A 45,297-nucleotide genomic window follows, 5' to 3' on the forward strand; every position below is an offset into this window, starting at 1 on the left:
GCACGTCCAGTTCTGTGAGGAAGGATGAGCAGCAATGCTTGTCCTCACCTTAACCTCTGTCAATGGCAGTTGGGAAAGATGATTTCGAGGGCGATGTTAGACTTGATAGCAAGAACTTTCGCATCAGACACATTGGAAACATTCAAGAAAAAGTTTCAGAGGCAAAAGACTTGATTGATTTTCAAAAGCGTTGTTTTAATGACGGGATGGAAGTCTATAAAGCAATGGCAAAATACAATTTACCTCGCTATAAGTTTGAGGAGTATTTGCAAGAAGTCTTTTCTGTTCAATTCAAAGCCAAACAGAAGCATTGTTTAGAAAACAATTTGCCTGAGCCTACTATTTTTGATTTACAAGTAGTGAAAAATGTAATGGAGCATTACTACAAAACCTGTGAGGAAATGCCAGCAATAGAAGGAACACTGTATTCTGCTGTGCAAGCAGTCTCAGGAGCAATCACTCACTCTAAACACCACCAGGCCGTTCAATCACAGTTATTTGGCCGTGGTAAATCCATAATGGAAAAGAGTTTGAGACAAGCCATTAGTGTGATGAAAATTTAATTTTTTACAATCAGCCTACCCCAAAACTATTTGTCCTGGGGTAGAGTAAGCAACTTTTTTGCAAATACAAAAATGAACGAAAATTTAGGCACAATTGCTGACCAAATCCTCTTTTCAAAAATTTATTGGGCAGCCGATAGTGAATGTCGCCAATTCTACGACAAGCGCTATGGCAAAGTAATCACCGAAGAGCAAAAAAGCTTGTGCAGACAGAAGGTAGAGGAAATGCTGGCCCAAAGCAAAGGACTTTTTAAAGGCGAGTCCTTGAAGGCGGTGGAAACTGCACTTGATTTGTTTGTCAGAAAAAACATTGAGAACCAATGGTGGCTGAAAAGCCCTTATGTAGTCTAGAAAGGAATAAATGAGAACTTATAAAGTAATCAAAACTGTAACTACAGAATTCACTATCTATGCTGAATCTGAAGATGAAGCGATTCAGCAGGCAGAAAATGAAACTCCCCAATGCGAGGAGCAAATAGAGTTTGAAGCAATTGACATTACCGTAGATGCCGAGGGAGAAGAGGAGTAATGGGAGATACAGAAATTCAGTGGACATCCTATACCTGGAATCCGGTAACAGGATGTCAAAAAGTCAGTCCTGGTTGCGCAAACTGCTATGCAGAAAGACTTGCCCACAGTAGGCTGAAGCGCTATTACCCTCAAGGGTTTCACAAAGTAACCTTGCATCCAGAACGACTGGAGCAGCCACTAAAGCTTAAAAAACCTAGAGAAATATTCGTCAACTCAATGAGCGATATGTTTAATCAAGAGGTTCCTGATCCCTTCATCTTAAAAGTTTTGGAGGTCATTAGAAAATGTCCTCAGCATAACTTTCAAGTCCTGACAAAGAGAGCTGAAAGGTTGCAAAGGTTTATGTCTCGAATGTGGGTAGATGGTGGTGTACCGCTCCTTTTACAAGATAGTATGTCACTTATCTATGAGGGTAAAACGACCCACAAAGGGTGGGATAACTTGTGGCTAGGTGTTTCGTTGGAAAACCAAGACTTTATACACCGCGTTGATTATTTAAGGGAAACTCCTGCTAGTGTCCGGTTCTTATCTTGTGAACCGCTCTTAGGCCCTTTAAATCTAAATCTAGAAGGCATTGATTGGGTAATTGTTGGCGGTGAATCAGGCCCCAAATACCGACCTATAAATCTAGACTGGGCACGAAGCATCCGCGACCAGTGCTTAGAAGCCGGAGTACCGTTTTTCTTTAAGCAGATAGGAGGCAAAACTTCTAAGGCAGGTGGGCGTTTGTTAGACGGGGTTGAATGGAATGAAAAACCAGGAGTTGTGGCGAAAATTGCATAATTTAGAGCAAGTAGTTAGGGAAAAAGTTCGTCTAAGACCTAGCACTTGTCAGTGCAAGTTATGTGAACCTGACCACTACTTTGAATGCCCAAACTGTAGGTACTTGCGTCCTTGGTGTTTTGGTGCAGCCGATGATTATCCTGATTTGTGCGACTACTGCTGGGCTGAAGTGCAAAAAATGGAGCATGACGTTGAACATGAAATTACAACTAACTAAACGAGGCTATATTTCTATGCCTCAGCAAATTTCTTTAGAGATACTGAGGCATCTGAGTGAAACAGAAGAGACTAGCAGCAAGCAACTTGCCAGCCAGTTAGGCTACTGCCAAAACTACATCAAGCAAATTGCATCTGAAATGGTTAAATCAAAAATGATTTTATCATCTCGTAGAGGATATCTAGCCATTAACCCTAGTCAGAAGTAATTTTTTCTTTTGACCCATCCCAAACTAAACCTGTCTGGGATAGGCCAAATGTTGAAAAAAATTTAATATCGATTAAATCGGCATTTTAGCTATTAGAGTACAACCCAAGCTCGACCATCTGACTTGTGAATAATAATTGGTTGAATCTTGGTGACTGCTGAGAGCTGGAAGAAACTGGCATACTTCGCACTGTGCTTTTTCTTCCAATAATCATCCGAGCCAAGGACTAGCGAATTGAATTTGGCTTTGAGCCAAAGGATATCCGTGTAATCTAGGTTTTCATAGTACCAACAGTTGACGATTTTGGCGATCGCAACTATTGGTCCCCCTGATTGCTTAAACAGGATGAAGTCCCCTGTGATTGCCTTTTTGTAGGGATCTATCCTGGTTTTAGATAGTCTGCTTTCTACAGTTTTTGAGCCGTCCAGGACAAATCTTAGATATGGATTTCTCATAACTGCAATATGCAGATTATTATCTGCCAGTTGTTCTACATCAATATTGCTCGCTAGTTGCCTGACTATTTCACTTTTGCTAATCATTATTATTCTCCTTAAAATAATTAGGTATTATTTGGGGCTAAACGTAGCCCCATTTATTAGCTAGTTGGTAGTAAATACATAGACTTTGCCGTTTAGTCTCTCAAAGCGGAAACTTCCAGAGGCTTCCATATCTCTGACGAGTGCATCACTGTCTAGATAGTTATCAAGGCTAACTCCTACTACCGATATATTTTTCACAGCATCTACAGCTCCACAGTTCTCAAACCATTCGTCTGCAAATGCTTCCTTAGACTCGTAGCAGCCTTGATACCTGTCCTCAAAGTCTCCATAGTGTTCTTCTACATCATCATCACCAAAGGCGTTAATGTAGCAAGCAAACGCTTCGCCATGCTCGGCAATCTTTTCAGCTAGTTCACATATCTTCTCAATAGACTCGTACTGGCCTATTTCTATCCCTTCAAATCCTTCGGTATCATGGATAGCCCATTCCTCTGCAACTTCACCATACTTCTTTGCTGAAGGAGACTCAGCCAACATATCTTCAATCTTTGCCTCGACTTGAGAAAGTGAATCACACTCAATCCATTCTCCATGTAAAATACCATTGTTGTAATCACAGAGAGAAGCTACATATATTTTGGGAGTATCAGTCATTGCTAACCATGTTATAAACACCAAAATATTTGGCGATCGCCACTATTAATGAAGTCAGAAGTCAACCCACCCCTAACCCCTCCCAGGAGGGGAATTGGAGGGGAGCAGGAGGGGAAGTAGGGGCGAATGGCCATTCGCCCGTACAGAAGTTGTTTTTGTAACGGGGGTTTTTGAAGTCAGAAGTCAGAAGTTAAATTCTTACTTTATTATTTTAATCAAACTAGAAAAAAAATTTAACTGATAACTGATAACTGATTAAAAGGCGGGTTTGCAGCCAATTATTTTGAGAAAAAAAGCCAGAAGCCGATTGCCTCTGACATCTTTCTACAGCTAATTTAGAGGCATCTGATAGGTGAGGTCTACTTCCAGTTCTCAGGCAACCTCTGGATGTAGTCGCAGATATATTCCTCCCAACCAGCTTGCCAACGCCGAATAATCAAACTCATTCTGCGCTTCTCTTGCATTGGTGGGACTTGTGTACAATGCCAGTGTCGAGCATTATACGCAACAATCATTCCATCTGTGAGGCGATAGCATTCCGCATCTTTCCACAAATACCCTGCCTTAGCCTGCTTCAAATTAAAACCCCTGTTAGGATTAATATAGAAGTTGGCCTCACCAAGGTTTACCATCACACACCACTCCCGAAACATGGGATGGTCTTTATGCCAATCAATTCCCTTATCTGCCGTACAACAAGCTGAATCCCACTCTGGCATTAGCATCTGACAAAATCTATCCAGGCGATCGCTCGGTCGAACAACCATTATACTTGGGGGTGTAAAAATCTTGAACCGCTTTCCTGACTGGAAGTTACAGCCAGACTTAATCCAGCGTTGGGGACGACCTGGACAGAATGAGCTTCTGGACTGCTTGGTGGTGGGATTTAGAGACTCACAAAACTGTCTGAAGTTTTCCAGGTGTTCCCCCTGGAGGACTTGACGTAAAATCTTAAACATTGGATAATCGTATTGAATGTAAGAAGTTAAGGCAGTAGAGGAGCTAACTCTACTGCTGTTTCTTTATGCAGCTACCAACTTCTTCTGCTCTTTAGCAAAGAAGAAATTGATATGGTTGCAAGTTTCATCAGACCCAACTAACATCAACCATCGGGACTGATAAGCTATACACTTATCTCGATGGATAGTGTCTCCGTAGCATGGAATGACCATCCACATACCGAGGTTGTACCTAAGCTTCTTGTGATGACTGTTCTTTTGAGTAGCAGCGTACACAAACACATTTCTGTACTTGTGTTTGGCTAGGTACAACTGAACCAACAAATCCACACCAGGGTTATCTCCAATGTGGACTTGCAATCTAAGCGCCATGATTCTGTCTAGAGAATGTATGGCCTGCTCAGGCAGCTTTCGTAGGTGATGGCTGCCCGTAATCATTACTGATTTTGATTTGACTTTCATTGTAGTAGTCGATAAATGATAAACAACGAAAAAAACCGGAAGTCTAAAACCTCCGGCTGTTTCCTTTCACCTAGAATGGAATATCACTGTCATCGTAAGTATTAGCAAGAGCAGCTATCCTGCCAAGCTTACGAGTTTCGCTAAGACTGACAATACCCCAAATACTCTCGCAATTCTTGCAAGCGCTTTCGATGCTAGTCTCAAGATTACCAACGTCGTGAACTGGAACTTCCTCGCACTCAATGCCAAGCCAGTCTTGTTCAATCCAGCTATCCTCTGAATCACCGACAACAACTGGAAATTCAACTCGGAGTCGATAAACGTTGACAATTTGGAATCCGTTTCTAGTTTTCATTGGTAATATCTCCAATAACACCGTCACCCCTTATGCAAGGAGAGGAGCGGGGGCGCGGTTTCAGAGACAACCTATAAACGAAGCAGTGAAACGCCCCCCGACGAGACGAGCCACTAAATGTCACAAGTTATTTAAGAGAATTTACAATCACGAATTACAGAAGCGTTTGCAAGAATATGAAGGGCTGGCATGCGAAGAATCTCAGCCTTCATATTCAGGAGACGGATTTTATTTTTTTTTGCTACAGTCTGTATTGCTCGCAAGCTATTATGCTTTCAGCTTGCTTAGATCCAGAAATAAGACTGTACCCACTTCTTTTGTCTATCCTATGCTTCTTGCTTAAGGTATTTAGTATTTGCTCTGTTGGATCTAAAACCACAAACGTCGCATAAGCAATATCAGGATATTTAGCAGAAGAATAGTGTATAGTCCATAAATCAGCTAATCTGAATTGGTAGCTAAACTTTTCACGTTGCCTGGAATATTGCCGCTTGTACTTGGCTAGAGATTTCTTGTAGGTACTGAGGTTGTTCCACCTTTGGTCAAGATTCTCTAGGTTCTCGCAAGATATTTGTTGAGCTATATTCTGTAGATTTTCACCACTTCTGAGTAGCCATTCCGCAGTTGCTTCAGCTAGCGTCAAGTCTACATGAATGTAAATCTCGTTAGAATTCTTGCAGGCAAAATGTTCTATTACCGTTTCTAATTTCATTGGTATAATTTCCAATAACACCGAAACAAACCACGCAAGGTAAGGAGTGGGGGCACGGTTTCACAGATAACCTAACAACGAAGCGGTAACCTGCCCCCCGACGAGACGAGCTACTAAATGCTATAATGTTAAAAAGTCACTAATACAGCTCTATAGTGGCATTATCATCTGGATAATCTCCAGCATAGTAACCGTAGTCATCATAGTTTTCCTCTTCGTACTCGTCCTCAGTCTCTTCTTCGATTTCTTCCATAGCACCGTAAATAAAGCTAGACTCTTCAATCATCCACTTGATGCAATTGGCAATTACAGTAGCGTGGCATTGCTTGGGATAACAGTAGCAAAGCAATACCATCTCCTTCATGGGATAACCATCAAGAAACTGTTCTGCTACACATAACCTTGCTAGAGACAAAATCTCCTCAACCAATTCAGAATCTTTGTTTTGGTATTTGTATGCTTTAATTTCATTCCATAAATGCCTGCGGAACTTAGCTATTGCTACTTCTCTAGGGGTGTCCATCGTTACTCGAAATGGGTTTCCTAATGAGCTTGGACGACCACAGTATATGTATGCAATTCCATCTTGGCGTAGTCGGTATTTACCAGACAGGATGTCGATATCTTTGTAGTTTTTGATATTGTCAATTCTGATTTTCATTGATTTCAAAGTGTGGAGGACAAAAAATATAGCAGCATCCAAAGTTAGATACTGCTATTCATTAAGCTAGAATGGAACCTTGATTTTGCTCCAGTTTGCTGTCCAAGCAACCAAAGCAAATCTTTCTTGCTCTAGCTGATCTACCGAATGCAGAACCTTAGTCCTGAAGAGGTAGATTTCTCCTGCTTTGCACTGGTGTACTTCGCTTCCAATTCTGAAAGTGAAGTCAGTGCTAGAAACTGAGATAGCAATAGTTCCGTATCCAGCAGCGTCTCGATGAGGTCTGACTCCACCGCCTGCATCGTAATGTAAGGCAAGCACAATTTCCCACCGAGGTAGAATCCTATCTAGGAATGTCTCAATCCTGGCATCCCTGTAGGCTTCTACAGCATCTGGATATTTGTAGTCCCCAGCTAGCTCTAGTCCTATTGGTAGAGTTTTTCTACTAAAGCTAGATTTGTAGGGATCGTTCCGGTATGGCAGAGTCTTCATGTAATCAGTAAAATCCTGAATGTCAACTCTGCCAATCTTACGGATAAGCTCGTTCTTTTCTAAAGTCATGGAATCACTCCAAATTCTCCACAACCTAAACGGCTGCTGAGTACGGGGGGGTTCACAAGTAGCCTTTGTCTATGAGTAATAACTACCCCCCTAACCGAAGCAGCAATACCATGCGAATCTGAAATTAGAAGTGTTTCTGTTGCTTTCCCCTTGTAGATTTAACAGTTAACCTTTTTTTAGAGGATAAACACTTTCACTGCTTCAGGTTTAAAGCTTTCAATATTGCGCTTAGTACCTCTGGAATTGCCTTTGTGTATTGCAAGACACCAGTCAGCCTTATCGCATAAGAGCTTGTCGCGGTCTATATAATTACCCGCAACCCGAATGCTTGTCCACTTGCCGATATTGCTTCTCAGTCCAGACTTGGCATAATAGACAGTGACCTTTCGATAACGCTTACTATGCAGGTACTTCTGGACTAAGCGATCGACACCATCAGCATCTCCAATCAAGATGTTAACCTGGAACGCAATAATCTTGTCTAGAGTCTTACAAACCTCATCGGGTAAGGCTGTAATACTCCGACTTCCGCAGATCAAAACTTTCTTGTTGGGATAAGTGTTTGTGCTTTCTTTTCTAGTTTTCATAGGTTTTCTCCTAAATCACCAAAACCCTAACTACTGCCGAGTACGAGGGGAAAATTAGCTACTAGAGATTAGAAGGGAAGCAGATAGCTCCCCCTAACCGAGGCAGTAAATTATTTATTCAAATACTTGGATGCGTTCCTTTGGTAGTTCCTTCTTTAGTTCTACCTTAACTTCCTGGTCTAACAGCCACTTCGCACACTTGGCTATTACTACAGCATGGTCATGTTCCTCACAGGTTGCATAAGTCGCCATTACTATGCGCTCACACACCGAACCCTTATAGTCTCCAGTTGCCATAATTGCAGAAAGCCTAGAAACCTCAACAAGTAACCTCGAAGGAGTTCCATAATCTTGAAAATATTGGATATCCGAATACAAAGTTTCCCGAAACCGCTGAACTGCCTGCTTTGGATTCCCATTACAAGCTTCATAGAATGGGTTTCCTAACCTTGAACTTGCCCCAGTATAAACTAATCCCTGACCATTGTGTACCATAATAATCTCATGCTTGAAATAATCATCGTACAAACCTTGGAGGTTGAACTGTTTCACATCTTGGCTAGAGATATGCCTGATTGCTACTTTTTTGACTTTCACTTTTGTTGAACTAATGTAACTAAACACCGCATTCTGAGGCGATAGCCACTTAAAAAAAGTGAGGAGAAATTACTTCTCTCCCCACTGTGCTAGAACACTTTAACCTTTGTGGTAAGCCCAGTCGTCATAATTACCGGGGTCTAACCCGTATAACTCATCGTCAAGTTTGTCTCTATCTTCCGGTTCTTCTATCTCATAAGGTGGTGTTATTTCAGCCCAGTAGTCGGGACAGCGAACACCTTTTTGGCTCCCTATACTCCATCTTTCAACCCAAGTGGAAGTGCCATAAATTCTGCTCTTACCTTCCCAGGTATTATTTTGCCTAATCTTTTCGTACACGCCAGTCCGAAAAGTCCACTCATCCTGTCCGTAAACATTGATTTTGTAAGCGAGTAGAAGCCTAATATTTTGTGGGGGTTCCACCTCGCCAGTTCTCCCAAACTGATGCCATGTAATTTCGCAGTTAATAGGTTCTATTCCCATCTTTTGCTTCCTCCTAAAACTCCTCTGCATAGAGCCAGTTGTCTAGTTCTGGGTTGTAATCAATTGGTAAATCTTTCACCTTTTCAATCTTGCTCCAATCAAAATCATCATGCCTTGGCGGTAAGTATTCTGTTCCATAAGCAAAGGGAGTCCAGAAGCACTCGCCGTATTGAGACCTAACTAGGTAAACTGTTAGATTAATAGCAGCTCCAGTAAAACGATGTTCTTTAATAATCCATCCCGGCATTAAATTTTTAGGATTACTTGCTATGGCAAAAGCGCAAGGTTTGTTTTCTTGCTGAATTATTAGCTCAAGTAAATGTTTGGCAATCATAATATTAAGCTGTAGGACTAAATACAACCAACCTTGTATCCATCCTACACAGTAATACTTTTGCCTTGTGGGGTCTGGAGCAGTACCAGGAACTGCAACTATACCCAACTTAGCTGCATCATCAAAGCCATTGTCAAGGTCTTTTAGATTCTTAATATAGATAGTCTCATTGGAATTTTCCCAATCTTCCTTATCCCAATAGCTTTCCAATCGTGGAATACCATTAACTTCATGCCATTGTTGCATTAGTTTTCTCCAAGTAAAACACCACAACAAATGGCAATAGCCACTCAAAATTTAGATAGTTCCTTAAGAATTTTATCTATATTAGCAAGTACATCATCGCAATAATTAATAACTTGTTCCGGACTAGAATTACGCATTATTCTGACTAAATTTTCAACATTTTTCAAATCGTTTTTCAAATCTCCAACTAAGATTTGATTCCTACTTCTGAGACTGTCAAACTTCCCTTTCAAATTGTTGTATTGAGTTATATATTTCTCCTTACCATTTTCAACAGTTGTCTTATATCTAAGAAGCTTTGTTTTGTAAATTACTACCTCTTGTTTTGTCCTTTCCAACTCTTTTCTAAGAGTGTTATTATCTTTGTCTGCCTGCTCCAATCTCTCCTGCAAAATTTCTTTTCTTAAACTACCCCGTTTCCTGATAATTATCATTAGCTCTTTAAAATAAAGCACGCCAACTATTAGCAATACGCAAAGGAATAGCAGAATGGGGTTATCTATTCGACTAATCAATTTTTCTAGAAAAACTATCATGTTGTTTTGACCTTTTGCCCCAAAAAGTGAATTTTGCTAATTCAATTCCTAACATTACAATACTTAACACTGCTTCTACTTGGAGGTTTTTAACCACTGCAATTCCAAACATAATCGGTAGCATTATTCCTTGTAAAAAACAAAAATATAGGTAAAAATTTAACCCTTCATTCTTGCCAGATTCATCTAGAAAAGGTATTAGAGCGTACATAACTATACCACCAATACCAGTTCCAATACAAAGCCCTGATAATATTATCAATTCATCTTCTAAAATTAATTTTATCCCTATGACTACTAAGTATGCAAAACCAGGATTGTATAAGAAGAAATTACAGATACTTTTTAAAGACTGAAAGCTCCCAGAAAATTCTTTTTTAAAGACTATAAAACCAGTATCCTCTTTTTTCATGTTTATCCTCTTACTTTTCTGGATTTACTGATTTTAACTATTGTTTTTCCGTTCATTATTAGCATTCCTACTGAGTAAGAAAATGATAGAAAAGAAATCCCAAAATCAAGGCCGTAATAGAATTTATCTGCTTGAATATTTGGTAATAAAAGTATGCTAAGAAGTTTCTCTACTGCTAAGAACATAAGTAGAATGGCAATCTTTTTGCCATCATTTCGGAAATCTTGAAAAAACACAAATGATAGTAGGAGTAATGGAATTCCTAGCACTGTTGAACAGATGGGAATTATTGTTTGTTGAACCATAGTTATTTTTGACTTACAGTAGGACAACTGCTACAGTCATCCTACTAAAAATGTTACTAGAAAATAACGAAAATTGAGTCTAAGTTAGTCGATTCAAAGTAGTACAAAACATCGTATACTTTGAATTTAGTAAGTTTCAGTTCATAAGTCTTTTTTAGTAACTGTGGTCGCTTAGATTTACGGCTACTAAATTCGCAACCTTTACAGGAAAAATACTCTCGCACTTTATTGTAGTTTTCCTGTTCATATCCCACATATACTTGCAGCCAAGTATCAAAGTCTTGAGGAATTCTCCAGTTGGGTGAGGTACATCTGTTGGCAATGCTAAATAACAAGCCTGGTGCAACTTCGTACAGAGCGTATGTTCCATGATTAGATGCGTATACGCGGGGACATAATGTTTCTACGTCTAATGATGTGCAAGTCAAAACCTTGTTGGTATTGTCTGGGGGAATTTCGTGGGTGGCAACCCAATTTAGAAGTCGTGTCTTTTGTTCTGGAGTCATGCTACAATTGTTTTTATCCTATCACGTCTTAATTTGCCTGGGGTTTTCTAGCGCACGAAAACCAATTACTTCTTTGCCATAAAAAAAAGCTGACCGTGATGTTGTCATCATAGTCAGCCATTTTTATGTCAAATAGGTTGTGTTAGAATGCTGCTGTATCATAATGCAACTAAAGCAGGCATACTATATATACCTGCCTTTTTTTGTGGCTTACTGAAAACAGCCTTTGGGGACTGCCATAAAAAGCCTGACACCATTACTGTTAGCAATTTCCATCCAGTTAAACCCTGTTAGTTTAGCTACAAACGGTTCTTGCCCACAACAAATCTTCATAGCTTGATATCCAGCTCTCATGGCTATCATCAGTCGCTTCAGGTTATGCTCAGTCTGTTGTGTATTGAAATAGTGGTTAGCAGACTCCAAGTACACAGCTATGTATGCTTGGGTAAGCGACCATTTGTCGGCAACCTTGAGTACCTTCTGGATATCATCGGATTGAATGTCACCTCCATTAGCTCTGGATGAGGCCACAATTATTTTTGACAGTGTTTCTAAAGAATTATCAAGCATTGGGAAAAAGCACTCCCATTACTGAGAGCACTTACTAGAGAACTAAGGATAGTTAGGAGTCAGAGGGTAATGCTTGTTGCTTTGTACCAGTAATTGGATCGTCTTCGCGAGGTACTATTTTACCAGCAGCAACTAAAGAAGCATAGCTACCTTTCATCATCTTGCGAGTACCTACAGAATCAATAAATACATTCTCTTGAATGGTAGCAGCCAGGGAACCTATGCTGGTATCGTCTGAAGTGCGTTCTCGACATTCCCAAGTAATAGCCCAATAATTCGCAGTCTTACCATCATCAAGGGTAGTAGACTTCTTGACAAATGTGGGGAGAAACACTTTTTCTGCTGGCTCGGAACCATCGGCCATCATGGTAGTTACAAGTGTATTCAAGTTACCGAGACTTTCAGTTTTGATGTACGTCACCATGACTGTTTCAAAAGGCACAGGAATAGAAGTACCATTGCGCTCTGCTACAAACCAAAGCTGCCACCAGTCAGCATCGGTAGTGCTGCCTAAATTGCCATACCATTCACTCTTGGCAATAATAGTCATTGCTAGCTTGTCACCAAGCATACTTTGGCCGTTAGTCCACTGGCCGACTTGACAGTCATTACGCAGGTTATATGGAATCATAGGGCAAAGAATTACTCCCTTTGGCTTTGTTCCAAACACGTTTAATTTCGGTTTACTTTGGGTCATTTTTTTCAGCTTAATTTAGTTTCAAGCACAGCTGCAACTGCACCATAACCAACGGCGATAGCCACTCTATGTTTATGTCCGCTGCAAGAGTGTTCCTCTTACAACAGAACATTTGTATTACTGAGGGTTGATAATTGCTGCACGGACGTAGACTAATTTAGGTTGTCCGTCTTTTGATTGGATGTTGCGGTAATGCGCCTTCCTCCAGTGTGTGCGCTTGCTAGAATGACTCCCTTCTCTGGTGGTAGGGCTTTCAACTTTTGCCTTTTTATTATTTGGAACCCGTATTATCCTGGGTTTGATGTATTTTCCTTTTTGTTGCGGGGTGAATCCTTTACCAACGGTTTTGGGAATTTCAGACTCGGCGACTTCCCCTATCATTTCTGGGTTGGACTGTAAAATAATATAAGTCATCAAGGCTATTTGTCTTATGATATCAAGGAAGTCATCATCATCCTTCTCAACAGTAAACACTCCCAGTTTATTAGACTTGTCATAATCAACTTTCCCTTCTTCAACACTCATTCCAGCTAGCCAAGTAATTGAGTTTTGGTCTACTGTCGTGGAATGAATAATTGTCTGCTTTTCTTGGGGCAAATATTTTATTTCGTACCCAAAGTTTTTTCCGGTACTGTTCTCAGGATATCTCAAGTCACTGGTGTGTATAACTAAATGGTCAACTACTGCCTCACTACTACGGAGTGAATTATCTGGGAACAATAACATTATAGTCGGCAGTAATATCTCCAGATTTTTAATAATCTCTTCGTTTATAGTCGTGTTGAGCATTGCATGAAATACTTCCTTAGACAAGCAGTAGATAGGAGCTTGTTGCACAGCCCACAATGAATATCTATGAGCGTTAAAATATCCTGCTTGGTCGCCCATGGAACCAAGCTTTTTAACTACTCCACTGTGAGCAACTGACACCATTTGCATTGCTACCAAAGCTCTCAATTCATTCCATTCCATGTAGCCCCTGGGGAACCTGTAAGGCATGGCTTTCTCAATGCGATTAGCTAATGCCTCCATTTCAGGAGCTTTCTTCAATAATGATTTTGAGAGCTTCCTTCTACTCATTCCGTTGCTTGACATTTAATTCTCCTTAGTGTTGTAAAAAAAATGGAGAAGGTTGCACGATAGCCTACAACCTTCTAAATCTTACCAATATTTTTTAGAGCAAGATACCTTGACAAAATCAAAGGTTAGTATTAGAAGTCAACAGTTGTTGATATGCAAGCCTGGGATTAAGCCAGCCTCTTTCATCGCTTCTGCTAGTGCTTCATCAGTTGGTGCTTTAATTGCGCCTATCATTGTGGCTACTCTCAAATAGATGTCCCGTCCACCGCGACAAACAGTCTGGTTAGATTCGTCGCTGTGACATAAATGATTAGTGCCGGCAATGACATAACTCACTATTTCTTGCCTTGCTCCTTCAGTTATATCTAATGGCTCATCCCCTGCAAAAGGGCAGGTACGACATGGTTGTTTATTAATTCTTTGCATTATTCCTCCTGAAAGCAGCAGCATTACTGCCACTGCTCAAATACTACTACTTAATACGAACGTGCTTACCGCGTGGCAATACTTTAGCGATTATTTCACTATTCTTACCATAGACGCAGCCATCTTCTGACTCTTTGGCTAGCTTTTCAATGGCTTTCCAGTCAATATGCTGGATGGTTTCAGTCACAACAAATTCATCTGGCACGTTAGCTGAATCAACATCTTGCTGCTTCCAAACAGGAGCAACGCTGTTGGAACAAACAATGAACTTATAATATTCTCCTTTGTAAGTATTGCCAGATGAGAGAATAACGTGCTTAACCATATCAATGATACGACTAGCTGCTTTCTTTTTAATGCCAGCCTTCTCTTTCATGGAATTGGCTTCTTCGATAAGAGCATCACCTTCTTTACTGAGCATCTTGGCTGCAAAGTAACAGGCTTCGAGCTTGCTGCCAAACTGGTTGATAGACTTTTCTAGTTCTTTCTCACATTCTGTGATGGTTTCGGTATCGCCAAAGTCTAACGCAAATTGGTAAATGTCTAAGGAGTCCTGAACGTCTTTAGCTAATTCTACTAATGTTGGCTTTGGTTGAGATTCGTTTTGTTTTGCTAATGCCATTTTTTCGTATGGGATAAACACCAAAACCAACGGCAATAGCCACCGCGTAAGTCAGAAGTCAGAAGTTAGAAGTCAGAAGTAATCTCTAGTTTCAATATTTGGCAATGTCTGCGCACTATGCTTCGACTGCTATAAAAAGAGAGGGGACAAACCCCCTCTAAATATAGTTAGCTATCGACTTCCAATAGCTTCCACAATGCCTTTTCCTCTGTCGTTAGAGCTTTAGCAGCTATTGCTACTGCTATTTTCCATTCGTTAGCTTGACCATCGCTACCAATGACGCAACGGTTGTCGTAATACTTTGTGACTAGATATGCGCACATTACCAGAACATCGTAAGGGCGATAAGCAGTCTTACAAAAGTCGAAATAATTACCGTTTTCGTCTTTCTCAGACCATTCATTGACTTTATAAACTCTGGAAATATTCAGTGTTTCGTAACTACCGTCGCCATTGGGAGCAATACGCTTTTCTAATTCAGCACCACCAAACCATTGTCCAGAAACAACTTTATCGGAAGCAGGTATTGGTTTGCTCTTATTGCTCGGCCAAACTATGCCAAAGGAACCTTCAGCAGTCCACTGCCCAGGTTTTTGCTTAGATGAACCGTTGAACCAAATCTTGTCATAGCCAAATTCTGGCTCTGATTCAGGTTCTCCGTGTCCGCCAACAATATCTATGCCTAGCTTTCTTACTGCTTCGCAACATACTTTAGTTGCTAGTGCAATTGCTCCAAAGTTTTGAAGCTCTGGAGGTCTATTTAGGTAATGAGTGTAGCCCATAATTGTTTTCCTTTTAGTACACCAAAATCAATGGCGATAGCCACATATAGCGACGCGCAAGTCAGAAGTGAAATTTGAATGGCTTAAAAGTTTGCTTATATAATAATTTCAGCTTATTATTTCATATTATCAGTCGCTATTTGTGACATTTTAAAGTGAATTGGTTTAAAAGATTAAAAAAAAGAAGGCAAACCAATTAGTTTGCCCCTTTTGAAAAATCGGTAGTCTTTCATAGTAATGGTCAAGTACAAATCGTTACGAATTAATGGTTCAATTATTTTTGTTGAGCTTGCAATATTTACTCATCAAGTTGTGATGATTTTTTAATTAACTCATTAATTTCTGTCATAAATTTCCTTTGACATTTTCTCAAGTTGACAAATTCCTATTATAAATATAATTAACAAATCAACAAAAATAAATTGTTAATTGTATTTTTGTTGATCAAAATAACTAAGCCAAATTGACTTCCCATTTCTGAGCATAACTAGCAATAAGTTGAGCTTGGTCTAAACCATTCACAATTCGACGAGCATTAAAGAAATCTACTTGTTGAACTGAAATATAATCATCCAAACTAACCCCTGTAAAAACACCTCGTTTCATACCATCAATCAAAATAAAAACCGAAATATCTGGACGCATAACTAAATCAGGATTATTCACCAAATCTAATTCTAGCAAATCCGAATATTCTTGATAGTTATCGCGCCAAGTTAGTTGAACATATCCCCGTCCGTAATATGGATAATAACGTAGTGTTTGCCGATAATTTTCTGCCTTGGGTTCGCCCAAATAATAGCCTTCTTTTACAGGTTGAAACGAATCATTTGTTTCATGTTGCACCGTAGCTAAAATGTAGGCAATTTGAGATTTATTAGTAATTCTAAGCCTGTAAGCTTCCTGAATAATTGCTTGAATTGCTGCTTTTTTGTCACCTCCTTGCCAATTCGATAATATTCCTGTTCCTGGTCGCGCCTCTAACAGTGCTTTCGCAGTTATTGAACCTAAAACATCTCCACCTCCCAGTTGACGACTTGCTTTAAATAGTCGTAAAGCTTCTCGCGTTTTCGGACCATATAACCCATCAATAACTGTCAGCAAATTTAAAGATTTGAGAATCACTTGAATTTCTCGGCACAAACCTTCATCATCAACTAACAAACTCGAATTAATATTGTCAAAGGGAATAGACTTATTTTGGTCAATTAAGACTTGCAGCGACAGACTAGAGCTACGAATACCCCTACTTGCAGTCTCTCTGATAACCTGCGCCAGCTTTGCTTCAGTTATAGGCCCAACAATGCCATCGACATCAAGTTCGCGATCGCTTTGAAAATTACGAACCGCTTCTTCTGTATTTTCACCAAAGATGCTATCTACAGCTAAATCAAAACCAATTTGAACTAAGTCTTCTTGCAGTTTGCGAACTCGCGCACCTTTCATCGGAGGAACAACCAGTCGCAGATATCCGTTTCTATCGCTACTGAAATCAACTGAACCAACTCCTGATGGCAGGAAACTAACGTGCAAGTGGTTGTCATGCCCAGGCCAAGATACAACACCTGTGATATCGGGGTCGTTGAATAATATAGTCTTAACTCCAATATTAAAATTATTACGGATTAAATCTACCAATAACTGCGTTCGTTGACGAGAATATTTAGGCTCCCACCACTTGAGAGGTATTTCGTCTGCTGTGCTGGCCACAGGAGCAAGATCGACATCTAAGCCTCGTTGATGGGAACTATGGGGAGGCATAGGGCCACCCCCAGATAAGCTAATATTGCCAATCCCAATTCGAGGCCCGTTGGGAAACTTTTCTGCCCATTCTGCACAAACTTGTAACAAAGTTTCAATTACTTCAGGTCGCCCGTAGCATTTATAGCGAGGACCGTAACATTCAAATCCTTTTCCGGAATAGGGCATCTGCTGGAAACCGCCTCGAGGTGCCCAATTTAATCCATCAATTTCAGCTTCAGTTAAACCAATATCTGCTATACAACTCTCATTGTGGTCGTGTTCGCTATCGCTTTGTTGCCAACCGGATCGGATTGGTGTATTCATAGTATTTTTTATCCTGTTATCTTTGATTACAATTATATATAAAATTTGGTAGTGCTAAGTAGGTAAGGATAAATAACAATGGCTAACAAGATATCTTTAAAAGATTTGATAGTAATACTTCCTGGAATTCTGGGCAGTGTTCTTGAAAAAGATGGCAAGGACTTTTGGGCAGTTTCTGGTCAAGCAATTTGGCAAATACTTTCTCAGTCAGAGCAAACTATTAATAATCTTAAATTAACTGAAGATGACCCAGAATTAGATGATTTAGGAGATGGAATAAAAGCTACTCGACTTATTGAAAATGTCAATATAATACCAGGGTTAGTAAAGATTGATGGATATACACAAACTACTAAACTAATCGCTGATAATTTCACTAACGTTACTAAAGGAAATATCTACGAAGATTCAGAAGATAAAGCAGCTAATCTTTATCATTTTCCTTATGATTGGCGACGAGATAATCGAGCATCTGCACGAATTTTACAAAAGCTAATTAATAAACGCTTAAAATGTTGGAGGGAACATAGCAATAATCCTAATGCTAAAGTCATCATTCTTGCTCATAGTATGGGGGGATTAGTTTCACGTTACTATTTAGAAGTATTAGGAGGATGGGAAGATTGCAAAGCTTTATTTACTTTTGGTACTCCCTATCGTGGTTCAGTAAATGCTATTAACTTCTTGGCCAATGGTTATAAAAAATTATTTCTTGACCTAACAGAAGTGATGCGATCGCTAACTTCAATTTATCAGTTACTTCCAATTTATCAAGTCCTGAAAATTGACGATAATTTTCATCGCATTGCAGAAACTCCTGTTAATTTACCTAATATTAATCAAGCCAAAGTAGTTGATGCTTTAAAGTTCCATCGGGAAATAGAAGCTGCCGTTAAAACCAATCAAAAAGATGAACAATACTATCTCTTCTCTACTTGTCCCATTGTAGGGGTTCAACAGCCTACTTTACAGTCTGCAGAATTAAAAGATGGTGAGATTATTGCCTCAGAAGCTTTACCTAAAATTATGGAAAGTCGTTATGATTTAGCCGATGGTGATGGTACAGTCCCTCATGTTTCAGCTATTCCTAGTGAATTTAGTAACACAGATATTCTAGAATTTGGCAATTTTATTGGGGAATCTCATGGAGCTTTACAAAATCAGAAACATATCTTAATTAATTTGTTAAGAAAACTTCAAATTGTCCAATCAGAAACGGATTTACAAGATATTAGAGGAGTAATGAGAGGTAGTGAGCAAATAAAAGGAACAAAAGGAATTGGCCTTGCTATTGACGATCTTTATTTACTGGATGAAAATATAAGTATGAAAGCCAAAGTTTCTCCAGGAGTTTCTTTTAATTCTCTTAATGCTGAGATTACTTGTATTTCTGATAAACATCATACTCAATTTTTGACTTTTAATAACCAAGGGGAGCAATGGGCACTAGAAACAGATCATTTAGCCCCTGGACTATATCAAATAAAAGTACAAACAGATAATACTAGCGAGGATGCACCTACCCCCGTTCACAATTTCTTTGAAGTAGCAAATATCACACAAGGAGAAGTTTGAATTATGGTTAATATAGCTAATCCTGGAACCAAGTTTTATGCTTTGCTAATTGGCATTAATTATTATGAACCTAACCCATATTACGAAAGTCTGAAGGGTGCGGTTAGGGATATTGATTTAGTAGATACCTATCTTAGAGATACGTTAAATATTCCTCAAGAACAGATTACTCGATTAACTTCTCCTATTGAGGAAGAATCTAACCTCCAAGCTATCAGAGCTAAACGTCAAGAAGAGATATTACCTAGCTATGAAAATATTGTCAAAGCTTTTGATGAACTGACTCAAAAAGCAAAACCAGGGGATTTGGTTTACATTCACTATTCTGGACATGGAGGACAAGCAAAAACTATATTTCCAGAAATTAAACCAGATAAGCAAGATGAGGGTATTGTACCGAGGGATATAGGAGAATCTGGTCGTTATCTGCGAGATGTGGAAATTGCGACACTGCTCAAACGGATGACGGATAAAGGATTAATTGTTTCTGTTGTTTTTGATAGTTGTCACTCTGGGGGGGCAACGAGAGGAGATTATGCCATTCGCGGAATAGCAGAGGTTGATAATAGCGAGAGAACAGAACAAAGTTTGGTTGCTGCTAAAGATGAGTTAATGAACAACTGGAAACAGTTAACAACAGGACATTCAATGGATGGATGGTTACCTAACCAGAAAAATTATGTTTTCTTAGCTGCTTGTCGTCCTTCTGAGTCTGCTTATGAATATGCCATTCACGGTAAAGAGCGTCATGGAGCATTGACTTACTGGATGATTGATACTTTACGAAATTCAACATCAGAGTTAACTTATCAATCTCTCTATAGTCGGGTAAAAGGGATGATTCAGAGTAAATTCTCTAATCAGTTACCAATGCTTTTGGGGGAAGGCGATCGCCTGGTGTTTGGGGATAAAACTGTCTCAACTTATTACACGGTAAATTTAATTAAAGTTAATACAGAGCAAACAGAAGTAACTTTAGATGCAGGAGCTGCTCAAGGTTTAACCACGGGGACACAATTTGCCATTTATCCTTTTAATACTAGAGATTTTGCTAACAAAGAACAGGTTTTGGCAGCAGTAGAGATTACAAAGGTTCAAGGTTCTACTTCTATTGCGAAGGTATTACTTCCTGGAGATGGTGGAATTGAAGTTAAAGGTAAGCTAGAACCAGGATGTCCTGCACTTATTCTGGCTGCACCTATTAATTTGATTCGCCGAGTTCGTTTTTATCTCAAAGAAGCGGGAGAGCAAGAACATCAATTACCACCAGATTTAGTCCAGAAACAAGAGACAGCATTACAAGCGGTGCGTGATGCTTTAGCTGATAATGGTTGGGTAGTTGAAGTTAAAGAAGGAGAAGAAGGTGATTATCAAGTTGCAGTAGGAAGAGAGGGGGAATATGAAATTTGTATTGGGATGCCTCTAAAGAACTTACGTCCACCATTAATGATAGATGATGCTGCTGCACCAGAAATTGTGGTCAAACGTTTGGTTCATTTGGCTAAATATCAAGCTACAGCAGAATTAGATAATCCTAATTCAAAGCTTTCTCAGTATCTTGAATATGAATTACTTGACCAAAATAAACAACCATTTCCAGATCAAAATAATATTGTTTTGGAATCAGGTACAGTATGTTTGCGCCTCAAAAATAACTATTTCCGTTCTTTAAATATTGCCATACTTGACTTAGAACCAACTTGGGGGATTTTTCAAATTGATATTGAAGATATTGATGCACCTTTTTATGAATTAGCTAGTGGTGAAGTATTAGAGCTTGATGATTTTGAATTTAAAGCACCAGAAGGAGTGGTTTATGAACAAGCCAAGGAAACTCTTAAAGTTTTTGTAGTTAAGGGATTAGCTAATTTTAAATGGTTAACTTTACCACCCCTTGATGAAGAACAACAAGATAGAGGATATATCAAACGTGAGTTAGATAAGAAAAAAGAGGAACTCATAGAAATAGGCGTTCAAAGGGGAGAAGAATTAGAGATTAATCCTTTGGATAAGCTATTAACAACTATTGGTGCAGAAATTAATGAACCACCCAAAATAAATCGCAGTTTTCGGCGTAAACCTAATTCTAATACTGAGTGGACGAGTAAAGAAATACAAGTGACAGTAAAAACAACTAATTAAAATAAGGACTTACGCAGTAGAAAGTATTTCCGTTATTGCCTCTCAAACCCTATATTTTTAGTGCCTCGTGCGTAAGTCCTGTAAAAATTTGTTTTTCCCGGTTGTTAATAATTTATCACTACCCTTTTTAAGATGAAAAAAATCCTAATATTAGCAGCTAATCCTAGAAAAGACCTTGATTTAAGACGTGAAATTCACATTTTAAAAAGTAGAATTGAACGTTCTCAAGCTCAAGATGAACAAGATGAATTTGAAGTCGAAATAGGTTCGGGCGTAAGTTCCGCTCAAATACAAACACTATTTCATAAACATCAACCACAGATTGTTCATTTTTGTGGTCATGGCGCTGGAAAACAAGGTTTAGTATTTGAAGATGATGAATCTGAAAAGTTAGTTAGCAATGAGGCACTATCAGATTTATTTAAGCTTTTTTCTCATCAAGTAGAATGTGTACTTTTAAATGCTTGTTATAGTGACATTCAAGCAACTGAAATTTCCCGTCATATTAACTATGTAGTGGGAATGAAACAAGCAATTAGAGATGATGCAGCTATTGTTTTTGCCAGAGGATTTTATCAAGCATTAGGATATAAACAATCAATAGAAAATGCTTATGATTTAGGCTGTAATGCTATCAAAATACAGATAGATAATTCATATAATTATAGTTCTGAAATTTCTGAAGCTGAACGAAAATTTATTAATCGTAAACTTGAATCTCAACGTTTGCCAGAAAATTTAAAGCCACAATTAAAAATAAAATCTCCTCTGACTCGTTTTCCTAATCAGGAAAGAGTAAATTCTGGACAAGATTTACCGGATGTAATTGAATTATTTCAAGATGAAATTAAGCGGAAGAAATATAAAGAAGATACCGAAAATGATTTTAATTTAGGAAGAAATAATGTTGATCGAGGACAACCATTAACGCAGCAAGAGTATAGATGGAGGAAAGTTTTACTTAGTAAAGTTAAAGATAGTTGGATTGAGGGAGTTTTAAAGAAGTCACTCTTTAGTCAAGTTTTATTTGAACAAACAATCACAAATCGTTCTGATACTGTAGAACGTCCTTTTAGTGGATTAGAAGAGTTTGGAGTTGAATCAGATAAGTCTTTTGAGTTTATACAGGCAAGTGATATTTTTGAGGGGATGGATGCAGGAAGAACTCTGTTAATTTTAGGTGAACCCGGAACAGGAAAAACGATTTCTTTATTAAAGTTAGCAGAGCGTTTAATTAAGAAAACTGAGGAAGATTTAACTTTACCAATTCCAGTAGTATTTAATTTGTCTTCTTGGGCAATTAAGCGACAAAGTATTGCTGATTGGTTAGTGAAGGAATTAAAAGATAAATATCAAGTCTCTACAGCTTTAGCAAAGCGATTGATTGAGCAGGAAGAGTTGATTTTGCTATTAGATGGTTTAGATGAAGTTAAAGCTAAATATCGCAATGATTGTGTGAGTGCTTTAAATAAATTTATTAATGCTCATGGCATTACGGAAATGGTAGTTTGTTGTCGAGTAAAAGATTATGAAGCACTTTCTGAACGTCTGAAGTTGCGCAATGCTATTTGTATTCAACCTTTATCATCTGAATATATCAATTGGTATTTAGAAGATGTGGGTAAGCCTTTAGTTGGATTAAAACAACTATTACAAAAAGATAAGGAATTAGAAGAATTTGCGAGAACACCTTTAATTTTTAGTGTTATGAGTATCGCTTATCAAGGTTATTCTTTAGAAGAATTATTAGAAGAAATGAGTGTCAAAGAAAAGCGTTATGAGCGATTGTTTGATAGTTATATTAAACGGATGTTTACTCGCAAGGAAATTAGTCTCAGTAAAAAACATAAAAAAAAAATAACAATACAGTATTTGAGTTGGTTGGCAAAGTCTTTACAAAAAGAATCTCAATCAATGTTTTTGATTGAAAAGATGCAGCCATCATGGCTAACATCTTTGATTTCAAGAATAATATATGAGATAGTTGTCTATCTCATTGGTGGAGTTAGTTTAGGATTGATAGTGCAACTTTATTTTATATTTATCATTAATATTGGTGGAGCATTAACTAATGAATTAATTTCCGAACTTTTAAGGCCCGATAATTTGTTCCTACTGTTCTTAACTTGTGGAACATTATTTTCATTACAACAAATAAAAACTATTGAAATTGTTAAGTGGTCTTATAAAAAATCTCAAAAATCTTTTAACGATCTTTTTAAAGATAGTAATATTAGAGAGTTTTGCTATACTTCCATGGCTTTTTATATTTTCCTAATATTAGGAAATATATGGGAAGGTAAGATTAAAGCCATAAAAGAGATTATATTGTCTAGTTTCAATGCTTTGTTCATATTTATTGTTTTTGGTTTTTTAGTATATTGCTTTAAATGTTTGCTGGATGGATTTACTTCTGTAGATATAAAAAATAGAAGTATGAATAATGAAGGTATTTGGAAGTCAATAATAAACTCATTTAAACTTCCATTGATTGCCTTAATAATACTTTGTTTGATTTCATATTTGATTTTATTAGCTTTTTTTGAGTTAGATTCTTTCGACAACTTGATATTTCAATACTTCCTTGCCATAGCAACATTTTTGATGTTTATTTTTATTTTGGCTTTCCCTTTTTTGATTGTTTGGTGTGGTGGTAAAACAGTTATTCAACATTTTACTTTGCGAATTATAATATCTTTTAATCATTATGCTCCTTGGAACTATGCCAATTTTCTTAACTACGCTACTGAACGCCTATTCATGCAAAAAGTTGGTGGCGGTTACATCTTCATCCACCGAATGTTAATGGAACATTTTGCCAACATGAAATTAGATTAACTCAATTTATCAATGTCAGACATTAATTTTGGAGTCAGGAAAAATGAAAACTATTTTAGTTCTAAAAGCTAATCCAAAAACAACAAAATCCTTAGCACTTGACCGTGAAGTACGAGAAATTAGAGAAGCTTTAAAACTATCTGCAAATCATCAACAATTCTTTTTAGAAAATCGAGGGGCAGTTAGAATTAAAGACTTACAAATAACGTTACTAGAAATTCAACCTCAAATTGTTCATTTTTGCGGTCATGGAGCAGGAGAATCTGGACTTGTCCTGGAAACTGATGATGGAGAAGAACAGACTGTTGATGCTGATGCTTTAGCTAATTTATTTAAACTGTTTAATCATCATATTGAATGTGTTTTACTAAACGCTTGCCATTCAGAAGTTCAAGCTAAAGCCATTGTAGAACATATTAATTATGTTATTGGTATGGAACGGGATGTATTAGATGAAGCAGCGATCGCTTTTGCTCATGGTTTTTATACAGCACTTGGAGGAGGAAAAGATATCGAACAAGCTTTTGATTTTGGTCAGAATGCTATTCAATTAGAAATGTCAGATACGATTCAGCATTTTGTCAAACAACGAAAATTTATCCACTACATTTCACCAGAAGAAGTTAAAGAGGCTAAGATAGCTCTCCATTTAATCCCAATTAAGCACAAAAAAACAATTATGAATCCCATCCAAGATACCTCTCCACCTCCTGCTTTTTATTCTTCCCATACTTGTGTTGATTCCTTCGTTGGTCATTCAGACTGGGTGCGTTCTCTTGCTTTTAGTTCCGATAGTAAACTCTTAATCAGTAGTAGTAACGATAAAACTGTCAGAGTTTGGGATGTGGAAACTAGACAGTTAAAACACCTGTTAATTGGTCATAATAAGCGAGTAAAAGCCATTGGAATTAGCCCCGATGGACAACACATTATCAGTGGAGCAGTAAATAGTAAAATTAAACTCTGGGAAACTGCCAAACTATCTCAAAAACAGACAAGCGAATGTGACAAAACCCTTTCAATATCTTCTACAGAGTTAACCTTATTTAATTCCTTACCGATCGATCCTGATAGTAAACTATTTGCCACAGGCAATGGTAACGGCAAAATTAAACTGTGGGAGGTAGAAACCGGAAAATGGAAGGATACTTTTCAAGGTCACTCTAGTAGTGTTTTTGCCCTTGTCTTTAGTGGCGATGGTCAAACCTTAGTCAGTGGTAGTTACGAGAAAAACATCAAAATTTGGGGTATCAATGGAGATTTCACTCAACTGCGTCATCTTATTTCTTATGCTCATTTAAGTTCAATTCTATCTCTTGCCATTAGCCCTGATAACCAAATTCTAGTAAGTGGAGGACAAGATTCTACAATAAAACGATGGAATTTGGCAACTGGGACAAAAACTGATTCCCATCATATTCTTAAAGGTCATGCGGGAAGAGTTTGTTGTGTTGCTATCAGTCCTGATGGTCACAAAATAGCTAGTGCTAGTGGAGATTACACTATTAAAATCTGGGATTTACATACAGGTAAGCTCTTAGAAACTCTTACGGATCATGTAGGGGAAGTTCGCACTGTTGCTTTTAGTCCTGATGGCAAATGGTTAGCAAGCGGTGGAGATGATCTAGAAATAAAATTGTGGGAAATGTAGGAGGATACTTAAATGAAAGAATTTAACCGCAGTTTAGCTGTAACAATAGGTATTAATAATTACAGAAACGGTATTCATCCTCTAGAAACTGCTAAACCCGATGCTGAGGAACTCGCTCGAATTTTAGAACAAGACTATCACTATAATCAAGTAACTTTAATCACGGATGATACTCAGATAAAACCCACTCGCGAGAATCTCTTCACCCTACTTAAAACCACCCTTCCTCAACAAAATCTTACCGAAAGCGATCGCCTATTATTCTACTTTGCTGGACATGGAATTGCCCGCCCTAGTGAAGAAGAAACAGAAGATGGGCCACAAGGTTTTCTGGTTCCTGCTGATGCTCATTCTGATAAGTCAGATTCTCTAATTCCCATGAGAGATATCTATCAATATCTAGCCAAACTTCGCTGTCGTCATTTATTAGTAATTCTCGATTGTTGTTTTGCTGGTGCATTTCGTTGGGCGAGTACCCGTAAGTTTATTTATACCCCTAAAAAAGCAACTAAAGCTCATTATCAACGTTTTACAAAATTTCCAGCTTGGGAAGTTATTACCTCATCAGCATACAATCAAGAAGCTTTAGATTTTCTCAATAACCGCAGAATTGAACAGACAAAATCAGAAAAACATTCTCCTTTTGCACAGGCATTATTTCAGGGATTAAAAGGAGAAGCAGACTTGAATCAAGATGGTGCAATTATTGCCCCAGAATTATATATTTATCTCAGAGATTATGTAGAGAAAAACTCCAAAGAAAAACAAACTCCAGGGTTTTTCCCTCTACAAAAACATGACAGAGGAGAATATATTTTCCAGATTCCTGGTAAAGACTTAAATTTAGCAGAAACACCAGAATTAAATCCAGATAATAACCCCTATCGAGGTTTAAAAGCTTACGATGAAGAACACGCTCATTTCTTTTTTGGTCGTCAAAAACTAAGCCAAGAATTATTTAAAATTGTCTCTCAATCCGAACGCCAATTAACAACAGTAGTTGGTATTTCCGGTTCGGGAAAATCTAGTTTAGTCAAAGCAGGTTTAATTCCCAATTTAAGAAATATTGATATTAGATTAATTTATACTTATTGGTTAACATTATTTGTGTTAAAAGGTTATCCTCATTTTCCAATTCAATTTTTACCGATTAATTATATTCCTAACCCTTTCTACATCAGATTAATTTCTGCTTGCTTGCTAAGTCTGGCAATTTTAGAAGTATTTCCCTATTTTACTCTCAAATATTTACCAATTTATTATACTTATCAATGGCAAATCCTGGAAATTATCCGACCAGGTGCAATTCCTTTTCCAGAGTTATTTCGTACCTTTGCACCCTTAATAACTGAAGATATTTCTATTGAAAAATTTAAAGATAATCCTCAGAAGTTAGTTGAGTTAATAAACGAATGGGGTAAAAATAATCCCCAATGTAAATTATTATTAGTTATCGACCAATTTGAGGAATTAATTACCCAAGCACCTAAAGAAGTTTCTAATCAGGAAAGCCAAAATAAAAATCGGTTAAATAAAATCAAAAGTAAACTATTTGGCAAACAAAAAGAAACTAAATCTACATCGACAGAAATTCAACCAGAATGGCAACAATTCCTTGTTTTTTTAGTAAAAATTATTCAAAACTCTCCTCAATTAAATATTGTCGTTACTTTACGCTCAGATTTTGAACCAAGGTTTGCTGAATCAGTTCTGAGACCTCACTGGAATCGTTTTATTGTCCGCCCGATGCGTCCAGATGAGTTAAGAGAAGTTGTGGAATCACCAGCGACGGAAATGGCTTTATATTTTGAACCGGCTAATTTGGTAGATCGTTTAGTTGATGAAGTGAATCAAACACCCGGAGCTTTACCCTTATTATCATTTACCCTCAGTGAGTTATATATCAAATTATATGAGGAATGGCAAAGTGGAATCAAAAGCGATCGCTCTTTAACAGTCGATCGGGAATTTGATCGGCAAGGTGGGGTAGCAGGTTCATTAACCCGAAGAGCAAATGAAGAATATGAGAATTTACCCGATGATGCTCATAGAACTACCATGCGTCGGTTAATGTTAAGAATGGTAGAAATTGAAGGACAGGAAGCATTAAAAAGACGGGTTTTAAAATCTGAGTTAATTTATCCTAGCAATGAAGAAAATGAACGAGTTAAAACAGTTTTGAAATCTTTAGATGATGCTCGTTTAATTGTGACTGGAAAGGATAGAGGAACAGGAGAACCTTATTATGAACCTGCCCATGATTTTTTAGTTAGGGGTTGGGATAAGTTACAAATTTGGATTCGGCAAGAACAGGAAAACTTGACATTACAAAGGCTATTAACCCCAGCAGCAATGGAGTGGAATCATATAGAACAAAATCCTCATAAAGTTGAACCTTTGTTTAATTTCTGGAATATGGTACTTGACTTCACTTATGCCTCTATTAACTCTATTCCGACTCTATTTAACAAATTTCGATGGTGGAATTCAGAGGAGGAAAACCAGAAAAGTCAGAAAAAGTCAAGATTTCTTTGGGATACTAACCCCCGTTTAAATCTATTAGAGGAGGTACTTAATTCTAATAACAACTGGTTGAGTCAGACGGAAACTGATTTTGTTGAAAGTAGTATTAAGCGGAATCATAGGAAAAGAGCTACAAGCTGGAATATTACTTTTGGAGTAATCTTTCTATTAAGTACATTTTCAATTATGACTCTAATTGGTCAAAGAGATGCTTTAATTGGGCAGGTTAATGCTTTGGCAGAATCCTCAGAATCTTCCTGGACTTCAAATCGAGAGTTAGAAGCATTATTAGCAGCTTTACAAGCAGGAAAAAACCTCAAGCATCCACTAATTCAAGTATTTCAGCCGAATAGCAATCTCTATAATCAATTACACAATCGAGTTTTAGAAATTTTATATAAAGTTATTTATCAGACAAACGAATTTAATCGCTTAGAAGGACATGAGCAACATATAAATGAAATCCAATTTAGTCCCGATGGTAAATACTTAGTTACTGCTTCAGAAGATCGTACAGCTCGCTTGTGGGATTTACAGGGTGAACAAAAACGCGAACTAAACCATCAATACCCAGTAATAATGGTGAGGTTTAGTCCTAAAGGTAAATTTATAGCTACGGTTTCACAGATTGATATTATTCGTCTATGGGATTTAGAAGGTAATCAGTTAGCAGAATTTCAGTCTCAAAGGGATGTTTCTGATATTGAATTTAGCCTAAGAGGAGAATCTATTGCTATTGCTTCCCGTGACGGCATTAGTTTATGGAATTTACAAAGTGATTTGGCTGCTCGAAAAATAGTAAAATTGCCGTACAAAAGCACAAATGATTTTGTCAAATATGTAGAATTTAGCCCAGATGGTAAACTTCTTGTGATTAATGATTTAGATCGCGACACTATTATTTTATGGGATTTGGAAAAATCAAAGGCAATAAAGTCAATTGAGGGCGATAATGTAATATTTAGTCCCAAGGAAAATATCATAGCAACCTCAAATAACAACATTGTTAGTTTACGGGATTTGCAAGGTGAAGAGTTAGTACAATTATCTCATCAAGACTTAGTTGAGGAAATAGATTTTAGTCCTGATGGTAGATTTCTGGCTACAGTCTCTAGTGAGAAGATTGTTCAATTATGGGATTTACAGGAGCGAGAAAATTTAGAGACTCAAGAACCAGTTGTACTAACTCATACGAGTAAGGTTGAGATTGTCAGATTTAGCTCTAGTAGTTCACTTATTTCTACGGCATCAAATAACGGGACAGTTGGGACAGTGTACTTGTGGAATTTGCAAGGCAAGCAATTAGATAAATTCGTACATAGAGATGAAGTTCTTGATATTGATTTTAGCCTTGATGGTAGATTTATTGCTACCGCTATAGGTAACGGCACTACACACTTTTGGAACTTAAAAAGCCAGGAATTAAAACGATTAAATCATCAAGATTTCGAGGTGAAATTAAGTTCTGACTTTCAGTTTTTAGCCACTATGTCTTGGAAACGTTCAGTTCACTTGTGGAAGTGGGAAAATCAAGAATTAAGAGAATTACCTCATCCAGAGAACGTTATGAGTATTAAGTTCAGTCCTGATGGAAAGCTCCTGGCTACCAAGTCATGGGATGATATAGTTCGCATCTGGAATTTACAAGGCCAGAAATGGCAACTCAAGCATCAAGCATCGGTCAATAAATTTGAGTTTAGTCCTGATGGAAAACTATTGATTACAGCATCTAGCGATAAAGTAGTTCGTATCTGGAACTTACAGGATATGGACAATTTAGAAAATCAAACTCCACTAAAATTGCATCATCCCGACGATATAAATGATTTCAGATTTAGCTCTGATAGTAAATTATTGGCTACTACTGCAAACGATCGTAAAGCACGGGTATGGAATTTGCATAGTCCAGAGTTCCCAAAATTAGAGTTAGAGCATAAAAATGAAGTATCGGAAGTAAGATTTAGCTTGGATAACCAATTTCTGATCACGATAGATGGCCGCAGAGATGATCGGACAAAAGTTCACTTGTGGAATTTAGAAAATCAGGAACCGCAGGAAGATTTATTAGACTTATATCTGGGTTATGTTGCATGGTTACATCTTAGATTTAGTCCAGATAGTCGATTTCTGGCTATTGTTTCTAGCAACTCAAATGATGGTTTTGTTCATTTGTGGAATTTGCCAGACCAAAAACTTTTATCAAAAATCCCTCAACAGTCTTTTGATACAATAGAAAATATTAGGTTCAGTCCTAATAGTAATTTATTCGTTGCGTTTACCGTCAGCAAGACGGCTCAGTTATGGAATTTAGAAGGGAATAAACAAGCTCATTTACCACATTTAGATCGTGTTAACGATGCACAGTTTAGTCCAGATGGTAGTTTTGTAGCTACTGCCTCAGAGGATAGTATGGTTTATCTATGGAATTTGCAGGGTCAAAAAATAACGCAATTACAACACCAAGCTGCAGTTAAAAAAGTGAGATTTAGCCAACATGGTGAGTTTCTATTTACCGTTTCAGATGATGGTACTGTTTGGCAATGGCAGATGGGAGAATTGGATCGAATACTATCAATGGGTTGCGAACGAATAAGTAACTATCTCAAGAATAATATTAGAGTTAAGGACAATTATCCTCAGCTTTGCGATCGCACACCCTCAAGCAACATCTTCAAAAGATTAACAAAACTATTACGATAAAAAGCCTCTGAAATAAATTTTCCCCTAAAAGAACTGTTAATCTTCATATCAACACATAACAAATAGGGAAAATTTATAGGGACTTCATTTAACTGGTAGTTCTATATAGTAATGGTGAATGAAACGCTCAGTGTACCATTGCTGAAAACATTACAATGCACCACTACCAAAAAATCAACCTTAATTTGGATACAAGTCTATATGATGGCTTTAAAACTATCTGTGAAGAAAGTTTACTCGAACAAGCTGAGTTGCTTGTATTGCAACCAATGGGGTAAAGTTACATTCTCAAATATTGGATAAACTATAGCTTCCACACCTCTCACAGCTTTACTAGCAGCAAGTGTACCCCATGTACCACTGCCTCCACCACTCCAAGGAGATTTAGGAGTGCAATTATTAGGACAAGGTTTATTCGGAAAACCCACTGCAATATCTCCAGCAGACAATGAGTTTACCATCCGCTGAGAACGTTCGGCATAAGCCCAATTTCTTGTTCTGATATCTGCTTGTAATTCCTGCTTTACATTGAGCCTTAGATAATGGCAATTGTTGCTCTGTGCCAATTCTCCTAGCATAGTATCAACTCCAGGAGCATCTCCCAATACCCATAGACAGTTTTCTCCAAAATTCTCAGGAAGATACCTTTTAGCAACTTCCCAAACCTTATCTCTCTGTGGTACTGTCAATTTTCTCGGACCAGTAAATAATATCCTTCGCATAGTTATCCTCAAAAACACCAAACTCTGAGGCGATAGCCACTTTCAAAGAAGGTATTTCATGTTTACCTGTGCTATGATTTCTTCTGCAAATCTAGGATTTTCTGCCATTTCTCTAATAAGGTGTGTCATTTCTGGGTATTTTTTTACCAGAAAAATGTAATCATCGTAGGTTTCTTTAGGTATTCTGTTATTGAGAGTTGTCAATAATTCCTCACTTACTTTCAGTGACTTTGACAACCTTTTTACTAATTGATCGCTTGGAAAATAATATGCAGTACCTTTCTCAATCTTGCATAGGTATGAAGGGCTAATTCCTAGATTATTTGCTAGCTCTCTTTGAGATAAATTCATCTTTTCTCGGAGCATTTTTATTTCTGCTCCAAGTTTTTCTAGGCTCATTGACAATAATTGATGATTAATTCAATTGCTATTACAATGATACCTTAGTTAATAGTAAAGGTAGACATTAGGCTATAAACCTACTGAATGTATCCACATATTTTCAATAGCCATCAGTTCTGAATGGTTAATAGTTTGATACCAAACCTTTGCCTCCCCACTACTCCAACTTCCACAAGCTGCACCAATAAGCCATTTACTGTATATCAAGTTTTCTCCTCTGTGGGGTTCAGTGGAATTATTGATATCGTAGTACCATCCATTAGCTATCAAGTCACCATAAGGATCATGTACTACAAAATGACCTTTTTCTGTATGCCCTTTAATAACTATGATATGCCCTGGATCAGTAAAGAAGCCATGAATAATAACTGGTCTGCCTTCATCTAGAGACTTATAAATATCGTGAGTACCAGCGTTAATATTTAGCCTATCAGTTAACCCATAACTTTCTATCAAGCTTTTTATCCCTTGGGGAGAAAACCTGTTCCATCCTGTTACCAAAGCTTTATTGTACAATTGATCTTCTAACTGAGCTTCGCTGCCATCTCCTGCAATACCAAATTTTTTTAAGCACATTGCAGTACAAGTAATGTTGCAAGCACTGTAAGGTTCGTACTTGTTATTAGTCTGTGATAAGTAAGGCACTTCTATATTTACCTTGATGTCATCTGCTGTTCTTGAAACTGACATAATTGACTTCCTGTGATATTATTTAATTGTTTAGAAGTCTCACAATCATTTGTCCTTCATCCTTTGAGGGACAATTTTTTATTCATACCTACCACTGTCATCATTCGGTTCTGCATACCACATATACTTAGCTGTAGACGGTGCATCGGGTACATAGTAAACTTCTCTCTGCGCCATCATCTGCAAATATATTCTCCTAATCTCATCCTCCTCCTCGATGATGGAGTCAGCTACAAAGTCATACCCCCAAATAGGTTCATTCTCCATTGAATAAATAATCCCAAACTCTTCAGGCCAATTACCATCAGTTTCCAACCGCATAGCTTGAATATCCTTAACCCATTCCTTCTCTTCAGTAACTAACACCGCCTTGTGAATGCTATAGGTGTCATCAACATTAGTATTGTTCCTGCAATAGACATAGGCTAAACAAATCAACCCTTGTTCCTTCTCCTTTTCCTTCTGCTTAGTAGGCGAGTCTCCCCAAATTAACCCTGGTATCAAACAACTAATCATAATAGTTGCTCCTACCATAACCATCGGGTTCCATGCTGCCGCCTTCCATATTAACGACGGTGCTGCACTGTTACCTCCTACTGTGAGTCCTCCGGCAGTTGGTATCGCCACCTTAAGAATCTCTGGTGCTATCTTTTGCCCAATAAACTGTGCTGCTGAATAGCTCAAAACCTGGTTAATGCCAAGATTATTAGTAATAATCATATCAGCATTAGCTACCTTCAATGATATTTCCATATTAGGGTCATTAATCACAGTCTCCAAATTATTTGCTGCCTGCTCAATCTCATCTTTACTACCTCTTAATAACTCCTTTAACCATTCCTTTGCTGTTGGTAATTCGGCTGGCACATCCTCAGTTAAAACTTGCCTCAGAAAATCTAATCTGTAATTAATTCCTGCTTTTATATCTTCCAATATTGGCATAGGAGAATTAAATATTATATCTCTACTCATCCTCAATTTAGTATCAAATATCCCTGTCAAGCCTGGTAATTCTCTCAATAATTTTTCTGGCAATGAAGTTGCATCATAATCATCATCAATATCTGGAACTAACGTAGGCTGAAAATAATCTGATTCCGATAAGTTATCCCCATTCATCCTATTCACCAAATCTGGATTTTCTTGAAAGTATATTGCAGCGTCTAATACTCCCCTTTCCGAATAGGGAAAACCAAATAATTTCATCACTACTGAACTAGATAACATTGATAGTGGAATTACCATATCTGTAGGAGTAGGAGTCATTGTACTTAATATCCCACTCATTAGCTTTTGTATCCATTCTGGAAAGTCCCAACTAGGTTCAGCATCTATCTCTAATCGTTCTGATACTGCTGGTAATCTCAATCTCAAACTAGCGAAATCTTTCCAATTTTTCTTAATAACATCGTTCCACATCCCTAGTAAATTTTTCTTAGCCCCAACATCAGGATATTTAGCAGAATTAAAATGTCTATTACAGTTCCTTACCGACTCACAAGAAAGTCTAGAAATAATAGATGTATATTGATTAAAATCTAACCTTTCTGTTACCTCCCTGAGAAACTCTCTATAGAATTTAGCACCGTAAGGCTTGTACTTATTCATGTACATTCTATGCTTGTGGTTGAGGGTGAAAAAATCATCAGTTCCACCTCCTAAAGTTTGGTTAATAAAAATGCTTAGGGGAAATCTATTATTATTAGTCCAACTACCCATAATCAAATAACTATTTAAATAACTATTTCAATTTCATTTACAGAAAAACGACCACCAAATGTAGTAATAATTGCAATAGGTTTATCATTTTCGTATATAATTTTTGCTACCTCATGTAAGCAGCCCTTTTTGTCTACAATTAGCTGTCCAATACAAAAATTTTTGTTCATAGTTTATTTTAGAGACAATGTATCAGGGAACATATTTAGCGTTAGTACGGTTTGGTACTTATAATTGGGATGCAACCCCAGATAATCATCATTATATAAGAGTTTGAGCATCTTTACTTTTTCCCGATGCGACCCCAGAAATTAAGCAACTTACCCCGGTTTTACGGAATGCTAATTAGCGTTTCTTGTCAAAGCTATAAATTTTGTGGCAAAATTTTAAAATCGTTCTTTTCGTCCTAATAATTGGTGATATATTATTCATAGTTAATATTAGTAATGGCTAAATAAATAACACCTAAAAATTATCTAAAGGCCAATCTTCAGGGCGAATATAATACCATAAAATAGTAGCTTGAGTGGTTCTGTATTTATTTTTTGGTTCATCCCTAAAAAACTCAATTTTCCATGAATAAATTTTAGCCGCACAAAGTTCACCGGGTTCTGGCAAGTTAACTTCACCCCTACCAACATCACCAAATATAGTCCAGTCTCTTTCAGGACTAGACCTAATCATAATGGTAGCTGGAGCTTCTCTACCGTCTGTGTACATCTGAACAACATTGCATAAGTGCCGTTTATTCTCTGGAAATTTCTCATATAACTTTTGACTTGGATAGTACAACTGGTAAGGGTTGCCTTCCTTTGTTGCCTTAATAGCATGAACCTTATTAGCTCCCTTGATGGGAACCGCATCGTAGTCACCCCAAGCTAATGGAGCCAACCTAGAATGCTGCACCCCGTAAACCGTCAGAGTATTCATTCTCCCAGTCCTGGTGTAAGTGGCAATTTCCTCAGCGAATAGCAGAAAAACAAGCCCTGCGGTAGTTTCCTCTCTAGCTCTTGCATGGTGACTAGCGTGCCAAAAAGCTGCTGCCCAATCATACTTAGTCAATAATCTGTAGTTGGTATTATTGGGACCCATAATATCCCAGTCAATATTGTCAGCTATAAACGTGACTGATTGTTCGTCAAATGCTTGCTTGAAAAACTTCTGATAATTCCCAGGTAGCTGATTAAATGGTATATCCCACAAAGTAGTGACATTTAATTTTTCCTTGAGGCGATCTATATTCTGCTTAGTCACTTCCAACCTTTTATCTATCCGCCTACGATAATCTCTAGCTTCCTCCCTAATATTGCGCATCTGCTTAATGCGCTCCTTCTTAAATTCTTCAATTGCTTCCTGAGCCTCACTTCCCTCGCTTCCTACCCAATAAGTGTTGTCCTCTCCTAAATTAGCAGCCTTCGCCATTGTTGCTCCGTACCATCTGTTAATAGATTGTGCCCAATCTAGCATGAACTCATCATAAGGTTGTGGCCTGTCTCTGTGGTTAGGGAACAAGTTCTCAAAATCTCCAACGTGTTTTTTGTTAATATCATAAGGTTGCCATACTTCATTCACTGCTGCTATCATCTTTGATACAGTGTCCGTGGCTTGGCTTCCATCCTCATGGGTAGTAGGAATAGGGGCGGTCTTATATATCCAATCTTTTTTGTATGCCCTATCTACTAGCCATGGAGCTTGTTTAGTCCCTGTGAATATAGCATTTCTACAAGCTGTAATCCCTCGTTTATGGGTATGGATATTGTTCTTGAGTCTGTCTACCTCATTTTGCATGGCCTGTGAGAGAAATGCTATTACAGTCATCTCTCTACTACCGCCTGTATACTCCCCAGTTCGGTAGTTAAAATTATCAATATTCACCTTTTTATGGATAGTACCGTTAGCTTTGGCATTTTGGATTAAATTGCTAATTACTCCAGTTTGGTTGTCCATAGACCTAATAGCAACTATCTCTATTTCTCCAGGAATAGCCTCTTTACCTAATTTCTCTACTTCTGGAGGAGTGCCATAAATTGTCTCAAAGTTTTTAGTTTCCCAAGTAATATTCTCATCATCATACTCAATTCCATCGTACTCTCTCTCCTTAGCTTGATACCAGTCTCCATCTGTGTCTCCTTGAAACCTCTCCAGCATTAGGTGTTGATCCATCCAAATTGCTCCTTTAATATTCTTGGTTGCTCCTAACTGATGATCGTCAGCATTGTCAATAATGTTATTGAGAATGTTAATGTATCCATAGTGCAATATAGGATTCCTAAACAATAAATGTTCTCCTGCTGAAACATCTTTAGCCATAAAGTTGTTCCCTGTCATCGGAATTGGCTGGCCTAACAGGGATACAAATTCTACAGCTCCAGCAATGGCTAATCTCTTCCATCTCTTGGCTAATCTATCTGTCATTCTTCCTACTACCCAAGGATGCCTTAGTAAAAATCCAGCCTTATCTGAGCTGAGAATTGTAACTAATGGATCTTCAAACTGTTCATCTGCACCAGCTTCAGCTCCTTCACCATCCTCTATATCCTCCTCTTCTCCAAGACTTCCAGAGAAATCAAAGTCCAGTTTGTTGCGATATTCATTTCCTAATATTTCTGCCATTGCCTTGGGTGAGTCAAAAGCTTCCACTAACGCCTGACATTCTGTTAGGGTACGAGGTATAATATCTGCTTCTACAGCATCCCAACTGTACCAAGCCCATAGCATCTGAGAACCTTTTGCTACTCTTTGTTCTCCTAGAGCCACTGTGCCAACGAATATTATTTCTGTGAACACTTCACCGCTGCTAGGTTTCTTACCTTTAAATCCAGATAAGGGTAATAGCAAATCATATCCTTGGGCTTCTGCAACTGTAAATGCGCTATCATCGGGGTCTAATACTTTTGGCAGTCCTCCTTTAACTGTGGTGACTGTACCCTTCCAACAATATTGGTTGGGAATGCCAACTCTGATTTGGATTGGTTTTTTCTCAGTTGCCCAACTATCATCAACTCCTTCAGTCAACTCCTGAGCAAGTTCAGCACTAATCTTGCCATGACTATCACCGGGATAATTAGCTAGTGCTTCTTCTGGAATAGTAGGGACAATAATATCTCTATCCTTTTCCTCATCAATAATTACTACTCTTATCTTGCGTGATATTAGTTTTTTGCACTCTGTAAGTAAAATTGAGCCGTAGTTAATCCGGTTCATAGCTGCATCACCAAAGTAAAGTTTGCCTAACTCCGCATCTGTAAATACATAGTGGCCATGAGTTCTAGAACTTCCAGCTAAATCTAGCTTCAACTTAATAGATCCTGACTCTGACGGTAGCTCAATCCCGTTTTTCATTGCTACAGAATATTTTGAGATAAATGCTTCATCTGGAGATTTGTTTGGTGGAATTGCTCCTACTGCACAATTCACATTGGGGTGCATTGCTCCCAATAAGTTCCTTCTATAAATAATTGACTCAAAACCATCATCTCCGATTCTCCAATCTCCTGTTCTAAAATCATAAATCGGCATATTTGTCTGATATATGTCAAATCCAGTTATTCCAAACCTTTTAGTTCTAGATTCCAAAGGTTTTTTAGCCATAGGTTAAAAATTATCCTAAATACTATTGACACTTCTTATTTTCTTGATATATGATTAAATCGTCAAATAAAAAAGTGAAACCCTCTGTAGGGGGTGATAAGAATGTCAACTGTAAAAGAAAAGTTCCAAGAAGCTGGAGCTAAGTTTGGGTTCAGTGTCACTCAGATTGGAGCAGTTTTTGAAGAAGCGACAAACCTGATTGTCGAAGGGATGAAATCGCTGGAAACTCAAGAATGGCCTGGTTTGGGTGCGCTAGTAACCGAACATAAGCCAGAAACAGAAAGGAAAATTGGCGGTCTGCCAAGAAAGATTCCTGAAAAAATTGAAGCCAGGTTCCGAATTGACAACAAGCTTAAAAAAGTTTTAGTAGATCAAGTTACTGAACTTCCAGAAAGTTCCAAACTTGGAGGAGAAAAATCTTCTCCATCTACTGCTACAGCTCCAATTCCAGTACCTACAGTGCAAAGCAAAATTTGGTATTTTGCGATTGACGGCACAAGCTACGGCCCGATGACAATAGCAAAACTTGTTGCTAGTCCTGCTTTTGACATAGACAAAGCTCAAGTTTTTAATGAAGAGTGGGGAACTAAGTCGTGGCAACGTGCCTGTGATGTAGCAGCAGTTATGAAGGAGTTTGAAAAGCAGAAAGATGAAAAGCTTCCACCTATTCCCATGAATTAAAAGCTTTATCAGTTATCAGTTAGCCTCCTTTCCTGCGGAATGCTACGCAAACGGAGGAGTTGCCTCTTGCAGAGGAGCTATCCTACGGAATGCTCTGCATTCATGTCGGCTCTTAGCCGAAACGCTTTTCATGTCGCGTAGCGTTTTTCATGTCGGCTCTTAGCCGAAACACGGGTTGTGCGGAACGCTAAACGCTAATGCTAACAGTTATCAGTTTTTCTGCAAGGTAAATGCCTGAACAAGAAGTAACAGAAAGATTCGTAGCTGTTCGTAAAACTCAGAAGGAGAAGGAGCAGCTATGGAAACAATTACAGGAGGTCATCGCCCAACGCTTGGCAGAACGTGACACTCCAGATGAACCCATAGATATTGATTTCTAATATAAGAGGTAAATTATGCCATTATCCACAGCAACACTAACCGCAGTATCCGGTAGATTTGGAAGTGATTTCTCTTCCTTACCATCAGCATCATTCTTAGCTGGTTTAGGTCTATCTGGCACCGAGCAAGCACACAAATTATTTGTTCGTTTGTGCCAGTTTTTAATTCTAGAAGCTGAGAACCAAGATTACGCAGCAGTAGACGCCCGCAACCCTCGCGCAGTTTCTCTTGATAACGACGGTCTAATGGGTGAAATCAGTATTAGGTTGTACGTTCAAGATGTTAATTTGAACCAAATTGTTACTGGTGTTGACCTGAGCAATGCCAATGGTTTGTTTGGTTTAGCTTCCTATGACTTAACTGGAAATACTAACCCCCTAATTACTGGCACAGCTTTAGCTACTAACTACACTGTTCCTTTAGGGCAGGTACTTTTAGATTGGGCGCGTGTTTTGAATAGCTATGATTCAGATCCTGCTATGGACAGCTATAGTCAGAAGGTGCGTATTAGTACCGCTGAAGGTTCTGACGGTCCACGAACAAGCATTCGGATTGAATTTCCTGTTACTGGTCAGCTAGTTTTCCAAGCTGAAGATTTGGTAGATTTTTCTTAGTACATAATTCTGGCGGCTCTTGCTGCCAGGTTGTCTATTCTTTACCATCTATCTCTTGCTATATGATGGTTCCAGATTTCAGCCAACTATTACTGCTATTGCTAGAATCACTTTGGAGCCGAATTTTGCAACTGCTTTTTTGTATGGGGTTATTTTTAATAATAATAATCTGCTTCTACATCAAGAGCATAAAAGGATACTAGCAAATGCCTCTTTATTCTAATGCCAGCTTGAACTATGCCAATTACAACACAACAATTGTTAGCAGAATTAGCTAACTCCTCAATGCCATCTAGCAGTATTGCCAACAACTTTAATATTAGTGGTTATGAGAATAATATATTTCTCAAAGACTGGTGTATGTTGGTCAATGGCTTATTTTTAATTAATCGCGAGTTTTACAGAAACTACGAGCTTGCCTATAACGAGCCTAGACCAGCACCTTATAATTTTAGTTCCCCTACATCCAATTCGGCAATTTACACAGCTAGAATTGACCTATACATGGACGATTTCAACACAATAACCAACAGTCAGAGAGACAGTTTTCAACCTTTTAATGGAGTAACCGCACAAGCTTTGGATATGAATAGTTACACAAGCTTGTTTGGTTCCAACTTTGCTCAGTGCCCTTGGTTAGTGACGAATTTTGATACAGTTTCTCCAATGCAGTTTGCTTTAGACACTGCAAAAATTATGCAAGAGCTAGATGAACCAGTTACTGTCGCTCTTTCAAACAGAAGCTCTGTTATGCTTGCTACTATCAGGGCAGAAGTAGAGGTAGGAACTCCTCAAGTTCCTCAGTACGAAGATATTTTAGTAGCGTAGGAGGTTAGCTGTGGGAATTTACCAATACGAAGCGAGAACTGTTAGTGTCGTCCCAAAGCTACAGTCACTCGACACAAAGTCTAAAAACCTCCTTAACTCAATAGATTTTTCGTCACACAATACTGAAAGGTTTGTCAAGTCACTTATAAACTTCTGTTCGGCCGCCGTAATAGCTAGTGCCATTCCTACAAGTGAGCCTGATGTAGCTAATTTTGAATCTGTAGAGTACAGTTATAACGTAGGCCGTAAAGCAGGAGCAGATTTGACTGTAAAGTTTTACATCGACCCATATCACACATCTTTAGTATTGGGTAAAGAAATCAATGGTCGGTTAGCTATTGCTGATAATGTGTTTACCTTGCCAGAAGTCACTGCCTATATGACAGATATTAGCTACTTAGCAATTGACTTTACCGGAAGTAGCACTAACCCATTACAGTTTATCTATGACTGTTGTAGAGTGCTGCATGAACGAGCAACGTCGGATAGTAGAAGCTATCCAGATAATGACCCTCAATTCTCGATCAATATTTCCAAGAGAAGGAACGGAGTTTTGTGTGATATCAACTTTAATTACATTCCTTTGAACGCGCCAAACTTACCTTTCTATAGCAAAATTGCTGACAATTACTCATAAAGATAATGAGCTTACTTAACGACGATGCAACCGTAGCAAGAGTAGTCCAATACTTTCAGGATAATACCGTTAACGCTACATCTCGTGATTATTGGACTGGGATAGATATGTCTGTTCATAACGACCAGCCATTTTTTAAGGTTTGGGTAGCATTTTGTTCTATCAGCAAGATGATAAATGATTATTACTATTACAGTTCCGAAAACCCTAGCTATCCTAGACGAACTCCTATTAGATTTGGCTTGAAAACTGCTAATTTAGTAGAAATGACTGTTGGCTTTCAAGTTGAACCCAACAACCCCAATGAAGTTAGTGGCAGTAATGAAAATGGCTACTTGATGTCAAATATGGGTTCTCAATATTACTCTTCTAGTAACAGGAATTACTACACAGATACACCTTATTTTAACAGCTCAAACCCTAGAGCAAATCAACCATTACAGTTAATTTGGGATTCTGCTAGGGTACTGAATACTTTAGCTAAGGCAGGAGCAGCAAATAAAGAATTACCTAATAATGGAGGTTTAGGAGTCAGAATTTTAGAGGGAAGCGAGAAGCTCAATGTGACTATTAGATGCGATGTGCCTATGTTGACTCCCTTGATGCCTTTATGGGCAGACGTAAATAATTAATAATTAATAATTACCTATTCTTATAACAGATAGGATTGGCTAAAAGGAATTTTTTTTCTTCTCTTGGTCGATTGGATATGGCGTTGTGCAGGGCGCTAAACGCCATCCCATCCTACGGGAAACTTCGTTAAAACGACCGTTTTTTCTCCATGAATGGAGAGGCTTTATACCTTAATTTTTCGGTAAACGTTTAAATTTTAAGAAAAACTATTATGGCTGAACTAAGATTCACCCGTGGTTTTGTTATTATCACTAAAACTGGTGATATTGCATTTGAAGTTGAGAAGATTGGCACTAATGCGGATGCTGAAGCTAGAATAACTTTCCGTGGCGCTGACTATTCAGACTATTTTAGGAGGTTGGGAACTGCTGTCAAGTCGATGGACTCTATTGGTCATTTCTATTCTCCAGCTAGAAGACTGTTTTGGGAGAAAGAAGAGGAAGGAATCAAAACCTTCTCTGTTAACGTTAAGAGCAATGAAGTAGCATATCCAAAGACGTTTACTTGTCATCTATCAACCAACAGCAACGGTGTTGAAGAAGGATTGGCTGAATGTTATTGTGTTATTTTGCCCAAAGGTAGCCATGTTAGCGACTTCCTCTCAGATGAAGTAATGATAGGTAGTTTGGCAGAGTATGGCAATATCGATTTTAAGTTCATGGACTGGGCAAGGAATGAATATCCTCCTCAACTGCAACCAACGCTTAATCCTGAGATTAATAAACTACTGTTTCAACCTCTAGGAAATGGAATCTTTTATATTACAGGTAGGTATCGCTCTGTTAATACCCAACAAATTCCAGAGCAAGCATTAATTGACTACAACAATGAGAACGGAACTAGCTTTGATACGAAGACTAGAGAGAAGATGATTTTGCCAATGGTGAACCAAGTGGAGTGGGATATTCCGCTGTTCATTAGTAGTGGAAACATTTGGTATAAAAATGGAAACTTTAATGGTGATTGGTTGAAACCTCTAGCAGGAGTATGGAAAGCTAGGTCTAAAGAAGTTGAACTTAAATACGATGATGGTCGTTACGCAGTTCTGTTTGGTAACGGCCAATTTAGTTGGGACATTGATGTAATTGTTACAGGCTTTACTAAGATTTAAAACAATGGTTCATCTCTGATTAATGTAGTGACAATGTAGTCACCTTTTTGATATGTAGTCACCCTAGCTACTTCATCATATTGAACATTAATATGCTGCCCTATTAAGTGCATAATATATTTGCCTCTGGTAGTAATATGTTCTGGCAAGTCTGGACTCATGTAGCATTGAAAGAGTTTAAAATCAATACAGTTGTCAAATAATAAATCTAAATATTCTCTGATTTCTTTGCCAAAGTTGGGCTGTTGTGCCAAGACAAGAGCTGGTGAATATTGCTGTATCACTGGCTCTCTATCTTCTTTGGGGAATAATTTCCACATCCAACTGTCGTGTCTATCCTTAATATTGCGCATTGTCACCCTTTCTGGTTTATAATCTCCGTACTCCTTATAGATTGTGTTATATACTGCATGGGCGTTTATCACATCTGTTTCGTTCCTCCAAATCATAAACGGCATCTGCATCATATACCCGTTACTAAGTACAATGAAGGAGATGTTCTGCCTTAGCTCATCGTATAAGCTGTTAAGATTTAAAGTTTTTGCTATCATATCTACCCCGAATGGCTTCTATACAAACAATAGTGTATCCTCTTCCACCTACACTTAACAAAATTATTAGCTCTGCCAGGAGAAGTATTTATGCGTCCTCTTCAGAAAAGCGTAAGTGGACTCAGGAACTTGCTTTGATGTCTAGTGCATTGCAGCCTTATGAAGAAAATAAGGTTTGGCTTTGTTTTACCTGGAAAGTATACAACCAAAACCGAGACCCTGATAATATTGCTGCTGCTGCAAAGTATATAATGGATGGACTGGTTGCTGCTGGTGTACTGCCGGATGATTCTTTACGATATATCGGTAGTCCTGTGTTGCATTACTACGATAAAGCAGAAAAATGGGAGGATCGCTGTGAGCTTACTATCAGCACTCATCCTCCCGTTGTCACTTGGCATCAGTTTGACAGTCATTCTTTCAACTGAGGAAATATTTCTTTTACCATTCCCATCAAAGTTGTTGCTGTCTTTGCTTGAGTTCCTGTTTTGTTGAGCTGATAGTAGGCATCTGGAGGGGTACGATATTCTGATTCTGCCATCTTCTTAACTAGCCTTTCAGTCGCTAAACAATCTTCTAAAGCTTGATATCCTCCGTTAAAAGACTGATTTTCCCAACATTTATTTGTATTATCCCATTTATTGCAGTATTCATTGTGCATTAACATTATGCAAATACCAGATGAATAGTTTAACTGGGGAAAGCCATATTTATGTACAGTTCGTTTAAGTATGGTAAAGTTAAGCTGCCTGTTATAGACACATATATGCTTGTGTTTAGTTATTTCCATTATCTTTGGGTAAACTTGAGCAAATGTGGGTTTACCCTCTAGAATATCTTGTGCATTAGAACTAGGTCTAACTAAGGTGTTAATAAAAGTGTTTCCGTCTAGGTCAGTTATAGCAAGCTCAACTATCTCATTTTTAGTATTTAAAGTAGTAGTTTTCATACCTAGAATGACAAATTCTTCCTTGTTTTTGACGATTTTCTTGGCTGATTCTACAGACTCGTTATAGGCTGAATCATAGTCCCATTGATTTATATAGTCTTGCAAGTCAATTATGTAGTTAGATATTAATCTTGCTTCTTCTAAAATTGTTCCTTTTTCTGCTTCTACTGAATCTACTCTGTTTATGTCATATAGCCTAACATTATAAAGTTGAGAGATGCCAACTTGAATAACACCAACTGGTTTGACTGCTTTTAATCCTAACTCTTTTAAGTAACTTGCAGTTAACAAGTTTTTAGGTGGTCGATTGTTTTTCCAGTGGTATTTTTTTAATCCCTCTGTATTTTTTTTAACCATTTTTAGCCCAAATAAACTTAAGTATTTATGCAAACTGATTTAACTTTTTTCTCTAATAAAAATGTACCAAAAAGCAATAGAAACTACAATGGGTATCCACACATCTTGATGTTTTAATTTCTCAACAAATGAAAGGCGTTTTTTATACCTAACAACTTTAGTTTTTTCAGTATTAGTAACAGTATTTTTAGGATTATAAAGACTATCAATACAGCCCAAACCTCCTCCAAATATTATACATTTTTCTTGCTTATCATTCAAATTTTTGATATCAATATTAACGCCATTATTTAGAACCAAAGTAACAGAATTTTTATCTTCATTTAACACAACTGTGTAGGGAGATATTACAGGTTTATTTTTAGTCTCTTGCTTGTCATCTACTTCTGGCTTTTGCTCGGCAGATATTAATTCTTGTTTGTCTGGTTTTTCCAAGTTACTAAATTTGCTTTTTGGAACAGATATAGCTACTGCAACTACAGTAACAATTCCTCCAATTACTAGCAATTTGAACGCAGAGCCAAGGATTGTTTGGAGAACATTATTAACCTTGGAATTATTAGTATTTGGGTCTAAAGTATTT

51 protein-coding genes are annotated in these 45,297 nt (G+C 37.9%); 19 read left to right on the forward strand and 32 right to left on the reverse strand.

What is annotated here, in order from left to right:
* The first annotated feature begins 62 nt into the window (after window positions 1–62).
* From ACP6PM_RS04055 to ACP6PM_RS04080, 6 genes are all read left to right on the forward strand, one after another.
* Window positions 63–563 carry a DUF932 domain-containing protein gene (locus tag ACP6PM_RS04055; protein ID WP_426582069.1) on the forward strand — a complete coding sequence of 167 codons (501 nt, stop codon included), beginning with the start codon at window positions 63–65 and terminating at the stop codon, window positions 561–563.
* 72 nt (window positions 564–635) lie between these two features.
* Entirely contained in the window at window positions 636–914 is a 279-nt protein-coding gene (locus ACP6PM_RS04060) for a hypothetical protein (protein ID WP_426582071.1), read from the forward strand.
* Between the two features lie 10 nt (window positions 915–924).
* Entirely contained in the window at window positions 925–1,092 is a 168-nt protein-coding gene (locus ACP6PM_RS04065) for a hypothetical protein (RefSeq protein WP_426582073.1), read from the forward strand.
* On the forward strand, window positions 1,092–1,877 hold the full coding sequence (locus ACP6PM_RS04070; RefSeq protein ID WP_426582075.1) for a DUF5131 family protein: 786 nt from the start codon (window positions 1,092–1,094) through the stop codon (window positions 1,875–1,877). Before ACP6PM_RS04065 ends, ACP6PM_RS04070 begins: the two co-directional genes overlap by 1 nt.
* The gene (locus tag ACP6PM_RS04075; protein ID WP_426582076.1) at window positions 1,843–2,094 is read left to right on the forward strand and encodes a hypothetical protein; all 252 of its coding nucleotides are present in this window, start codon (window positions 1,843–1,845) and stop codon (window positions 2,092–2,094) included. The genes ACP6PM_RS04070 and ACP6PM_RS04075 overlap by 35 nt, the downstream gene beginning before the upstream one ends.
* A gap of 16 nt (window positions 2,095–2,110) precedes the next feature.
* Window positions 2,111–2,302, forward strand: a complete 192-nt coding sequence (locus tag ACP6PM_RS04080; protein ID WP_426582078.1) for a hypothetical protein — start codon at window positions 2,111–2,113, stop codon at window positions 2,300–2,302.
* A gap of 92 nt (window positions 2,303–2,394) precedes the next feature.
* Here the strand turns inward: ACP6PM_RS04080 and ACP6PM_RS04085 are convergent, their stop codons facing one another.
* From ACP6PM_RS04085 to ACP6PM_RS04195, 23 genes are all read right to left on the reverse strand, one after another.
* Complete coding sequence (locus ACP6PM_RS04085) at window positions 2,395–2,844, reverse strand: ASCH domain-containing protein (protein WP_426582080.1); 450 nt, start codon at window positions 2,842–2,844, stop codon at window positions 2,395–2,397.
* Between the two features lie 60 nt (window positions 2,845–2,904).
* Window positions 2,905–3,459 carry an antirestriction protein ArdA gene (locus tag ACP6PM_RS04090; protein WP_426582082.1) on the reverse strand — a complete coding sequence of 185 codons (555 nt, stop codon included), beginning with the start codon at window positions 3,457–3,459 and terminating at the stop codon, window positions 2,905–2,907.
* Window positions 3,460–3,818: 359 nt separating this feature from the next.
* Window positions 3,819–4,418: a hypothetical protein gene (locus tag ACP6PM_RS04095; RefSeq protein ID WP_426582084.1), complete on the reverse strand. Its 600-nt coding sequence runs from the start codon at window positions 4,416–4,418 to the stop codon at window positions 3,819–3,821.
* 63 nt (window positions 4,419–4,481) lie between these two features.
* A complete protein-coding gene (locus tag ACP6PM_RS04100; RefSeq protein WP_426582086.1) occupies window positions 4,482–4,790 on the reverse strand; it encodes a hypothetical protein in 309 nt (102 codons plus the stop codon).
* A gap of 160 nt (window positions 4,791–4,950) precedes the next feature.
* Window positions 4,951–5,235, reverse strand: a complete 285-nt coding sequence (locus ACP6PM_RS04105; protein WP_426582088.1) for a hypothetical protein — start codon at window positions 5,233–5,235, stop codon at window positions 4,951–4,953.
* A 241-nt stretch (window positions 5,236–5,476) separates the two neighbouring features.
* Window positions 5,477–5,947, reverse strand: coding sequence for a hypothetical protein (locus tag ACP6PM_RS04110; RefSeq protein ID WP_426582090.1), 471 nt, complete (start codon window positions 5,945–5,947; stop codon window positions 5,477–5,479).
* A gap of 139 nt (window positions 5,948–6,086) precedes the next feature.
* Window positions 6,087–6,608 (reverse strand): DUF4326 domain-containing protein, encoded by a 522-nt coding sequence (locus ACP6PM_RS04115; protein ID WP_426582092.1) that lies wholly within the window; start codon window positions 6,606–6,608, stop codon window positions 6,087–6,089.
* A 66-nt stretch (window positions 6,609–6,674) separates the two neighbouring features.
* Window positions 6,675–7,169, reverse strand: a complete 495-nt coding sequence (locus ACP6PM_RS04120; protein ID WP_426582094.1) for a hypothetical protein — start codon at window positions 7,167–7,169, stop codon at window positions 6,675–6,677.
* Window positions 7,170–7,345: 176 nt separating this feature from the next.
* Window positions 7,346–7,708, reverse strand: coding sequence for a hypothetical protein (locus ACP6PM_RS04125; RefSeq protein ID WP_426582096.1), 363 nt, complete (start codon window positions 7,706–7,708; stop codon window positions 7,346–7,348).
* Between the two features lie 162 nt (window positions 7,709–7,870).
* Window positions 7,871–8,353 (reverse strand): hypothetical protein, encoded by a 483-nt coding sequence (locus tag ACP6PM_RS04130; RefSeq protein WP_426582098.1) that lies wholly within the window; start codon window positions 8,351–8,353, stop codon window positions 7,871–7,873.
* Between the two features lie 99 nt (window positions 8,354–8,452).
* Window positions 8,453–8,836 (reverse strand): hypothetical protein, encoded by a 384-nt coding sequence (locus ACP6PM_RS04135; protein ID WP_426582099.1) that lies wholly within the window; start codon window positions 8,834–8,836, stop codon window positions 8,453–8,455.
* Between the two features lie 13 nt (window positions 8,837–8,849).
* Window positions 8,850–9,416 carry a hypothetical protein gene (locus tag ACP6PM_RS04140; protein ID WP_426582101.1) on the reverse strand — a complete coding sequence of 189 codons (567 nt, stop codon included), beginning with the start codon at window positions 9,414–9,416 and terminating at the stop codon, window positions 8,850–8,852.
* 44 nt (window positions 9,417–9,460) lie between these two features.
* The gene (locus tag ACP6PM_RS04145) at window positions 9,461–9,871 is read right to left on the reverse strand and encodes a hypothetical protein (RefSeq protein WP_426582103.1); all 411 of its coding nucleotides are present in this window, start codon (window positions 9,869–9,871) and stop codon (window positions 9,461–9,463) included.
* A gap of 52 nt (window positions 9,872–9,923) precedes the next feature.
* Complete coding sequence (locus tag ACP6PM_RS04150; protein WP_426582105.1) at window positions 9,924–10,364, reverse strand: hypothetical protein; 441 nt, start codon at window positions 10,362–10,364, stop codon at window positions 9,924–9,926.
* Window positions 10,365–10,366: 2 nt separating this feature from the next.
* Window positions 10,367–10,669 (reverse strand): hypothetical protein, encoded by a 303-nt coding sequence (locus ACP6PM_RS04155; RefSeq protein WP_426582107.1) that lies wholly within the window; start codon window positions 10,667–10,669, stop codon window positions 10,367–10,369.
* A gap of 56 nt (window positions 10,670–10,725) precedes the next feature.
* Entirely contained in the window at window positions 10,726–11,175 is a 450-nt protein-coding gene (locus tag ACP6PM_RS04160; RefSeq protein ID WP_426582108.1) for a hypothetical protein, read from the reverse strand.
* A gap of 210 nt (window positions 11,176–11,385) precedes the next feature.
* Window positions 11,386–11,706, reverse strand: a complete 321-nt coding sequence (locus ACP6PM_RS04165) for a hypothetical protein (RefSeq protein WP_426582110.1) — start codon at window positions 11,704–11,706, stop codon at window positions 11,386–11,388.
* Between the two features lie 91 nt (window positions 11,707–11,797).
* The gene (locus ACP6PM_RS04170) at window positions 11,798–12,442 is read right to left on the reverse strand and encodes a hypothetical protein (RefSeq protein ID WP_426582112.1); all 645 of its coding nucleotides are present in this window, start codon (window positions 12,440–12,442) and stop codon (window positions 11,798–11,800) included.
* A gap of 117 nt (window positions 12,443–12,559) precedes the next feature.
* On the reverse strand, window positions 12,560–13,537 hold the full coding sequence (locus tag ACP6PM_RS04175; protein WP_426582114.1) for an AcrVA2 family anti-CRISPR protein: 978 nt from the start codon (window positions 13,535–13,537) through the stop codon (window positions 12,560–12,562).
* Window positions 13,538–13,660: 123 nt separating this feature from the next.
* Complete coding sequence (locus ACP6PM_RS04180; protein WP_426582116.1) at window positions 13,661–13,948, reverse strand: hypothetical protein; 288 nt, start codon at window positions 13,946–13,948, stop codon at window positions 13,661–13,663.
* Between the two features lie 46 nt (window positions 13,949–13,994).
* A complete protein-coding gene (locus ACP6PM_RS04185) occupies window positions 13,995–14,570 on the reverse strand; it encodes a siphovirus Gp157 family protein (protein WP_426582118.1) in 576 nt (191 codons plus the stop codon).
* Window positions 14,571–14,737: 167 nt separating this feature from the next.
* Window positions 14,738–15,352: a hypothetical protein gene (locus ACP6PM_RS04190; protein WP_426582120.1), complete on the reverse strand. Its 615-nt coding sequence runs from the start codon at window positions 15,350–15,352 to the stop codon at window positions 14,738–14,740.
* Window positions 15,353–15,805: 453 nt separating this feature from the next.
* Window positions 15,806–17,419 carry a penicillin-insensitive murein endopeptidase gene (locus tag ACP6PM_RS04195; RefSeq protein ID WP_426582121.1) on the reverse strand — a complete coding sequence of 538 codons (1,614 nt, stop codon included), beginning with the start codon at window positions 17,417–17,419 and terminating at the stop codon, window positions 15,806–15,808.
* A gap of 78 nt (window positions 17,420–17,497) precedes the next feature.
* On the opposite strand from ACP6PM_RS04195, the gene ACP6PM_RS04200 reads away from it, so the two are divergent.
* The 5 genes from ACP6PM_RS04200 to ACP6PM_RS04220 all read left to right on the forward strand — a co-directional run bounded on the left by ACP6PM_RS04200 (window position 17,498) and on the right by ACP6PM_RS04220 (window position 30,848).
* Window positions 17,498–18,994: a lipase/acyltransferase domain-containing protein gene (locus ACP6PM_RS04200; RefSeq protein ID WP_426582123.1), complete on the forward strand. Its 1,497-nt coding sequence runs from the start codon at window positions 17,498–17,500 to the stop codon at window positions 18,992–18,994.
* 3 nt (window positions 18,995–18,997) lie between these two features.
* Complete coding sequence (locus tag ACP6PM_RS04205; protein WP_426582125.1) at window positions 18,998–21,136, forward strand: caspase family protein; 2,139 nt, start codon at window positions 18,998–19,000, stop codon at window positions 21,134–21,136.
* Window positions 21,137–21,268: 132 nt separating this feature from the next.
* Complete coding sequence (locus ACP6PM_RS04210) at window positions 21,269–23,974, forward strand: NACHT domain-containing protein (protein ID WP_426582126.1); 2,706 nt, start codon at window positions 21,269–21,271, stop codon at window positions 23,972–23,974.
* Between the two features lie 43 nt (window positions 23,975–24,017).
* Window positions 24,018–25,625, forward strand: a complete 1,608-nt coding sequence (locus ACP6PM_RS04215) for a CHAT domain-containing protein (protein ID WP_426582128.1) — start codon at window positions 24,018–24,020, stop codon at window positions 25,623–25,625.
* 12 nt (window positions 25,626–25,637) lie between these two features.
* Window positions 25,638–30,848 carry an nSTAND1 domain-containing NTPase gene (locus tag ACP6PM_RS04220; RefSeq protein WP_426582130.1) on the forward strand — a complete coding sequence of 1,737 codons (5,211 nt, stop codon included), beginning with the start codon at window positions 25,638–25,640 and terminating at the stop codon, window positions 30,846–30,848.
* Between the two features lie 233 nt (window positions 30,849–31,081).
* Here ACP6PM_RS04220 and ACP6PM_RS04225 read toward each other — a convergent pair whose 3' ends face one another.
* The 6 genes from ACP6PM_RS04225 to ACP6PM_RS04250 all read right to left on the reverse strand — a co-directional run bounded on the left by ACP6PM_RS04225 (window position 31,082) and on the right by ACP6PM_RS04250 (window position 37,972).
* The gene (locus ACP6PM_RS04225) at window positions 31,082–31,570 is read right to left on the reverse strand and encodes a hypothetical protein (protein ID WP_426582132.1); all 489 of its coding nucleotides are present in this window, start codon (window positions 31,568–31,570) and stop codon (window positions 31,082–31,084) included.
* 42 nt (window positions 31,571–31,612) lie between these two features.
* Window positions 31,613–31,969, reverse strand: coding sequence for a helix-turn-helix domain-containing protein (locus ACP6PM_RS04230; protein ID WP_426582134.1), 357 nt, complete (start codon window positions 31,967–31,969; stop codon window positions 31,613–31,615).
* A gap of 72 nt (window positions 31,970–32,041) precedes the next feature.
* Entirely contained in the window at window positions 32,042–32,662 is a 621-nt protein-coding gene (locus ACP6PM_RS04235) for a C39 family peptidase (protein WP_426582136.1), read from the reverse strand.
* A 78-nt stretch (window positions 32,663–32,740) separates the two neighbouring features.
* Window positions 32,741–34,381 carry a hypothetical protein gene (locus ACP6PM_RS04240; protein WP_426582138.1) on the reverse strand — a complete coding sequence of 547 codons (1,641 nt, stop codon included), beginning with the start codon at window positions 34,379–34,381 and terminating at the stop codon, window positions 32,741–32,743.
* 14 nt (window positions 34,382–34,395) lie between these two features.
* Entirely contained in the window at window positions 34,396–34,551 is a 156-nt protein-coding gene (locus tag ACP6PM_RS04245; RefSeq protein ID WP_426582140.1) for a hypothetical protein, read from the reverse strand.
* A gap of 295 nt (window positions 34,552–34,846) precedes the next feature.
* Complete coding sequence (locus ACP6PM_RS04250; RefSeq protein WP_426582142.1) at window positions 34,847–37,972, reverse strand: hypothetical protein; 3,126 nt, start codon at window positions 37,970–37,972, stop codon at window positions 34,847–34,849.
* A gap of 102 nt (window positions 37,973–38,074) precedes the next feature.
* Between ACP6PM_RS04250 and ACP6PM_RS04255 the strand changes: the two genes are divergently transcribed.
* The 7 genes from ACP6PM_RS04255 (at window position 38,075) to ACP6PM_RS04285 (ending at window position 42,857) form a co-directional block, all read left to right on the forward strand.
* A complete protein-coding gene (locus tag ACP6PM_RS04255; protein ID WP_426582144.1) occupies window positions 38,075–38,653 on the forward strand; it encodes a hypothetical protein in 579 nt (192 codons plus the stop codon).
* Between the two features lie 230 nt (window positions 38,654–38,883).
* Window positions 38,884–39,033: a hypothetical protein gene (locus ACP6PM_RS04260; protein ID WP_426582146.1), complete on the forward strand. Its 150-nt coding sequence runs from the start codon at window positions 38,884–38,886 to the stop codon at window positions 39,031–39,033.
* A gap of 15 nt (window positions 39,034–39,048) precedes the next feature.
* Entirely contained in the window at window positions 39,049–39,648 is a 600-nt protein-coding gene (locus ACP6PM_RS04265) for a hypothetical protein (protein ID WP_426582148.1), read from the forward strand.
* 237 nt (window positions 39,649–39,885) lie between these two features.
* Window positions 39,886–40,476: a hypothetical protein gene (locus ACP6PM_RS04270; protein ID WP_426582150.1), complete on the forward strand. Its 591-nt coding sequence runs from the start codon at window positions 39,886–39,888 to the stop codon at window positions 40,474–40,476.
* A 10-nt stretch (window positions 40,477–40,486) separates the two neighbouring features.
* Window positions 40,487–41,113: a hypothetical protein gene (locus tag ACP6PM_RS04275; RefSeq protein ID WP_426582152.1), complete on the forward strand. Its 627-nt coding sequence runs from the start codon at window positions 40,487–40,489 to the stop codon at window positions 41,111–41,113.
* Between the two features lie 5 nt (window positions 41,114–41,118).
* Window positions 41,119–41,745 (forward strand): hypothetical protein, encoded by a 627-nt coding sequence (locus ACP6PM_RS04280; RefSeq protein ID WP_426582154.1) that lies wholly within the window; start codon window positions 41,119–41,121, stop codon window positions 41,743–41,745.
* Between the two features lie 212 nt (window positions 41,746–41,957).
* A complete protein-coding gene (locus tag ACP6PM_RS04285; RefSeq protein WP_426582156.1) occupies window positions 41,958–42,857 on the forward strand; it encodes a hypothetical protein in 900 nt (299 codons plus the stop codon).
* Here ACP6PM_RS04285 and ACP6PM_RS04290 read toward each other — a convergent pair.
* Window positions 42,854–43,306, reverse strand: coding sequence for a hypothetical protein (locus ACP6PM_RS04290; RefSeq protein WP_426582158.1), 453 nt, complete (start codon window positions 43,304–43,306; stop codon window positions 42,854–42,856). The two genes, ACP6PM_RS04285 and ACP6PM_RS04290, sit on opposite strands and share 4 nt — an antisense overlap.
* Before the next feature lie 113 nt (window positions 43,307–43,419).
* Here ACP6PM_RS04290 and ACP6PM_RS04295 point away from each other — a divergent pair, with 113 nt between their 5' ends.
* Window positions 43,420–43,836 (forward strand): RusA family crossover junction endodeoxyribonuclease, encoded by a 417-nt coding sequence (locus ACP6PM_RS04295; RefSeq protein WP_426582160.1) that lies wholly within the window; start codon window positions 43,420–43,422, stop codon window positions 43,834–43,836.
* On the opposite strand, the gene ACP6PM_RS04300 is transcribed toward ACP6PM_RS04295, so the two are convergent.
* Both ACP6PM_RS04300 and ACP6PM_RS04305 read right to left on the reverse strand, forming a co-directional pair.
* Window positions 43,821–44,714: a 3'-5' exonuclease family protein gene (locus ACP6PM_RS04300; protein WP_426582162.1), complete on the reverse strand. Its 894-nt coding sequence runs from the start codon at window positions 44,712–44,714 to the stop codon at window positions 43,821–43,823. The genes ACP6PM_RS04295 and ACP6PM_RS04300 overlap by 16 nt on opposite strands.
* 39 nt (window positions 44,715–44,753) lie before the next feature.
* Window positions 44,754–45,297 (reverse strand): hypothetical protein (locus ACP6PM_RS04305; protein ID WP_426582164.1); only part of this gene is annotated, 544 nt, incomplete at its 5' end.

It is taken from the genome of Dapis brunnea BLCC-M229, assembly GCF_050015995.1.
In the GTDB taxonomy this organism is placed as follows: Bacteria; Cyanobacteriota; Cyanobacteriia; order Cyanobacteriales; family Microcoleaceae; genus Trichodesmium.

Bases quoted from the DNA above. Each gene is read 5' to 3' on its own strand.
- ACP6PM_RS04075 (WP_426582076.1), top strand. From the start codon at position 1,843: ATGAAAAACCAGGAGTTGTGGCGAAAATTGCATAATTTAGAGCAAGTA.
- ACP6PM_RS04055 (WP_426582069.1), top strand. From the start codon at position 63: ATGGCAGTTGGGAAAGATGATTTCGAGGGCGATGTTAGACTTGATAGC.
- ACP6PM_RS04280 (WP_426582154.1), top strand. From the start codon at position 41,119: ATGAGCTTACTTAACGACGATGCAACCGTAGCAAGAGTAGTCCAATAC.
- ACP6PM_RS04230 (WP_426582134.1), bottom strand. From the start codon at position 31,969: ATGAGCCTAGAAAAACTTGGAGCAGAAATAAAAATGCTCCGAGAAAAG.
- ACP6PM_RS04150 (WP_426582105.1), bottom strand. From the start codon at position 10,364: ATGAAAAAAGAGGATACTGGTTTTATAGTCTTTAAAAAAGAATTTTCT.
- ACP6PM_RS04065 (WP_426582073.1), top strand. From the start codon at position 925: ATGAGAACTTATAAAGTAATCAAAACTGTAACTACAGAATTCACTATC.
- ACP6PM_RS04080 (WP_426582078.1), top strand. From the start codon at position 2,111: ATGCCTCAGCAAATTTCTTTAGAGATACTGAGGCATCTGAGTGAAACA.
- ACP6PM_RS04070 (WP_426582075.1), top strand. From the start codon at position 1,092: ATGGGAGATACAGAAATTCAGTGGACATCCTATACCTGGAATCCGGTA.
- ACP6PM_RS04270 (WP_426582150.1), top strand. From the start codon at position 39,886: ATGCCAATTACAACACAACAATTGTTAGCAGAATTAGCTAACTCCTCA.
- ACP6PM_RS04245 (WP_426582140.1), bottom strand. From the start codon at position 34,551: ATGAACAAAAATTTTTGTATTGGACAGCTAATTGTAGACAAAAAGGGC.
- ACP6PM_RS04095 (WP_426582084.1), bottom strand. From the start codon at position 4,418: ATGTTTAAGATTTTACGTCAAGTCCTCCAGGGGGAACACCTGGAAAAC.
- ACP6PM_RS04090 (WP_426582082.1), bottom strand. From the start codon at position 3,459: ATGACTGATACTCCCAAAATATATGTAGCTTCTCTCTGTGATTACAAC.
- ACP6PM_RS04290 (WP_426582158.1), bottom strand. From the start codon at position 43,306: ATGATTTGGAGGAACGAAACAGATGTGATAAACGCCCATGCAGTATAT.
- ACP6PM_RS04235 (WP_426582136.1), bottom strand. From the start codon at position 32,662: ATGTCAGTTTCAAGAACAGCAGATGACATCAAGGTAAATATAGAAGTG.
- ACP6PM_RS04220 (WP_426582130.1), top strand. From the start codon at position 25,638: ATGAAAGAATTTAACCGCAGTTTAGCTGTAACAATAGGTATTAATAAT.
- ACP6PM_RS04140 (WP_426582101.1), bottom strand. From the start codon at position 9,416: ATGCAACAATGGCATGAAGTTAATGGTATTCCACGATTGGAAAGCTAT.
- ACP6PM_RS04085 (WP_426582080.1), bottom strand. From the start codon at position 2,844: ATGATTAGCAAAAGTGAAATAGTCAGGCAACTAGCGAGCAATATTGAT.
- ACP6PM_RS04195 (WP_426582121.1), bottom strand. From the start codon at position 17,419: ATGAATACACCAATCCGATCCGGTTGGCAACAAAGCGATAGCGAACAC.
- ACP6PM_RS04225 (WP_426582132.1), bottom strand. From the start codon at position 31,570: ATGCGAAGGATATTATTTACTGGTCCGAGAAAATTGACAGTACCACAG.
- ACP6PM_RS04250 (WP_426582142.1), bottom strand. From the start codon at position 37,972: ATGGCTAAAAAACCTTTGGAATCTAGAACTAAAAGGTTTGGAATAACT.
- ACP6PM_RS04120 (WP_426582094.1), bottom strand. From the start codon at position 7,169: ATGACTTTAGAAAAGAACGAGCTTATCCGTAAGATTGGCAGAGTTGAC.
- ACP6PM_RS04265 (WP_426582148.1), top strand. From the start codon at position 39,049: ATGCCATTATCCACAGCAACACTAACCGCAGTATCCGGTAGATTTGGA.
- ACP6PM_RS04200 (WP_426582123.1), top strand. From the start codon at position 17,498: ATGGCTAACAAGATATCTTTAAAAGATTTGATAGTAATACTTCCTGGA.
- ACP6PM_RS04295 (WP_426582160.1), top strand. From the start codon at position 43,420: ATGGCTTCTATACAAACAATAGTGTATCCTCTTCCACCTACACTTAAC.
- ACP6PM_RS04170 (WP_426582112.1), bottom strand. From the start codon at position 12,442: ATGACCCAAAGTAAACCGAAATTAAACGTGTTTGGAACAAAGCCAAAG.
- ACP6PM_RS04160 (WP_426582108.1), bottom strand. From the start codon at position 11,175: ATGACTCCAGAACAAAAGACACGACTTCTAAATTGGGTTGCCACCCAC.
- ACP6PM_RS04285 (WP_426582156.1), top strand. From the start codon at position 41,958: ATGGCTGAACTAAGATTCACCCGTGGTTTTGTTATTATCACTAAAACT.
- ACP6PM_RS04135 (WP_426582099.1), bottom strand. From the start codon at position 8,836: ATGGGAATAGAACCTATTAACTGCGAAATTACATGGCATCAGTTTGGG.
- ACP6PM_RS04175 (WP_426582114.1), bottom strand. From the start codon at position 13,537: ATGTCAAGCAACGGAATGAGTAGAAGGAAGCTCTCAAAATCATTATTG.
- ACP6PM_RS04110 (WP_426582090.1), bottom strand. From the start codon at position 5,947: ATGAAATTAGAAACGGTAATAGAACATTTTGCCTGCAAGAATTCTAAC.
- ACP6PM_RS04100 (WP_426582086.1), bottom strand. From the start codon at position 4,790: ATGGCGCTTAGATTGCAAGTCCACATTGGAGATAACCCTGGTGTGGAT.
- ACP6PM_RS04105 (WP_426582088.1), bottom strand. From the start codon at position 5,235: ATGAAAACTAGAAACGGATTCCAAATTGTCAACGTTTATCGACTCCGA.
- ACP6PM_RS04240 (WP_426582138.1), bottom strand. From the start codon at position 34,381: ATGGGTAGTTGGACTAATAATAATAGATTTCCCCTAAGCATTTTTATT.
- ACP6PM_RS04210 (WP_426582126.1), top strand. From the start codon at position 21,269: ATGAAAAAAATCCTAATATTAGCAGCTAATCCTAGAAAAGACCTTGAT.
- ACP6PM_RS04180 (WP_426582116.1), bottom strand. From the start codon at position 13,948: ATGCAAAGAATTAATAAACAACCATGTCGTACCTGCCCTTTTGCAGGG.
- ACP6PM_RS04260 (WP_426582146.1), top strand. From the start codon at position 38,884: ATGCCTGAACAAGAAGTAACAGAAAGATTCGTAGCTGTTCGTAAAACT.
- ACP6PM_RS04155 (WP_426582107.1), bottom strand. From the start codon at position 10,669: ATGGTTCAACAAACAATAATTCCCATCTGTTCAACAGTGCTAGGAATT.
- ACP6PM_RS04205 (WP_426582125.1), top strand. From the start codon at position 18,998: ATGGTTAATATAGCTAATCCTGGAACCAAGTTTTATGCTTTGCTAATT.
- ACP6PM_RS04300 (WP_426582162.1), bottom strand. From the start codon at position 44,714: ATGGTTAAAAAAAATACAGAGGGATTAAAAAAATACCACTGGAAAAAC.
- ACP6PM_RS04185 (WP_426582118.1), bottom strand. From the start codon at position 14,570: ATGGCATTAGCAAAACAAAACGAATCTCAACCAAAGCCAACATTAGTA.
- ACP6PM_RS04215 (WP_426582128.1), top strand. From the start codon at position 24,018: ATGAAAACTATTTTAGTTCTAAAAGCTAATCCAAAAACAACAAAATCC.
- ACP6PM_RS04255 (WP_426582144.1), top strand. From the start codon at position 38,075: ATGTCAACTGTAAAAGAAAAGTTCCAAGAAGCTGGAGCTAAGTTTGGG.
- ACP6PM_RS04115 (WP_426582092.1), bottom strand. From the start codon at position 6,608: ATGAAAATCAGAATTGACAATATCAAAAACTACAAAGATATCGACATC.
- ACP6PM_RS04190 (WP_426582120.1), bottom strand. From the start codon at position 15,352: ATGGGCTACACTCATTACCTAAATAGACCTCCAGAGCTTCAAAACTTT.
- ACP6PM_RS04060 (WP_426582071.1), top strand. From the start codon at position 636: ATGAACGAAAATTTAGGCACAATTGCTGACCAAATCCTCTTTTCAAAA.